40 protein-coding genes, 4 pseudogenes and 1 CRISPR repeat array are annotated in these 57,671 nt (G+C 31.8%); of the genes and pseudogenes, 21 read left to right on the plus strand and 23 right to left on the minus strand.

Going from position 1 to position 57,671, the window contains the following annotated elements:
* Positions 1–57 precede the first annotated feature (57 nt).
* Positions 58–2,079: direct repeats of the CRISPR family, unit length 25 nt; unit sequence GATTAATCCTGTAGGGAATTGAAAG.
* A gap of 949 nt (positions 2,080–3,028) precedes the next feature.
* From B6F84_RS00110 to B6F84_RS13780, 12 genes are all read left to right on the plus strand, one after another.
* Positions 3,029–5,584 (plus strand): HD domain-containing protein, encoded by a 2,556-nt coding sequence (locus B6F84_RS00110; RefSeq protein WP_148690333.1) that lies wholly within the window; start codon positions 3,029–3,031, stop codon positions 5,582–5,584.
* Positions 5,581–6,138, plus strand: coding sequence for an RAMP superfamily CRISPR-associated protein (locus B6F84_RS00115; protein WP_148690334.1), 558 nt, complete (start codon positions 5,581–5,583; stop codon positions 6,136–6,138). Before B6F84_RS00110 ends, B6F84_RS00115 begins: the two co-directional genes overlap by 4 nt.
* Positions 6,104–7,060, plus strand: a complete 957-nt coding sequence (locus B6F84_RS00120) for an RAMP superfamily CRISPR-associated protein (RefSeq protein WP_148690335.1) — start codon at positions 6,104–6,106, stop codon at positions 7,058–7,060. Before B6F84_RS00115 ends, B6F84_RS00120 begins: the two co-directional genes overlap by 35 nt.
* The gene (locus tag B6F84_RS00125) at positions 7,029–7,415 is read left to right on the plus strand and encodes a hypothetical protein (protein WP_148690336.1); all 387 of its coding nucleotides are present in this window, start codon (positions 7,029–7,031) and stop codon (positions 7,413–7,415) included. Before B6F84_RS00120 ends, B6F84_RS00125 begins: the two co-directional genes overlap by 32 nt.
* Before the next feature lie 5 nt (positions 7,416–7,420).
* On the plus strand, positions 7,421–8,179 hold the full coding sequence (locus tag B6F84_RS00130) for an RAMP superfamily CRISPR-associated protein (RefSeq protein WP_148690337.1): 759 nt from the start codon (positions 7,421–7,423) through the stop codon (positions 8,177–8,179).
* Complete coding sequence (locus tag B6F84_RS00135; RefSeq protein ID WP_148690338.1) at positions 8,176–9,003, plus strand: RAMP superfamily CRISPR-associated protein; 828 nt, start codon at positions 8,176–8,178, stop codon at positions 9,001–9,003. The genes B6F84_RS00130 and B6F84_RS00135 overlap by 4 nt, the downstream gene beginning before the upstream one ends.
* The gene (locus B6F84_RS00140) at positions 9,000–9,737 is read left to right on the plus strand and encodes an RAMP superfamily CRISPR-associated protein (RefSeq protein ID WP_148690339.1); all 738 of its coding nucleotides are present in this window, start codon (positions 9,000–9,002) and stop codon (positions 9,735–9,737) included. Before B6F84_RS00135 ends, B6F84_RS00140 begins: the two co-directional genes overlap by 4 nt.
* Positions 9,712–10,047, plus strand: a complete 336-nt coding sequence (locus tag B6F84_RS00145) for a hypothetical protein (RefSeq protein ID WP_148690340.1) — start codon at positions 9,712–9,714, stop codon at positions 10,045–10,047. The genes B6F84_RS00140 and B6F84_RS00145 overlap by 26 nt, the downstream gene beginning before the upstream one ends.
* Positions 10,048–10,058: 11 nt before the next feature.
* Positions 10,059–10,844 (plus strand): hypothetical protein, encoded by a 786-nt coding sequence (locus B6F84_RS00150; RefSeq protein WP_148690341.1) that lies wholly within the window; start codon positions 10,059–10,061, stop codon positions 10,842–10,844.
* 249 nt (positions 10,845–11,093) lie between these two features.
* Entirely contained in the window at positions 11,094–11,753 is a 660-nt protein-coding gene (locus tag B6F84_RS00155) for a 3'-5' exonuclease family protein (RefSeq protein ID WP_148690342.1), read from the plus strand.
* 338 nt (positions 11,754–12,091) lie between these two features.
* Entirely contained in the window at positions 12,092–12,529 is a 438-nt protein-coding gene (locus B6F84_RS00160) for a hypothetical protein (RefSeq protein ID WP_148690343.1), read from the plus strand.
* Positions 12,530–12,537: 8 nt separating this feature from the next.
* A complete protein-coding gene (locus B6F84_RS13780) occupies positions 12,538–12,699 on the plus strand; it encodes a hypothetical protein (protein ID WP_187152716.1) in 162 nt (53 codons plus the stop codon).
* A 404-nt stretch (positions 12,700–13,103) separates the two neighbouring features.
* Here B6F84_RS13780 and csx1 read toward each other — a convergent pair whose 3' ends face one another.
* Complete coding sequence (csx1, locus tag B6F84_RS00165) at positions 13,104–14,357, minus strand: CRISPR-associated CARF protein Csx1 (protein ID WP_148690344.1); 1,254 nt, start codon at positions 14,355–14,357, stop codon at positions 13,104–13,106.
* A gap of 452 nt (positions 14,358–14,809) precedes the next feature.
* Here csx1 and B6F84_RS00170 point away from each other — a divergent pair, with 452 nt between their 5' ends.
* Positions 14,810–17,362: a GH116 family glycosyl hydrolase gene (locus tag B6F84_RS00170; protein WP_148690345.1), complete on the plus strand. Its 2,553-nt coding sequence runs from the start codon at positions 14,810–14,812 to the stop codon at positions 17,360–17,362.
* 12 nt (positions 17,363–17,374) lie between these two features.
* Here the strand turns inward: B6F84_RS00170 and B6F84_RS00175 are convergent.
* The 4 genes and pseudogenes from B6F84_RS00175 to B6F84_RS00190 all read right to left on the minus strand — a co-directional run bounded on the left by B6F84_RS00175 (position 17,375) and on the right by B6F84_RS00190 (position 22,279).
* Positions 17,375–18,605, minus strand: a pseudogene (locus B6F84_RS00175) (RNA-guided endonuclease InsQ/TnpB family protein).
* Positions 18,580–18,975, minus strand: a pseudogene (tnpA, locus tag B6F84_RS00180) (IS200/IS605 family transposase). Before tnpA (B6F84_RS00180) ends, B6F84_RS00175 begins: the two co-directional pseudogenes overlap by 26 nt.
* A gap of 173 nt (positions 18,976–19,148) precedes the next feature.
* Positions 19,149–19,985, minus strand: coding sequence for a CRISPR system precrRNA processing endoribonuclease RAMP protein Cas6 (gene cas6 / locus B6F84_RS00185; RefSeq protein WP_148690346.1), 837 nt, complete (start codon positions 19,983–19,985; stop codon positions 19,149–19,151).
* 944 nt (positions 19,986–20,929) lie between these two features.
* Positions 20,930–22,279, minus strand: coding sequence for a hypothetical protein (locus tag B6F84_RS00190; protein ID WP_148690347.1), 1,350 nt, complete (start codon positions 22,277–22,279; stop codon positions 20,930–20,932).
* 347 nt (positions 22,280–22,626) lie between these two features.
* Between B6F84_RS00190 and B6F84_RS00195 the strand changes: the two genes are divergently transcribed.
* The 3 genes from B6F84_RS00195 to cpsA all read left to right on the plus strand — a co-directional run bounded on the left by B6F84_RS00195 (position 22,627) and on the right by cpsA (position 28,933).
* Positions 22,627–25,359: a DEAD/DEAH box helicase gene (locus tag B6F84_RS00195; RefSeq protein ID WP_148690348.1), complete on the plus strand. Its 2,733-nt coding sequence runs from the start codon at positions 22,627–22,629 to the stop codon at positions 25,357–25,359.
* A 176-nt stretch (positions 25,360–25,535) separates the two neighbouring features.
* Positions 25,536–27,128 (plus strand): ankyrin repeat domain-containing protein, encoded by a 1,593-nt coding sequence (locus B6F84_RS00200; protein ID WP_148690349.1) that lies wholly within the window; start codon positions 25,536–25,538, stop codon positions 27,126–27,128.
* A gap of 626 nt (positions 27,129–27,754) precedes the next feature.
* Positions 27,755–28,933, plus strand: coding sequence for a carboxypeptidase CpsA (cpsA, locus tag B6F84_RS00205; protein ID WP_148692778.1), 1,179 nt, complete (start codon positions 27,755–27,757; stop codon positions 28,931–28,933).
* Positions 28,934–29,271: 338 nt separating this feature from the next.
* Here the strand turns inward: cpsA and B6F84_RS00210 are convergent, their stop codons facing one another.
* Positions 29,272–29,679 carry a type II toxin-antitoxin system VapC family toxin gene (locus tag B6F84_RS00210; RefSeq protein ID WP_148690350.1) on the minus strand — a complete coding sequence of 136 codons (408 nt, stop codon included), beginning with the start codon at positions 29,677–29,679 and terminating at the stop codon, positions 29,272–29,274.
* Positions 29,669–29,893: a type II toxin-antitoxin system CcdA family antitoxin gene (locus B6F84_RS00215; RefSeq protein WP_148690351.1), complete on the minus strand. Its 225-nt coding sequence runs from the start codon at positions 29,891–29,893 to the stop codon at positions 29,669–29,671. The genes B6F84_RS00210 and B6F84_RS00215 overlap by 11 nt, the downstream gene beginning before the upstream one ends.
* Positions 29,894–30,119: 226 nt before the next feature.
* On the opposite strand from B6F84_RS00215, the gene B6F84_RS00220 reads away from it, so the two are divergent.
* Positions 30,120–31,439, plus strand: a complete 1,320-nt coding sequence (locus tag B6F84_RS00220) for an ATP-dependent nuclease (protein ID WP_187152717.1) — start codon at positions 30,120–30,122, stop codon at positions 31,437–31,439.
* 302 nt (positions 31,440–31,741) lie between these two features.
* Here B6F84_RS00220 and B6F84_RS00225 read toward each other — a convergent pair whose 3' ends face one another.
* The 12 genes from B6F84_RS00225 to B6F84_RS00280 all read right to left on the minus strand — a co-directional run bounded on the left by B6F84_RS00225 (position 31,742) and on the right by B6F84_RS00280 (position 47,766).
* Positions 31,742–32,803: a DUF5808 domain-containing protein gene (locus B6F84_RS00225; protein WP_148690353.1), complete on the minus strand. Its 1,062-nt coding sequence runs from the start codon at positions 32,801–32,803 to the stop codon at positions 31,742–31,744.
* Positions 32,800–33,168, minus strand: coding sequence for a GntR family transcriptional regulator (locus B6F84_RS00230; RefSeq protein WP_148690354.1), 369 nt, complete (start codon positions 33,166–33,168; stop codon positions 32,800–32,802). The genes B6F84_RS00225 and B6F84_RS00230 overlap by 4 nt, the downstream gene beginning before the upstream one ends.
* A 521-nt stretch (positions 33,169–33,689) precedes the next feature.
* A complete protein-coding gene (locus tag B6F84_RS00235; protein ID WP_148690355.1) occupies positions 33,690–34,370 on the minus strand; it encodes an ABC transporter permease in 681 nt (226 codons plus the stop codon).
* Entirely contained in the window at positions 34,367–35,170 is an 804-nt protein-coding gene (locus tag B6F84_RS00240) for an ABC transporter ATP-binding protein (protein ID WP_148690356.1), read from the minus strand. Before B6F84_RS00240 ends, B6F84_RS00235 begins: the two co-directional genes overlap by 4 nt.
* Entirely contained in the window at positions 35,167–36,339 is a 1,173-nt protein-coding gene (locus tag B6F84_RS00245) for an ArsR/SmtB family transcription factor (protein ID WP_148690357.1), read from the minus strand. Before B6F84_RS00245 ends, B6F84_RS00240 begins: the two co-directional genes overlap by 4 nt.
* A 521-nt stretch (positions 36,340–36,860) precedes the next feature.
* Positions 36,861–39,698, minus strand: coding sequence for a polysaccharide deacetylase family protein (locus B6F84_RS00250; protein ID WP_148690358.1), 2,838 nt, complete (start codon positions 39,696–39,698; stop codon positions 36,861–36,863).
* A gap of 45 nt (positions 39,699–39,743) precedes the next feature.
* A complete protein-coding gene (locus tag B6F84_RS00255; protein WP_236748988.1) occupies positions 39,744–41,639 on the minus strand; it encodes a glycoside hydrolase family 15 protein in 1,896 nt (631 codons plus the stop codon).
* Positions 41,623–42,714: an ABC transporter ATP-binding protein gene (locus tag B6F84_RS00260; RefSeq protein WP_148690359.1), complete on the minus strand. Its 1,092-nt coding sequence runs from the start codon at positions 42,712–42,714 to the stop codon at positions 41,623–41,625. The genes B6F84_RS00255 and B6F84_RS00260 overlap by 17 nt, the downstream gene beginning before the upstream one ends.
* Positions 42,715–43,524 carry an ABC transporter permease subunit gene (locus B6F84_RS00265; protein WP_236749100.1) on the minus strand — a complete coding sequence of 270 codons (810 nt, stop codon included), beginning with the start codon at positions 43,522–43,524 and terminating at the stop codon, positions 42,715–42,717.
* A 130-nt stretch (positions 43,525–43,654) separates the two neighbouring features.
* The gene (locus B6F84_RS00270) at positions 43,655–44,500 is read right to left on the minus strand and encodes a carbohydrate ABC transporter permease (protein WP_148692780.1); all 846 of its coding nucleotides are present in this window, start codon (positions 44,498–44,500) and stop codon (positions 43,655–43,657) included.
* A 40-nt stretch (positions 44,501–44,540) separates the two neighbouring features.
* Positions 44,541–46,064, minus strand: a complete 1,524-nt coding sequence (locus B6F84_RS00275; protein ID WP_187152718.1) for an extracellular solute-binding protein — start codon at positions 46,062–46,064, stop codon at positions 44,541–44,543.
* Between the two features lie 739 nt (positions 46,065–46,803).
* Positions 46,804–47,766, minus strand: a complete 963-nt coding sequence (locus tag B6F84_RS00280; protein ID WP_236749101.1) for a DUF973 family protein — start codon at positions 47,764–47,766, stop codon at positions 46,804–46,806.
* A gap of 749 nt (positions 47,767–48,515) precedes the next feature.
* On the opposite strand from B6F84_RS00280, the gene B6F84_RS00285 reads away from it, so the two are divergent.
* Positions 48,516–49,811, plus strand: coding sequence for a serine/threonine-protein kinase (locus B6F84_RS00285; protein WP_148690362.1), 1,296 nt, complete (start codon positions 48,516–48,518; stop codon positions 49,809–49,811).
* 201 nt (positions 49,812–50,012) lie between these two features.
* Here the strand turns inward: B6F84_RS00285 and B6F84_RS00290 are convergent.
* From B6F84_RS00290 to B6F84_RS00300, 3 genes and pseudogenes are all read right to left on the minus strand, one after another.
* Positions 50,013–50,733, minus strand: a pseudogene (locus B6F84_RS00290) (RNA-guided endonuclease InsQ/TnpB family protein).
* Positions 50,708–51,101 (minus strand): annotated as a pseudogene (gene tnpA / locus B6F84_RS00295) (IS200/IS605 family transposase). The pseudogenes B6F84_RS00290 and tnpA (B6F84_RS00295) overlap by 26 nt, the downstream one beginning before the upstream one ends.
* A 126-nt stretch (positions 51,102–51,227) precedes the next feature.
* Positions 51,228–52,313, minus strand: a complete 1,086-nt coding sequence (locus B6F84_RS00300; protein ID WP_148690363.1) for an alkaline phosphatase family protein — start codon at positions 52,311–52,313, stop codon at positions 51,228–51,230.
* 252 nt (positions 52,314–52,565) lie between these two features.
* On the opposite strand from B6F84_RS00300, the gene B6F84_RS00305 reads away from it, so the two are divergent.
* From B6F84_RS00305 to B6F84_RS00315, 3 genes are all read left to right on the plus strand, one after another.
* Positions 52,566–53,063, plus strand: a complete 498-nt coding sequence (locus B6F84_RS00305) for a hypothetical protein (protein ID WP_148690364.1) — start codon at positions 52,566–52,568, stop codon at positions 53,061–53,063.
* A gap of 81 nt (positions 53,064–53,144) precedes the next feature.
* Positions 53,145–53,558, plus strand: coding sequence for a DUF3211 domain-containing protein (locus B6F84_RS00310; protein WP_148690365.1), 414 nt, complete (start codon positions 53,145–53,147; stop codon positions 53,556–53,558).
* A gap of 372 nt (positions 53,559–53,930) precedes the next feature.
* Positions 53,931–54,380 carry a CoA-binding protein gene (locus B6F84_RS00315; RefSeq protein WP_148690366.1) on the plus strand — a complete coding sequence of 150 codons (450 nt, stop codon included), beginning with the start codon at positions 53,931–53,933 and terminating at the stop codon, positions 54,378–54,380.
* A 318-nt stretch (positions 54,381–54,698) separates the two neighbouring features.
* Here the strand turns inward: B6F84_RS00315 and B6F84_RS00320 are convergent, their stop codons facing one another.
* A complete protein-coding gene (locus B6F84_RS00320) occupies positions 54,699–57,035 on the minus strand; it encodes a hypothetical protein (protein WP_148690367.1) in 2,337 nt (778 codons plus the stop codon).
* Between the last annotated feature and the right edge of the window lie 636 nt (positions 57,036–57,671).

Below are 57,671 nucleotides of genomic sequence, written 5' to 3' on the forward strand. Positions count from 1 at the left end.
CCTCAATTTTCAGATAATCCACAAACTAAATGTTAGGTATAAGAAATGTCAGCACTCGATTAATCCTGTAGGGAATTGAAAGTCTTTATCAACTCTCATCTTATTGTCAGTCAGTCAGAGAAAGATTAATCCTGTAGGGAATTGAAAGCTTACTACTAGTATAGGTTTTTCTTCTTTCTTATTTATTTGATTAATCCTGTAGGGAATTGAAAGATATAATTTATGTCTATAGTATCACTGCCGTTCCCCCAAGATTAATCCTGTAGGGAATTGAAAGTTTTTTTGTGTTTTCATTTTCTTTTCACCCCCTATTTGATTAATCCTGTAGGGAATTGAAAGAGTCCATTCAGTTCGAAGGATCCGCCACGGCTAGACAAATAGGATTAATCCTGTAGGGAATTGAAAGTTGCTAGTAATAATGTACTATACATATTTATAGGTAAAGATTAATCCTGTAGGGAATTGAAAGGAAACCCGTGCGTGATCATTTGGGTTGGGGGCTATCAACCCGATTAATCCTGTAGGGAATTGAAAGCTTGAAGCTACATCAGGAAACCATCCATTAGCCCAAAATCCTGGATTAATCCTGTAGGGAATTGAAAGAAGAGATCCTAAAGTCTTTTATAAAACAAAGTTAGTTTGATTAATCCTGTAGGGAATTGAAAGTTGGTCAATGTTAATTCATATTGTTAAGGTAATAAGCAGAGATTAATCCTGTAGGGAATTGAAAGTATAGGACTATTCTCACCAGCTTTGCTTATTATTAATAATGATTAATCCTGTAGGGAATTGAAAGATTTGAACGCCATCTAATATTTCCGTTCTATAAGTATCAGATTAATCCTGTAGGGAATTGAAAGCTTCAACGTCCTGATTAAAATACGTGTTAATGAAAGATTAATCCTGTAGGGAATTGAAAGTCACCCTCTTTTGCTTTTATTTCTACTCTGTTCATCTGATTAATCCTGTAGGGAATTGAAAGTTTTGCTATATTTAGATTCTGATTTTAGTATCTCTAAAGCGATTAATCCTGTAGGGAATTGAAAGTCTATTTTTAATAATCCTTCATATATCATATTGTCACCGATTAATCCTGTAGGGAATTGAAAGTTAATTATGATTGAAATATATTTAAAAGCTTTAGTTCAAGATTAATCCTGTAGGGAATTGAAAGGACAGAACGTAACTTCCTAACGGGGAACAAATTAAGAGCTTGATTAATCCTGTAGGGAATTGAAAGCACTTAGATGGCGTTAGTTGGAAATAGATGGTGAGAGAAATGATTAATCCTGTAGGGAATTGAAAGTACAATAATACTGATTAAAAATATACTCAAAATCAAAAAGATTAATCCTGTAGGGAATTGAAAGTACAAAATGAAAATATGAATTTGATAAGTATTCCAATTTGATTAATCCTGTAGGGAATTGAAAGCAGGCTTACCACCTTATAAAATAAGCTCTCATTTAGTGAGATTAATCCTGTAGGGAATTGAAAGCCATATCATCATTGAACTTCACTCTTCTACCGTAATAGGATTAATCCTGTAGGGAATTGAAAGTTATAGTTCACATTAGCCCTAAGTGTATACGCAAAAACAAGATTAATCCTGTAGGGAATTGAAAGTTTTGTTATCCACTTTAATGCAACTGACAGTAAAAGAATTGATTAATCTTATAGGGAATTGAAAGCTACATTATATTTTTCCAGTAATTTATAAATTGTAATACCCGATTAATCCTGTAGGGAATTGAAAGATTTTATGAAAATGATATTTGTCTAACAATAATTGTTGTGATTAATCCTGTAGGGAATTGAAAGCCTTCAAGAGTCTCATAATTCTTAAATAAGATCAATCTTGATTAATCCTGTAGGGAATTGAAAGTAAGATATGCAAAGGAATATCATGAAATAGAGTATTCTATGATTAATCCTGTAGGGAATTGAAAGTATATAATTCGTTTATTGATAAAGCAATTAAATATATGGAGATTAATCCTGTAGGGAATTGAAAGTTTGAATGCAATTTGTAAAAAAATTGAATTATCTTTAATGATTAATCCTGTAGGGAATTGAAAGCCATCTACCATTTGCCAAATGCTAGCTTGCTTGTAACTGATTAATCTCACAACAAATTGAAAGGAAAATAAGGTCTTTCTCAGTCAGATCAAATAATTTACGCTGACAGAAAATTGACGGAATTCGATGAATTCAAATCCTTCACTACTAGTGTATAGGATTTCAATAACGCTAATTAACGACTAGTTTGTGGAGTATTCAAATTAACACTATTCTCTTAATCAGAGTTATTCTTTGAATCAACATATATTCAAATATTAGTGGATGTGAAGGGAAACTATCGGAAAAATTAAAGGAATTAGCTAGTATGTGTATCATTTGAAAACTTAACGCTTATTTTATGGATAGTTCTGATTAAGAGAAGAACCTCCATTTTCAGATAATCCACAGACTAGGAATCTACATGAAATATTCAAATGGTACACACTAATTAACGACTGTCTGATTTAGAGAAAGCTAATTCAGATATTCCTCAAGCTACTTTACTGTTTGCTATGATTGTCGGAGAGCTTATCGAGTTATGAGCTACTCTTAATTCATCGCATCTAAGTAATCCAAACATAGGGCTTTATATGGTCTGAGTTATAGACTACTCTTAATAAGGTATAATGAAGCACGGAGAACATGAAGTGCTATCTGGGGAATGAATAGAAAAGGCTACAGGTCATCGGAAACCGAAGCACAGAGAAAATGAAGTGCTACCGTTATGAACTGCTTATTATAATTTTTTCATTTGTTTTTTCTTTCATTTTTTTGTGTGCTGTTATGAACTGCTTATTATAATGTTCTTTGGATCTCAATTTCATGAGAAGACAAAGAGAGACAATGAAGACGAGATGACAAGCATGTTCTTCTTTGATCTCAATTTCTGATATTTTTTATGGTATATCTTCGATTGTGTTATCTAGATCAAAAAATTAATATATTGAAAATTGTGGTAAATTAATATATGGCATATATCTGGATGGATCCGCTTACGTTATCTGCTATTGAAAAGGTTGAAGATAGTGACAGGAATAAGACTGTTGGTGTTATACAAAATATAATTAATAAGGTATTTGATGGTAAGCAATGTAATTCGGATTGTGCTAAGTTTCTCAATGAGGTTGCCGATGGTATTGTTGAGGCGATAAATAAGGGTTGGGAGGAGTATTTTAAGAGTTCTCTCTGGGGAGAAAAGGCTGGTGATGAGATTTATTTTGTTTTGATACCTGCAGATACCAGGTTTCCTGGGTTTGTGAATTCTCTCGGAGATCATATGTTAACTACTTCGGCTTTTGCTGTGTCTGCTGCTTTGGCTTATTATGATCTGGGATGTGGGGAATTGGAGGCTTATGGGATAAAATTTGATAGGGAATTGCTTAGGGGTTTTGTTAGGGTTGCTGCTCTTCTTCACGATATAGGTAAGCCTCCTGTTAACGGTCATGCAAAGAGGACTGAGGAGATAATTAAGCAGTTGTTTTCTGGTAAGATGCCACCTAATCTGGTTGATGCTTTGAGTAAGGCATCTTCTCATCATCATTATGGTCGTTTTTACCCTGAGGAAGTTAGACCGAGTAATTTTATTGAGTGGATTGTGGCTTTTTCTGATAAAGCTAGTGCTTCTTCAAGGTCTTTTCTGATTAAGGGAAAGAAGGATGAGTTTGACAATTTTGTGGAGTTAGCTTTGCGCATTCAGAATAATAAGTTATACGATTTGGGCGGATCTGATTATTTAAATAGTATAAGGAATCGTAATAGTGAGGGTGAGGAGGACGATGAGAATCTAAGGACTTATGGGTTTTTGAATAACGACGAGGATAAGGCTATTGATTTAGCTAAGACTTTGAGAAAGGCTGAGAATAAACTGTGTGGTAATAAGAAGTTGCTTTCTTTTTATCATTTTGAAATTCCTTCAATTAAGTCTTATTTAAAGAGGGGTAGGGAGTTATCTGTTTACGCTGGGTATAGTATTATGATTGATAGTATTATTCATAGGGTTTCTAATGAGATTAAGAAGAGAGTTGGCTCTGAGGCTGTAATTAGTGATGAGGGAGGTTCTGTTTTGGCTATTGTTCCTTCTAGTTTTGATTCTTCTAAGATTATCAACTGTGTCCTTAAAAATGCTCCTTTTGAGATGATTAGGGAGGGTAAGATGGATTTTGCTTTTGCTGAAGCTCATTTAGGGCCTGAGGAAATTTGGAGGGGATGGAGTGGTAAAGATGCTTATGATAGGGATTCTATTAGGGGTTTTGGTTCTCTTTTATCAAAGTTTTTCAGTGAGCAGGAGACTAAGATTGTATGTGAGCCTGAGAAGAGTGATAGGTTATGTGAGAAATGTAAGATGAATCCTGCTACTGAGGAAGGTTCGTGTAAATTATGTAAATCGGCCGAGGATTATTACAAAACTTTTTATAATGCTTATAGGACTTTGATGGGAGAAGGAACGGAGGAGGAATTAGAGGGTAATGAGAAGTACAAGGATGTTAAGGAGTTAAGAATGTATAAGTTAAGTAAGGATCTAATTGATCTATTGGAAAAGGATAATATTAGGAAGCCTCAAATTATTGGTAGTTTGGACAATTTAAATAAGGATATAAGTGGTAAGGATTTAGAAGTAGATGAGAGGAGGATTCCTTGCCTTATTGTAGGAGATGGAGATAACTTTGGTTCTTTGAAGTCTAATGCTTCTACTTTAACTCATTACATAAGTATTACTAGGCGTTTTACTTACATGATTTATTATAGTATTCTTTATGCTTTGGAGAATGTTGCTAAGGATAATTATGTTATGTTGGAATCAGCTAATGCTCTGAATCGTTTGCCTGTTATTGAGTTTTATCCTATCTTGTTAGGTGGTGATGATTTTTCGTTGATTATTCCTGCTCAGAATGTTTTACGGTTTTCTTGTTACATGGATCAAGCTTTAACGACTTTGAATGGTAGGATTGAAAAGGGTAAGATGCAGATTCCCCAGAATTTGGCTTCTATGCTTACTAACAAGAGACCTTATGAGTGGTTTGGGATTTCTGCTGGGGCTTACATTTATTCTAATACTTCTTATCCTCTGTTCCTCGCAAGGGAAAAGGCTGAGGATTTGGAGCATATGTCTAAGCGTTATTCAAAGAATGAACTTCAGAAGAGGTATAATGGTAGTGGTTTTATAGTTTCTATTTTGGATGATAAGTACATTAATGCCTACGAGGGAGGTAGTAAGAGGGGTGTTACTATTTTAGGGAATGAGGCTAAGAAGGTTTTGGATGATATTAAGGAGCTTGAAGAGTCTGGGATTTCTTATAGGAAGATTTTGGATTATGTTAAATTGAAGGGTGATGTGTTGAAGATTTATTATGATGTTGCAAGGAATAATGGTGATTCGTTGAAGAGTGTTTTTCATGTTATTTCTAAGACTGAGGAAGGTGGATTTAATATTTATGGTTATCTTATATTACTAAGTATAATGAGTAAGGTTTTGGAGAATAGGGTAAATAACAAATATTATTATGAGTTGGAGGGATTGGAATGAGTACAAAATATTTGATAACTTTGAAAGTAAATAATTTAAGAGGTCACGTTCAGAGCGGTAATGAGGAGAATTATAACGCTGATTTGAAGGCTTTATATTTGAAGGTTGGCGATAAAATTTACGTTTTGCCTGGATCTAGTTTGAAGGGATTGATTAGGAGGAATATGAAGATTTTGGGGTTGGGTAACTCTGCTGTCTCCATTCTGGGATCTGAATTTAAACAGGAATCTAAGATGGGGAAGGTGGTTATAGGTTGGGGTTATATTAATCAAGAAAGGAATAGGGTATTTAGGCATGGTATTAAAGTAAATGAAGAGCTAGGTATTGTTGAGAAGGGTGCTCTGTACCTTTATGAAATGTTGCCTGGTCAGCTAGATGTGAGTTTTGAGGTTATTTCTTTATCCACGCTTTCCGAAGACGAATTGAAGGGTTTGGCTAAGGCAATTAATCTTATGAAGTTTTCTACTATAGGTTGGGGTGGAAGTAAGGGTTTAGGTATAGTTGAAGAGGTGAAATTGGATGACAAACTCGTATCTATTCTTAATAAAAAATGAGACTCCGTTAGTAATAAATTATGCGACTGGAAACTATTTTAAGTCTTTAAACTATATTCCAGCGTCTTCAATAATAGGGGCTTTAAAAGCTAGGATGATAAATAATTGGGGAGAGAAGAAGGAGAATGTTGAAATTGATGTTAATGTTTCTGATGCGTATCCTGCTAATCAAGAAGTGTTGAATTCTCAGAGGTTGAATGCTCCTTCTTTGGTGACTTTATATAAGGAAAAAGAAGAGAGTGAATATTACGTAGACGGTTTAAAGGATATTATAGATACTTATGAAGGAAAGGTTAAGTGGGGAGAGAAGAATATAAGGCTGAAGAAGGGTCCTGAGAACTGGTATTATAAGAATGGTAAGGCTTATTCTATATCTACTAAGAGGATTGAATTGAATATTTTGAAGTTGGATGATTATACTAAAAATCCGTTTACAGAGAAGAGTGATAAGGAAGTAATAGGTTATATTGCTCATGTTGAAGCTTTAGCTCCTACTGTTTTTGCTTTTTCTGCTAGTGGTAATATAAACGTGATAAAGGAGGCTTTGCAAGATGGAATTTATGTTGGTTCTTTCAAAACTAAGGGGTATGGGTTAGTCAAGTTGGTTGATTATAAACCTTTATCTGAAAATAAGGAGAGTAATTCAGGTTATTTGGTGTTGGATTTCTATGGTAATTTTGATTACGATGCCTATTTGAAATTAATGGAAAAAATTAAGGACTGTAAAATTATTTATAAGAACGTAAGTTTTGAGAAGAGGAAAAGATATGATTATGGTGAGTGGATTTTGGATTATGTGGTTAGGTCTGGTTCAGTTATTGTAGTTAAGAATTGTGAAAATTTATATACTGAAATAATGAATATAAACAATATACAGAATGGTGGAAGAATTGTCGTCAACCACCCAATCCACGGATTATAAAAGTTTAGGAGTTCAATATATTTGCAAAATTAAGGAAGCGTACAAAGGAAATAATTATGGACAATTAACTAAGACTTTAAGCAGGAAAATTTACGAGATAATAGAGGATGCGATAGATAATAACAAAGACCTTAAGTCTACTATACCTGACTTAGCTTATCTAGCTGCAAGAAATGGAGGTTTAAATCAAAATACTGAGTTAGGAGCATTTATAAATGAGATTTTGAGAATGATAAATAATAATATTAGAAAAGAAGATATAGTAAGTTATTTGCAAGGGGCTGTTATGGCTATTTATGTAATAGAAACTGCAGAGGATGAAGAGATAGATTATAAGCCTCTTCTTTGTAGGTGATTTTCATGATGCATAATTCATTAAAATGTAGGAGGATTGTAAGTTTTAAAATTCATACTGAGGAGTTTCTTCACGTAGGTGACGTTAAAGGTATGACTATTGGAGAAGTGGATTTACCTATAATTAAGGTGAATTCTAAACCGATTATTCCTGGGTCTTCTATTAAGGGAGCTGTGAGGGCTGAGTTTGGTAGAGTGCTTTCAGCTTTACCTTCAGATAAACTTCAAAGTTTAATAGGTTATTCTTTAGTTGAGACTCCGAAATATTTTGATGAAAATGGAACAAAAATTGAAAAATCTAAATATTTTAGTAAGAGATCTTCAAGTGAGATAGTGAGTTTGATAAAGCAGAGTTTTGAAAATCCCTCTATAGGAATATTGGATTTGCTTTTTGGTAGTGAGTTTTTTGCGTCTCCTACAATTTTTACTGATGCTACTACAGAAGTAGTATCCACTGCGGAAAGGTATCACGTAAAGATAGATCAAAATCTTGATTCAGCTCAAAGTGGTCAATTGGTAGATATAGAGGCAGTTGATCCTGGGGTTACTTTTACTTTCAAAATAATTTATAATTCATTAAAATACACTGAGAAGGAGCAAGGTGATAACCCAGTGGATAAAGCGTTTACCCTTTTAGTTAACTATTTAAATGGTCGTGAAATGCTTTTGGGAGGATGGAAGAGTAGGGGTTATGGGTTAGTAAAGTTAGAGAAAGAAAATGATACTACTTTAAATATGGATAAATTAGTAGGTGTTAGTCAATGAGTCAGACTCAAAGAAATGATTTCTTTTACTCTTACTATCTTTTAACTGAAATTAATTTAAGTATAACTAATAAGAGTCCGCTTAGAGTTGGAGCGGGTAAAGGAAATACTATTGGTGAACCGGATTTACCAATTTTAAGGACTCCGGACAGAAGGGCTGTGATACCTGGATCTACTATGAAGGGAGTTGTTAGAAATAATATAGCTAGAATGTTAAAAATAGAGACTGAGAATCTTTCGTGTGTGTTTGGTGGAGAAGTAAAGGAAGAAAATAAAGGAAATAAACAGAGTATACACGTTGGCTCTTCTGTGATTTTTAGTGATTTTGTAACTGATAAGGTAATTGAAAGTACGGAAAGGGCTCATATTCAGATAAATCTTCAAACTGGAGGAGTTCGTAATCTTTTCAGCGTGGAATATGTTCCAGAAAACAATACTTTTAAAGGTAAGATAGTAGGTAGGAATATTCCGTTACCTACTCTGAGCGGGATAGTGTACATAACGAGTTTTCTGCTAAATTCTGGTATAGTGAGAGTTGGAGGATTCAAGAGTAGGGGTTATGGATTAGTTAATCTTTCGATAGATAGTGTAGAGGTTTCATTACCTTCTAAGTCTTTTAATTATAAAACTAAAATTACATTATCTGAAAAAGAGGAGGAAGTTAGCGTAAACGCTGGTGAAAAAGAATTATCAGTTAAAGAGGATAAGGAATATAAATTTAAAGTAGAGGGAATGAACGAAGATTTCCTTTATAAAGTAAAGCTTAATCCTGGGGAATTCCTCAACGTAGGTAAAGCTGTAAGCGAAGGTTGGATGAGAAGATGAGTAGGCCTTATTATTGCATTAAAGGTCCTTCTTATCCTGTCAAACCAAAATCTCCTACAGATAGGAGTAAAATTCAGAATATTTACGAAATTTCATTAACTTTTCAGGTAAAACAGCCTACATGTACTTGTACTGGAGATATTAAGTATGATTTTGCTAACAAGAAATTAACTTACTTGGGATATAAAAAGGACGGAAAACCTGCTCTCATGGGATCATCAATTAAGGGAGCAGTAAGAGCTTATGCTCTTATGTTGTTACCTCCATATCAAGTTGGAGATATTTTTGGAATGAATGGATTGGAAAGCAGAATATATTTCGAAGATGCAGTGGTGACTAGAAATGTTAGTTATAAAGAAGAAAAGTTAGGTAGACAATGGCTTCCACGTATACCTTGTCAAGGTATTAAAGTGTATACATTACGTAGTCCTAGTCCTACTACAGAGAATATATACTTTGAAACTATTCCTAAAGAAGAGGAATTGAAGACCAGAATAATCTTAATCAATAGTAATGAAGATGAAGTTTCTGAAATAATAGCCTGTTTAGGTGCTACTTCTTACGGAATAAAGATTGGAAGAGGGAAGGATAGGGGATTTGGAATAATTAAGGTAAAAGATTTTGAGGTGAAAGAGACATTGTCTCAAAAAGCTTTAGATAAAAATAGAATTTTGGGCAAAGCTAATAAAATAATAGGTGAAAAGAGTTATGTCAAGCATGCTTTCTTTTCTTAATTCGAAGTATATTAAAGAGTTAGAGAGTATAGTAAGCAGAGATCTTGCTAGTACTTCGCCAGATGATATACCTAAGTTTTTGGAAGAAGTTTTAAGGAGGTATTTAGATGGAGAAAGGGATTTGGAAAAGATTGTGAATGCTGGTTTACTTAAAATAAGAGTATTTGAAAAACTAAATAAGATAAATATAAGTCCGAATATCTACAAGGATATAGGGGAAGAACTAAGAAGAGTTCCTGAGCAAGAATTGAAAACTGTGTTCGTATACTATTTTATATCTAATCGTTCTAATCTGAATAAGAAAAAATAAGGAGTAATAAAATGGAGCAATCCATTTCGCCAATAGATGATATCTATTTATTATCTGAGATTATAGATGATTTGGAAAATAGCGATAGTCTAGCTGAGACAATAAGAGAGAATATGTATAGTCTTTTGTATTATTATAAAGAATTTATAGAAAAAAGTGAGAGAATAAAATTTAAAAAGGAAATATTGGAAGTTCTTGAAAAAATTGATGATTTAAGAGAAGAGCTTGCTGAAAAAAATGAGGGTCAGGATGATGTTCAGAATCACTACGAGGATTTATGTCTTTTCAGGAGCTTTTTTGCTTGTCAAACTTGGAAAAAAATTAGAAAAACCATTAATGCATCTTCTTATAGCGGTGACGATGTATGTAGTGAACATGATGATATATGTAAAGATATATCTGAAAATTTAAAATTTTTGCTTACTAGCTGTATTTTAATTGAGTCTGAAAATTGTAATTCGTTACTAATTCCTTTTATTTATCAATTAATTGATAGTTCTAAAACAAATTATGATAATTGTAGAGAGAAAAATAAAAAACTCAATCCTACTTATAACTTCTTTTTAAAGCGTATTGAAAAGTTAATATGTAATCATTATTCAATGCAGATTGATAATAAGATAGGAGAAATCAGACGCAACTCTTTCCTAGCTCATGGAGGATTTATTCTTAATTTAGAAAAAATAGATATAAATAAAATAGAAGAAGTAATTGTACAAACCCAAGCGATAGCTATATGTAATATTTATGAGAGCATAAAAAACTTAGAAAGATGCTTAAAACGAAATGATGCATAGTATTTGATTATTTAATGCTTCCCTTTATTTCTAATTCTATAATGGCCTAGTTTAGAGAAGTTCTTTGATTCTCAGGTAGTGCGTAAACTGATTTGAATAATAGTATGGATTTTAAAAGACTTGGCTGTGAATATAATTAAACAGATTTTTACATATTGTTAGACCCATTTGAAGCGTGCATATCAAATTAAATACTACAGTTTAACGGTAACATTTATATGTTAGTTTTTAAATAGTATTACGATTAGTATGCAGATTTTTCTGACGTTAGAAACTTATAGAACTGGTATTGCTTTTCATAATGAAAAAGTCATAACAATTGGGGTTAAAGCTAGTTACGAGGATAAGGAGGATACTTTGATTTGGAATGAGTGGGATTTAGGTAATGAGATGGAGTTAATAACTAAGTTTTATAATTTTCTAAATGATAGGTTGAATGAGATTGATTCTAAGAATCTTAAATTTTTCAGTAAGGAGAAGGATGTGCTTGAAAGGGTTTTTGTTTATGGATTTAATATTACTCGTTTTGATATTCCTTTGCTAATTCAGAAGGGTGTTGAGTACAATATTAATGATTTGCCTGATATGAATTTGATGTGGGGGAATCTTATTGTAACGGATTATCTTCAATTGTTGTTGACTCTTAATAGAATGAAGTATCATGGTCTTAATTGGAATAATTTTGCTAGGCTTCTGGTTAAAGCAGGGTATAAAGTTCCTAAAATTGAAATTAGTGGAAGGGAAATTAAAGAGTTATATGAAAATGGTGATTATTCTAAGATAATAGATCGTGTAAATGCTAAACTTGAAGTACTTTATCAAGCTTCTAAGTTTTTACGTTCTTTAGATTTAAGATGGATTTATTCTGGAAATAGTAGGAATTTTAGAGGTAGATCTAAAAGGAGCTAAGTAGAATTATAAAGTATTTTCGATTATAAAGGCAAGCGTAGATTAGTAAATTAATTAAGGGAATTTGTTATTAGTAGCAGTAGTTTTTGTACAAAAATTTAGCTTTCTCCAAATCAAACAGCAGTAGAAGAGTTGAGTAATCAAATACTTAGTACAGTGGCACTTCCATAATATCGTAAAGTTTTATTATGAAATTCATGATTCAAACTCTTCTAACGTTATCTGAAATATTGCTTAAAAAATAGTGGGTGCCTTAACAAACGATGAAAAAACTACTGCGTAATTTCTATTTTTAGAATAGAAAAGTTTATATATGAATCAAACCGATAAGTTTAAATATGAGAGTTTTCTTCTACATGGAGACGTACTCTATGCTTGTTTTTAGCTATAAAATAATTGCAATTGGAGTAAGGACTGAGGGCGAGAGTAAGATTTTTACTGAATGGGATTTGGGCGGGGAAGATAAGTTGGTGTCTAAATTTTACGGTTATCTTAATTCTAAATTGGATGAAGTTTATAGGAATAATTTAAAATATTTCTCAAAGAATTCATATTCGTTGGAAAAGATGGAAGTGTATGGATTTAATATAACTCGTTTTGATATTCCTTTGCTAATTCAGAAGGGTGTTGAATATTCTGTAGGTAGTTTGTCTGATTTGACTTCAAAATGGATGGATATGTATGTGACTGATTTTTCTCAAGTATTGCTTCCTTTCTTAAATTTGCATAATAAAGCTTGTACTTGGGAAACATTTCTTCGATACTCGCAACGTTAGGATTTAACTTGCCTAAAAAATTAGGTTTCGATAGAGTGGAAGAATTATATAAGAAAGGTAAATATTCGGATATAGTAGATAGTATTATTGCTAGGCTGGAAATTTTACAAGAGGCTGCTAGAAAAAGATGGAGTTGGAAAAGGCCTGTTAGTCCGCATGCTATTTTTTAGTGAATTGGTTTTATCCAATTAGCCTCATTTCAATAGTAGTTAGAAAATTTCTACAAAATTAATTGTAGAGCATCTGAAGGATGTTCTCTCGAACAGAACAATCCTAGAACTAACGTAAAGTATTCAAATGATACACACTAGATTTCTGAATTTATCTTTTTACTCTTGTCTTTTCCTTATTTGCTTTCTCTAGATGGTATGTTAGATTGCAGTCATGAAAATCGATAAATAATACGACAAATTGTAACTTATATAATCCTCATATATCTTTTAATAAACGCTAAATTAATATTAGTGTTAACATTTGCACGTTTCCGGAACTGACTTTTTGTCTACATAATTTCTTTATGTTTTTATTTTTCTCGTACTATCTATTTTCGTGACTGTATTTCAACAGTGCCTCTTTAGAATAAGTTTAGTAGATCTTCTAGTGTCTTTTCTAAGTTAAGGCTTTTATATTCTATCTCTTCTATATGTTTTAAGCTTGGATCTGTCTTTACATGTATGATTTCATTTAATAAGCCTGCGTGAGCTATATAATGTCTTAATTCTATATTATGTAGGTTACCTTTAGTAGTATTCTTCCATTGTCCGTCTCGTATTTTGTTAATTATGTCACTAATTTGATATTCAAGGAGTTCGGCTATAGCGGGGTTGGAATATCTAGTTTCCCACTCTATAATGGTATACTCGTCAATCTTTTCATAATTTACTAATTTGCTTAGAGTATGAAGAAGGGAATGGGCCAGAAAGTAAGACATGGATAGGTCGTAGTCGTAGGTTATTTCTATTTCTCCATTATTCTCTTTTACATCTATTTTCATATTATTAATTTGGCTAAGCTCTTGTTTTACTTCTTCTAATGCTGAGTTTATAAGTTTTTTATGATAAAATACAAGGATGTATACTCCAGCTAAGGCTGCTTTTGCTAATTTATATATCTTGTAATGATCTTTTATATTTTCATAATACTCTTCTTCTTTGCTTAGAAACTGAAGGATTACGTTATTGAAACTATCATTAGAACGTAAATTAACTGAGTTTATTTCGTTTACATTAAGTTCAATCCCTTCACTGTATTTGCCTACAAAAGGATCGGAATTGAAGAAGTATGCGGTTCCTTCTCCATGAGCCATTAGGGCTGTATTTACGACGTTATATAATACTATTGGCATGTAATTTATACCGTGAGTTAGATCAACGTATACTTGAGGTTTTTCGTACTGAGAAATGGTTGAGAAAGTAGTGTAATAAACGTGATTAAAATAGAGGTTTATTTCATTATCTGATGATGTTTTCTCTTTGTATCTATAGATTTTACGCTGATCTTTTTGTTCGACGAATGTTCCTACTCCAGGTGAAATGACAAATTCTACGTTTTTGCATTCTTCAGTAAGGTCTTTTAAGCTATCATACTTTTCTTTTATTGCTTTTTTCATTTTTTCTGTTGCCTCTGCGTAAGATGATGATGGTAAATCTTGAAATAGGTTATGATATAGGGTAAAGGAGACGAATACAATGGTTTTTTCTACCTTCTTAGATATGCATATGGCTTTTGTTGAAGTATAAGATGGAATCTTATCTTTATCAATTTTATAAGTTACTTGTTTATAATTTGATGGATCTCCTAAGACTGAAAATAGAATTGAAGCTGTCATTAATCTATATTTTAGAGTTTACAAAAATAAGCATTACTGATAGCAAGTTATTAGTTAAAAATGAAGGGACTGTTGGAATTCAATCATGGAAATTAGTATGCAATACGAGAAAAATTTAAAGTGTAAAGAAATTATGTAGACAAAAAGTTAGTTCACGTAAGTATGTCAATACTAACTAGTATTAATTTGGAGTTTACTGCAAGATACATAGAGGATTATATTTGCTATAGTTTAGCTCGTATTATTTGTCGATTTTCATGACTGTAATCCAACACATTCTCCAAATTTATTTATATCAAATTAGTGTGTACCATTTGAATACTTTATGCTGATTTAACGAATAGTCCTGATTCAGAGAATAGCATTAATTTTCAGATGCTCCACAAACTAATATCAAATATTGTTGGACACGTAAGAGTAAGGTATTTATATTTAGTATAGTATGTTGAAGTATGAAATATACATATTCGTATACTTTAGGTTCTGGAGTACCCCTAGGAGGAATAGGTACAGGCTCTTTTGACATAAGAGCAGACGGAAGACTATACGAATGGACAATATTCAATAACGGAAGCTACGCAGAAAGACAAGACTTAAGATACACTTACTACCTTAATGAGCTTGATTCATTCATAGTAGTCAGAAATAATGAAGGCAAAGCAAGAATTTTACAATCATTCGACTATTATTACGGTGCAAGTCCTTATAACGTACCATGGTTAAAACCAATAAAAGAAATAGAATACATAGGAGAACCACCAATAGCGTACTTGACATTCAAAGACTCCTTCAACGTAAAAATGAAAGCCTTCTCACCATTCATCCCACACGACATAAAAAACTCATCCCTACCAACAGCAATATTAAAAATTAGTACAGACGAACCCTCAGACTTTATATTCGGAATCAAAAACCCCTTCGAAAACGGAAAAATAGAAACTAAAGACGACATGATAATATTCTCTGGCAATACAAGCGATAGAGACCCTAGGTACAATGGAAACTTATGCGTAAAAATAATAGGCGAAAAACCGTTTACATCTAAATTAACCTCATTCCCTAATTTAAAAGAATGGAGCGAATTTAGGCAGACAGGAAAAATCACGGCAAAAAGTGGTGATAATATAGGTTTAATAGGTGCTAGAGGGAAAGAAGTTACAATAATTATTTCTTGGTACTTTCCAAACCACTTGTTAGAAAATGGAAAGAAGGTAGGCCATTATTACGAAAACTTCTTTTCCAACTGCGTAGATGTAGCTGATTACGTTAGCTTAAATTTAAATTACTTAGAAACAAAAACAACTCAATTCCATGATTTATTATATTTTTCTCAAGGTATTGAAAATTGGATATCAGATTTAGTAGGGTCTCAATTATCCACTTTAATAAAATCTACTTGGCTAGGAAAGGATGGATTTTTTGGAATCTGGGAAGGTTATTTTAACACAGCAGACGTAAGAAAAAATGGCCAATATCCTTATACGGGTGGACCACTATTTACCGCACTAAATACTATAGATGTTCTTCTCAACTCTATGTATTCAATTTTGGTTTTATTTCCAGAATTTGCGAAAAACATAATCAAAAATACTGCATCAAACATCTTGGATGAAAATAAACTTGATTATATAATATATGCGCTAGCTATAAATGAGAATAGACAGAAATATTTGGAAAAAATATCCAAAGATCCATCAATACCAACTAACTTTGAAAAACTTCTTAATACAGTAAAAGAAATAGTAAAAGAAACGGGCAAAGATCCTAGAGGAAGAGTACCCCATCTTATCATGGATAATTCGAAGGTAGATTCGTATGATAGAAATGATCTTAATCCAGAATTTGTATTATTATGGTATTTAACATCAAAAATGACAGGAGACAAGGAACTTTTAGCTAGTATTTATGATAAAGCAAAAGAAGCCATAGACTCTATCTTAAGAACGCATTCATATGAAGGACTAATGTATAATCGTTTACCGGTGGGAGTAGACTGGATGAGAGTCTTGCGTCAAGAATTTAAGGATTCTATAAGGGGAGTATCAAATAGTATTTTACCTATTTTAGGGTATGATATGCTTACGATGAGTATGCAAACTTATGATGATTGGACTATGCTTGGAATTACCTCATTCGAGTCGTTAATATGGTTGGCTTCTCTGCAGGCTATTAATGAAGCTTCTTTTAAATTGAAAAAAGATTATAAGTATGATATACCTTTGCAGACTTTCATTAAATACTTGTGGAATGGAGAATATTTCGATCTATGGTATGATCCAATCTCAGGGTATAGGGATAAAGCTTCTAATGCGTCTCAGTTAATAGGAGAATGGTATATGACTTTACTTGATATGAACTTGTTAGATAAGGAGATTGTTAGAAAAACGTTGAAGTCTATAATGAATTATAACTTTAAGGAGGAGGAAGGAGTAGTTAATGGAGCGTACCCGGATGGATATAGGCCATTTGAGAGTAATTATGAGAATCCTTTAAATCTTCCTGCTTCTATTCAATTAGATACGCCTTGGAGTGGTGTTGAATTTTATGTAGCATCTCATTTAATATATGAAAAAATGGTGAATGAGGGGGTTAGAGTGCTTAAAGAAATTTATGATAAATATACAGTGGCTGGAGACTTCTGGAATCATTTAGAGTATGGGGGTCATTATCTTAGAGCACTTTCAGCTATTACGATAATTCCGGCATTTGAGGGTTTAGTGTATGATGCGTTTAGCAATTCCTTGTCGATAGATCCTGCGGTAAATGAACTTACGTGGATTCTGTTATTGCCTTCTGCGTGGGGTAAAATTAGTATAAATGGATCAAATATCACAATTACTGTAGTGAGTGGGAATCTTAAATTAAATGTGTTAAAATTGAAACATAAGCCTACTGGAATTAAATTGAATGGGGTTAATGTAGAATTTAAGGTGGAAGAGAATGATAGGATCCAAGTCTTAGTTAATCTTGATTTGAAGGAGGGGGATGTATTAGAAATCATTTAGGAATAACGTGAACTACCACGCCCTTACGGACGTGGCATCCCCACCTCGCGATGAGGATTTCCTGCTTCTCAGGGGAAACTTACTATACACCACCTCGTGAAAGGCAATGTACAGTAGAGGTTTCCCCTCCACAGGCAGAGAGGCAGTCCCAACCCCATCCTTCAAAACATTCAAAGAAGCATTATAATCACGGTCTATTACAAGACCACAATTAGGACAATGAAATACCCTATCAGATAAACTAAGTTTCACTTTATACCCACACCTAGAACACGTTTGTGACGTATACGCTGGGTCTACCTCCACCACCTTCCTACCAGCTCTTACAGCCTTGTAGAAAAGTTGATGGAGAAAAGACGAAAACTTAGAATAAAGAATGTGTTTTCTTAACCTACCAAAAGAATCTAACACCATCCTTTGCGTATTTAACTCCTCAACAACTATCACATCATAATTTCTCACTAACCACGTTGTTACCTTGTGAATATAATCCCTAAGAGTATTCTCAAGCCTTTCATAAGCCTTAGCAAGCTTCAGCCTAGCCTTTTCCGATTCCTTGAACCCTTCCTCCTTCTCGATAACCTCCTCTGCAACAATCTAATCCTTTCCTCCCTCTTATCTAACAGTTTAGAATTCTCAATCACAACACCATCACTCGTTGTAACAAATTTCTCTACGCCCAAATCAACACCCACAATTTTGCCAGTCTTCTCGATGGTTGTTTTTCTTGCTCAACTTGAAATATTGCATACCACTTATCTGTTTTGCTTCTCTTTATGATGACTCCTTTTATTTTTCCTTGTATTGGCCTATGCAAGAGTACTTTGATTTCTCCTATTTTTGACAGATAGAGTTTATCCCCTTGTAGTTTGAATCCTGATTGGTTGTACCAGATTATTTTGAATATTTTTTTGTGTCTTAGTTTTCCTACTTTCTTTCCATTTTTCTTCAATTTTGATAAAGAGTTGATGTTGTACCAGAGTATGTTGTTTATCATTTGTAAAGCTTTTGAGTATACTTCATGTTTTTCTTTCATGTTCTTGAGTAATTTTTGTGTGTCTAGTTGTGTTACTTTTATTCCTTGTTTTTTCTTTTCTGTTATGTAATCCAATAACGAGTTGTATACTTTTGCTTCTGTTTCCATTGTCTTGGCGAGTTTTTGTTCTACCTCTGGTGTTGGGTATATTCTATACTTATAAGATAAGGTTACTGTATTCTTATTCTTTTCCTTGGTTTTCAACATATTGTTTTAGCGCCTCTAGTGTTACTTGTCCAGCTAGGAAGTATGAGGGAGCCCATAAGTGTACTTTCCAGAGTTTTACTTCTGGGAAGTTTTTCTGTATTTCTCTTGATGTTATTGTTTTTATTGTGTTTATGTATCTTGGTATGTTTAGTGTTGGTTTTGCTTTGAATACCCTATGGAAGTGGTCTTTATCTACATCAATTTCAATAACATCGACCTCAAACGTTTCGCTAATTTCGTAAATTAGTTTCTTTGGGAAGTCTATTGTTTTATCGTTGTCAAATGTTTTTTCCATGTTTTACTACTTATATTTATAGTAGAGTGAGTAGACTGAATGTGAATCTCCTAGAGTTTGTAACGCATAGTTCATAAAATTTTTAATAACTATAAATAAAAACTTTTTCTATAAGGGGGCTATCCATCCCAACTTCTGATGGGGACTTCCGCCCCCTTAACCCCCAGTAATGTTAAAAATTTTTTATTGGCATCCCTTTATCTAACGTAGTTTGGATTTTCTGAAGAGTTAACGTCAAGAGGTATGTATTACGAGATTTCTATTTCTCCTAATCCTATTCCTCTGCTTTTTCCTAAGCCTAAAAATGATGAGACTAGTAAGTATTTTATTATCCTTTTCTTTAATTTTTTCGATTTTATATCAAATTCTATCCAACCCATTGGTCCTCTGGTTTTTCTCAGGTTTCCTTTATCGTCTCTTCCTATGATTATTGTTATTGGTTCTAAGCTGAAGCCGAATACTTCGCTTAGTGCGTTTGTTAGTACTCCTATTTTGAATTGTCTTGTGTCTAATTCTGGGTTTTCGTTTTTTCCTAATGCTGATAAGTATGTTTTATATGCGTATGAGGATATTAATCCTATGGATGGTAGTATTGAGTATCCTGAGCGTACGGATTTGTATTTTTCTTTTAAAGATGGAGGTAATAATACTTTTGATGTGAGTAGTGGTGGTGTTAGGAATTTTATTTTTATATTTTTTTCTAAGTATTTTTCTGTTTTTATGCTTGATAGGTCTAATAGGTCTATCCTGTCTACTGTGATTACTATTTTTCCGAATGGTGTATCGTATGTGTCTTCTTTTATTTCGTCTATTGATTTTTCGTAAAAGGGGAATGAGATTGATGAGGATGCCATTTGTCCTTTTGATATTTTTAGTATTTCTCCTTTTGAAAATAGGCGTTTTCCTTGTGTTCCTACCATTGAAATGAATAGTGGTTTGTTTTTGTCTTTGCTTTTTACCAGGTCCTTTAATGAAGGAAAAATGTAACCTTGAAGGATTAAGGTTTTTAATATTCTGGATGAAGGGGCTGGCAGGATTAAATCTTGGAGTGGTGTCATGTTTATCGTAAATTTTACAATACGCATACTACATAGTAGTGATGGCATATTAATAAGCGTTTAGGAAAATGATAAAGAGCTAGTTTGTGGATTATCTGGAAATTAAGCTATTCTCCTTATCAGAATGATCCGCAGAACCAACGTAAAGATTCAAATGGTACACACACTTCGCTTAAAATTGGAGGGATTTTTATTGAAATTCCAGGTTTATGGTTTATTGGGTACATTTTGTGCTATGCTGGTTTAAATAGTGTTAAGGTATAACATTTTTTCTTTGTATTAAACAGGAGTAAAAGCTTTAGTGTGCAAGTTTATTTGAGGAAAGCTTAAATAAGGAAAGAGGTAATAATGTTTTACTTAATCTCTTATAGATTTGCTCTTTTAGTTTGTGTGATATGTAGATTAGCTTTCTCTTAATTAAACTGATAGTAGAATCAATGTGAAATATAGTACGCGCTTTTACTCTTTTCTCTGTCAAGTAAGCAGGATCCTCATATTATCTGTTTATTTAATTAGTTTGTGTAGTATCTCATTGCTTAACGCTTATTCAACAGAGATTTCTACTTTAGAGAATAGCCTTAATTTCCAAATACTCCACAAACTATTATTTAATTATCTAAATTGTAAATTATCTATACATTATTTGAAAGAACCTACTAAATATTGATAAAATTAAAGCCTTTAATACTGTATTTTATATATACAAGAAGAGAATAATTTTAAAAAATATTGATTTTATAGCGAATTCTGTTAAAAAATATTTAACAATTTTAAATCATGGTTTTTAGTTTGTTGAGCATTGAAAATTGACGTTATATCAGATAGAACAATGCGCAGTAGCGTAAATTATTCATATGATACGCACTACTTAGACTATAAGTAAGAAAAATGGAGTGTAGTTTTGTGCTTTAGTATCCTAAGGATTGCAAACGCTAAGTGTGTAAAATGTTAATGTTAGTGTTTGTAAGAATCTAATCGTTTTCAACTTCAACGCATTTATCGGTTTTCCCTGCATAACATACTTCTATCTTATCTTCTTTTAGGAGTCTTTTCAAAATTATTGCTAGGCTTAGTTCGAAGTAGGCTCTGTAGTGTTGTTCGTTTCTTATTCTGGAGTAATCTGGAGCTGCATATTTTATTTGAGTATATTTTGATAATGGTAAGTATTTCCAATTTTTATAAGCTTTTTTATCTCCTGTTAATATTATTGCTTTATCTAGTAATGTTGGATCTATTTTTGGTACTGCTATGTCGCAGAGTTCCGTTATTGTTGGTATTATTTTAGTTTTTCTTAGTAATCCTTTTAGAATTTCGTAGAGAACATCATAAAATTCTCCTTGTTTATGATCTTTTTCCTGAAACCATTTATTTTCTATTTCATATATTGCACACTGGGGTATTGCTAGTCCTTTTATTTCGTAAGTATGTATTCCATTGTAAATTAAGTTTGTATCGACTAAAACTAGGTCTGCTCCTTCTACTATTTCGTTCAGTTCTTTTTGAGATTCGTCTTCTTGAACGACTATTGGATATAAGCCTATTAATTTAAGTATATTATTAGGTAAATATTCTAATCTTTTAATTTTCTCAGAATTTGTTATGTTTTTAAGTCTGCATTCTTTTTCGTGATAATATTCTTTGCATAATATTTCGAATAGTTTCTCATTGAGTGATACTCTTTTATCTAATGGTGTATTTGTTGAGTTGAAGTAAGAATCTGATAAATTCATAGGGCCGTTTTCTTCACTTGTAATTCTGATGTCAAATGTTGTCTTTAAAGAATCTTTGGAGTTAAGTTCTAGACTTAGTTTGTACATTTCTTTGAGAAATTGATTGCCTTTTGCTAGCTCATCTATTTTTTTCAGTAGATTTTCTTTTATATTAACTAAAGCGTTGGTTTCTTGGACTTCAGCTTGACCGTATATTTTGTAGTCTTCTACTAGTCTTGGTACGAAAGGGTAAAAGTAATTGTACCATGGACCAAAAGAGAAGATGTAGGAGATTTTTGGATATTCTAATTGTCCCATTATCATTGCAGTTATGTTTGCGCCTGAGCTTGGGACGAGGTAAATTTTTTCACATTGATCTTTTATTTTTTCTATCTCTTCTTTTCCTTCTGTGTGTAGTTGGACTTTCTCTATTTTTAATGTGTTTGAGACAATTTCTTCTATTTTATTTAGCGTTGGTTTGTTGAAGTTTGAATATAAAATGAAGAATGCATCTGGATTTACGAGTTCGTAAGATCTGAATATTGCTGAAATTGAGCTTTCATATGCTAGGTCGGAACGGTTTATTGGAATTATAACGCATTTTTTATACATGATTATTATACCTTATTAGAAAATTTTAAATTTATCTTTCAATAAATTAAGTTTGTGGAGTGGATGGAAACTGAGGCTTTCCTCTTAATCAGCTTAAAATATTCAGATGCTCTACTACAAATTATTCAAGGATTCCCTTAGCTAGTATACTAAGTTAATCTATTTTTCTAATTTATATGATGTTAACTTAGGTTTAGTATGTGATGTTTGATCACTTAATGTATATTCCACGAACTCTGATGAACAATGGAAAGGTTTACTTATTTTATCAGGGTGTCATGTACGCATCTTGATTATCACGTCTTACCAGAGTAATATTTTTAAAAGTCCATTACTCATTTATTTTTATGAATCTCGATGATTTTTACACAATAGAGGTTGACGAAGCTGGGACTCCATATAGTTATTTGCAACAAAAGTTTAAGGATATTTTGAAAATATGTTCTAAAAATATAGAATTTTGTGGTTATAATTTATATCCTCATCAATTTGATTCTTTGAACTATTTATTAAAAGGCGAGGATATTATACTTAGGGCTGAGACTGGAAGTGGTAAGACTGAGGTTTGGGTTTCTTATGCTCTAGAAAAAGATAGTACAGTTTTAGTAGTTTACCCTACTAAGGCTTTAACTAATGATCAGCTTTATAGGATCGCTAAGTATTATAAGCAGGCGGGCTATTCTGTAGATGTTGTAGAAAACACTAGGGGTAATGAGAAGAGGATCGAAATTTATGGTGATGTAGTTAGATATGATGGCGATACTAGTAAGAAAGTTAGGGATTATGTTAGTAATGCTAAGGTTGTTTTAACTAATCCAGAAATGTTGCTTCTGGGTTTGAAGGGGAGGAATGCGTTATCTTCCTTTTTGTCTGGAGTTGATTTGATTGTCGTTGATGAATTGGATTTTTATCGTAGTTCTAAGTCTACTGTTCTTTTATTTTTGATAAAAAAGGTTTTAGAAAGGTCTAGTAGAGATCCTAGAATAATTATTATGAGTGCTACTTTAAATAATGTAAATAGCATAATGACCTTCTTTAAGGATAGAAAGTTCCACATTATTCAAGGAAAGGCTTACAGGCCTAAAAATAAAACGTACATTGTTTTAGGAAAGGGTATTAAATTTAACAGTATAGATGAAATATTAAAAAATAGTTTTCTTGCTCAGGAAATATTAAGGTTGAATAGGGATTACAGTGATGAGATAATAAAAAGGGCTAAGTCTAGTGGTTCTACAATTGTATTTGTCCCTACTACAAATATGGCAGAGAATTTATCTGGAAAGACTGATGTACCTTCTCATCATTCTAGGGTTAGTAGAAGGAATAGGGAAGAGATAGAGAGAAAATTGAGGGATGGAGAATTGAATGCTGTAATTACTGTGAAAACTCTTCAACAAGGTATTGACGTAGGAACTATTACTAGAATTATTCACGTAGGATTACCTAATAATCTTTCGGATTTTCGTCAGAGGGAGGGTAGGAAAGGGAGAAGAATTGATATTAAGGAAACTGAAAGTATAATAATTCCTATAAGTTGGGACGATTTAGTAAGGGCGAAATATTTTCAGGTCTGGAAGTCTATGGAGAATGAGAGTTTGATTATAAACTCTGATAATAAAATTATAGATGAATATGATGAATGCATAAAGTCACCAGATATTGAATGCAAATTTTATGATGTTTACAATAATATTACTGCTTATATTTATGATGGCAATGAGTTTAGACAATCATCTGATAAATTCTCTTGGAGAGTTTACGTGGAAACTAAGATTAAAGGTACTATTGATCGTCAAAACCGATCTTTAACCTTTGAATCTGGGAAAATTATAGGAGATAATACGCAAATTTTGGAAACGCAAGTAGAATTTGACAGCGCGAAATTTTTAGGAAAGGAAGTACAGTTTCCAGAATGCTTGAAGGAAGCAATATATAGCTACGATCAAGTAGTAAAAAGATGGGGACAGAAGGGAGATTTCTTCAAGGATATAGCGTATGGAAAAGTTTACAGCATGGTGAGTTTGAATGTAATTATTCCTGAAAAGGGTGGATATGTTCAAGTCACTGAGTTTCCGAAGGACGTAGTTTGGGAAATTGAGTCTAGGGAGAGAGTAAGTAAAGTTAAATTGTCAGATGGAACAGAAATACCAACTTATGAGTATTCTGATATTAGTTTATCAGATTACTGCAGATTACCGAAACCTAAGTACAATTTTAAAACCTATGCTTACGTTTCTGAAATTCAGCCATCAGATATGAAGGAAGGAGATCTAGCCATGGATTTTATATTAGCATTACTTAGAAAAAATTATTTCATAGAGTTAAATGCAATTAAGTATGACATATCGAATAACTTACTCAAAATCTGGGAGTCAGAACCAATAGCTTTGTTAAAACATTTAAGAGAGGATAAAAAAACGTTGGTAGGAGATAAAGAATTAACGTGCACAGAATTAATGAATGATGTCGAAAATGCTACAATTGATTTTCAACTAAAATTAATTCTGGATATGATTAATCCAAAGGATTTAATAAATATTCAGAAGAATTTTGAATCAATTAAAAATTTAGCTAAGAGATACGTTTACTATATTTGCGATGCAGTATTAATAAAGGAGAAACTAGTTCCGTCAAGTTTACCAGAAAATACTGCAATAATAGATTATCAATTTGGAAAATATTATGTGGCAACAAAAGAGAGTGAAAAAATGCTGTTAAAATTAGATGAGGTAAAAAACGAACTATTTAATTTAGCCCTTAAAAATTACCAGAAATTTATACTGTATGGAATAAATAAAAGCGAATTTGGAGCTTTAAAGGAATTTTCAGTAGACGTTGACGAGTTGGTCAAAAAAATATTTGACTCTCCCATTACACTGTCTAAAGTAGAAGAAAATCTATTAGGGACAACTAAAATTTTGGAAAAAGAAATAGAAATAAACAATAAATTAAATGAAAATAAAGAAGTAACAAATGAGGACTATGAACAATTGTTCAAATTGAGGGCAAGAATGATAGCAGCACTGTACAATTATATAGAAAAAATGCAAGATAAGTCAATAAATGATAATTCAATCTAGCTTTTAGTTTGAGGATCTGAAATAAGTTTTTCTCTTTATTAGAGCTATTCCCAGAATAATCGCTAGTTTTGAAATGCTATATACACCAATAGACTTACAGATTGACGAAACCGGATTAATTGTATACTCAAATTTCCCTTAGTTAGATTTAATTGTTTTTCTTTTTTCATATTATTATGTTAATTGATGCAGTACGTAAAGGAGATTTAAAAGAAGTTGAGAAGCTCCTAAATAGTGAAGATTTGAACGTTAGGGATAAGAATGGATACACTCCTTTGCATTACGCTTCGAGATTTGGATATTATGAAATAGTAAACCTTCTTTTAGAACATGGTGCTAACCCAAACGTTCAAGAAAAACATGGATCAACCCCATTACACATAGCTGTTTATGATGGAAGGATCGAAATAGTTAATACTCTCCTTTATCATGGTGCTGACCCTAATATAAAGAATAGAGATGGATGGACTCCTTTGCATATTGCTTCTAGCAAAGGCTATTCTGAAATAGTTAAGATTTTACTAGAGCACGGAGCTGACCCGAACATTCAAGAAAAACATGGATCTACCCCATTGCACGTGGCCGTTTACGATAGAAAAGCTGAAATCGTTAAAATTTTACTAGACCACGGAGCAGATCCCAATATAAGGAATAACAAAGGAGAAACTGCAGTTCAGTTAGCTAATTGGAGAAGTCCTGAAATTGCAGAAATTATAACCAGGAAGACTCAGACTAATCATTCTTTTGATAACTTAAAATTGAAATCGGAAAATATAAAAAATGAATCTTTAGGCAAATACTTTCTAGTTGAAAAGATAGGGGAGGGAGGCTTTGCTACAGTTTACAAAGGTAAAGATAAGAATGGAAAAGAAGTTGCAGTAAAATTGTATAAGAGTACGTCAAAGGATTTCGTAAAAGAAGTAGCAGTATGGTTAAACTTAAACCATCCTAACATAGTAAAATTGCTTGACTACGACATAACTCCAACGCCTTACGTAGTCATGGAACTGATGAAGGGAGGAACATTAGAAGGAAAGAAGTTTGATAAAATTACTGCAACCAGAATTATTCTAGACACTCTTCAAGGTTTAAAGTACGCTCATTCTAAGGGGATAGTACACAGAGATGTTAAACCTTCAAACATTCTGTTAGATGAAAATGGAAGAGCAAAAATCTCTGACTGGGGCATTGCTAAGCTTACAGAAAGAACCACTTCTACAGAGTTGTCCATGACTCTTCAGTACGCTTCTCCAGAAGAATTAAGCGGTTTGCAAGTGGACGAGAAGAGTGACATTTATCAAGTTTGTGAAGTATTTTACGAGATATTAACTGGTAAACCAGCATTTTCCGGCGATTTAATCACTATTACAAGTAAGAAGACTTCTGAGAATTTTGTTCTACCTTCAGTCTTTGATTCTTCTCTAGCTGAGTTCGACCCTCTCTTTAAGAAGTGTTTTTCTCCTAGGAAGGAGGATAGATACTCTGACGACGAGTTAATCAAGATTTTGTCTAATAATTTAATAAATACTGCAAATGTTACTGTTTCAAAGACTAATTCTTCTTATGCTTATGTTGAATTGGCTTACGCTTACGCTAGGCTGGGAGATTATGAGAGGGCTTTGTTCTGGTTGAAGGAGTTAAATAAGAGAGTGGACTGTAAAGATGTTATTCAAGTTTTAGAATTGAAAGTTAAGAGTAATTATGGTACGCAGGAGGAAGTGTTGAAGAGTATTGAGTTATTGAGAAGTAGAATTGGTTTACACAATTAATTTATTTTGTGTTTGGATCTGACTCTATCCACGCCCCTAAAGGATACTCTACAAACTATTAATGTGTATCATTTGAATGCTTAATTCCACGATAGTCTGATTAAGAGAAGATCTTTAGATAACCCACGAAATATTGATAAATTGTTTTTATAGTTATTAATAAACCATTTTAAAATGTAGTATAAGAAACTTACCTAAAAATATCACATAGAATATTTATCATTATAATTTAGTGTGTATAACCTAAATACTTTACATCGATAGTATAATCCGAGAGTTCACGGAAAATCACCTTGTGATTCTTTAATCACAAAAGAAACTAAGTTCATATTATAGCTAAACTTTTTTGCAGTTCGGAAGATAACAAAAGAAACTAAAATTTTTATCTGATTTCACTTTATCTTGTTCTTATAATTACGAAAAGAGAGACTAGTGAGTTTGTTTTCTTAACTCTTTCTTCATTAGTCCCAAATTTACAAAATGAGAAAAATAGATTCGATTTTCTGGACTTAGATATTTCGACTGTTACGGATGTATTAACTAAAAGCGATAAAGCTTGAACTCTCCTAGAAAAATCAATTAGCTTTAGTTATGTTTATTAGCTTTCTTTCCCATTTTATTATATGATTGATTTAGAAAAATTAAAAAGAGATGCAAATGAGATTGAACCTTGGATAATAGATTTAAGGAGGAAGATTCACGAAAATCCTGAGCTTTCTTATAAGGAATTCAATACTGCAAAAATAGTTTCTGATACTCTTAAAAAGCTGGGAATATCAGTGGAGGAGGGAGTTGGTTTACCTACAGCGGTTGTAGGAAAATTAAAGGGATCGAAGCCTGGTAAAACTGTAGCGTTAAGGGCAGATATGGATGCGTTACCTGTTGAAGAACAGGTTGATGTTCCATTCAAATCTAAGGTAAAAGGTGTAATGCATGCTTGTGGTCATGATACTCATGTTGCTATGCTTTTGGGTGCTGCAGCGCTTCTGGTGAAAAATAAGGAGTTGGTTTCTGGTGAGATTAGGTTTTTGTTTCAGCCTGCAGAGGAAGATGGAGGATTGGGTGGAGCTAAGCCAATGATTGATGCTGGAGTAATGAAGGGAGTTGATTATGTTTTTGGATTGCATATTTCATCATCGTATCCTGCTGGAGTTTTTGCTACTAGGAAAGGACCACTGATGGCTACGCCTGATTCTTTTAAGATTATAGTACATGGAAAAGGAGGGCATGGATCGGCACCGCATGAAACTATAGATCCCATCTTTATTTCTCTGCAGATTGCTAATGCAATATATGGAATAACTGCTAGACAAATAGATCCTGTAGAACCTTTTATAATTTCAATAACTTCTATTCATTCTGGAACAAAGGATAATATTATTCCTGACGATGCAGTAATGGAAGGTACCATTAGAAGTTTGAACGAAAATGTGAGGAAGAAGGCAATTGATTCAATGAGAAGGATAGTATCGTCTATCTGTAGTATATACAATGCAAGTTGTGAAGTGAATTTTATGGATGATGTTTATCCTACCACGGTAAATAATCCTGAAGTTACGGAGGAGGTTATTAAGATACTTTCTTCAATATCAAAGGTTGAGGAGACTAAGCCTATACTTGGCGCTGAAGATTTTTCTAGATTTTTGCAGAAAGCTCCAGGTACGTATTTCTTTCTTGGGACTAGAAATGAGGAAAAAGGGTGTGTTTATCCAAATCATAGTTCTAGATTTTGTGTTGATGAGAGTGTTCTTAAGTTAGGAGCGTTAGCGCATGCTGCTATAGCTATAGAATTTTCTAATAAATAATAGGAAAAAGAGTGTGTATAGATAATAATATCTTTTTTTCTCTTCTTCTTTTTCCTATTTAAGAAATGAAATTTTTCATAGTGAGTGTAGTATTTGAATAATGGACGATTGTCTGATTTAGAGAAAGCTAAATTTTCAGACTCTCACAAACATACTTCATTATTAGGAAGGAGTTTTACTTGTTACTTTCAAATTTTGAAGTGATAGATGTTATGTTTTCTCTTCATAAGGATTTCAAATTGGTCTTACAAAATGTATATTGTTTAAATAACAACTTCTAAATTTTAAAATCTTCTAGTTTAAGTGCGTTTAAATTCTAAAAATTTTTAGTAATGGATTTAAGACTTACTTATAATTTCGTCTAGTGTTTTTGCGTTTTTTGTTTTTCCTAATAATTCTTTATCGTAAGTTACTAGAGTTAGGTTGTTTTCTTCTGCTATGTAAACGTATGCGCTGTCGTAGAATGTTAAGTTTCTTTCAATTGCTAATTTTAATACTTTGGTGTAATCGATTTCGGTTATTAAATTGAATTTTTCTATTATTTTAAGAAAGTTTTGCATTGTTTCTACTGGATCTTTTATTTTATTTTTGATTTTACTTTCTTTCCATAAGACGTTACCGATTTCGTAAATTGTCAAGTCAAGAATATAAGCGTTTGAAAGGAAGTTGAGATTTATTTTTCCTCTTAATAGTTCTATAATTAGTGGATATAGTGCTGAAGTATCAAAGAGATATTTATCTTTCATTTCTGGTTTCTCTCACTAGATGTGTCCATTCTTCTATTTTAACTTCTTTCATGTTTTCTGCTATTATTTCTGCTGATTTTTTTATTTCTTCTTCTTCTTTTTTCTTGATTTCTTCTTCTAGGGCTTTTTCTACTACTTGCCTTATATCTATTCCTAATTTTTCGGCTTTCTCTTTTAGTTGCTTTCTGACTCTAACAGAGATAACGTCAGACATAATTCTATATACGTTATTACTGTATATAAGGATTACGTATACGAAAAAGAAATTCAGTTCTAGGAGTTCTTCCTTTGCCTTAGGAGAAATAGTTTGAAGGATCTTCATAGTTATATCTTTCTCTTGGTAGACTTCTCATTGGGTTTAGTGTGTTTCTGCTCACATTTTTATAATTTTTTTGAAAAACTAAGGAAAAGTATATATAGATATAATGTTTACTCGTAGTATGGAAATTGGTGTTTATTGTAGTTCTACTTATAGCTTAATTAATATTTGTGATAAGGTTAATTTTAAGCTGAATTCATCTAATATTTCCTCATGGTTAAAGGAAAGAGAGAAGGATAAGTATTTGATTTTTGGAGTTGATGTTATTCCAGATGTAATTTTTAAAACTGAAAATGTCCCTTTGACTTCTAATCTAATTTTTCAATTTATGCAAAAAGGTGGAAAGGTAATCTGGATTGGAGATACGCCTTTCCAGTATATAGAAAAAGAAGGAAGAAGGATGGAGGCTAATGCTCAGCCTTTACCTATTACCTTGGTAAATTCTGTTAGGACTGATAATTCTTTATTAGGAAAGCTTTTGGATTATAAACAGGGAGAGTCTTTGAGGCCTATAGCGAAGAATTCTCAGTTTCTCCCTATTACTATGGCGTATGGAGAGAAAGGAGATGTGGTAGGTTATTCTTCGTGGATATATAAATATGGGAAGGGATTGTTTATTCGTCTTTATGATTCTAAAGTTGTTGATGTTAATTATCTTCTTTCTTTTCCTGAAAGGTTTGAAAAGATAAATAATGGAATTAGAATAAAGAATTTTAGGAAATTTGATGACTTTTTTCTGAAAATTCCGCCTTTTAAGATTATGCTAATTTCTGGAGATAATAATTCTGGCAAAACTACTATTTTGGAATCTATTGCATTGTCTAATGATGAGGAAAAACAGAAAGTTATGAAATATAGGAGGACTAAAGAATTGCTTAAGGAGAATTCTATAATTGAATTTTTAATAAATAAGAAATATTCTGTATTGGATAGTTCTGATAAGATTGGGGATACTATTTCATCTTATCTGATTTATTGTAATTTAATTGACGATGAAATTGAAAGAATAAAAGGAAGGGTGGATGAGATTTTATCTAGTGGAGAATTAGGAAGGATAAGTGAGGAAGTGTCTTCGCAAATTGATGATGTGTTTTATGTGTACTTCGATCCTAATAAAGAATTGAGGATAATATTTAAGGATAGAAGGGATGTGAGAATTTCAGATTTAGGACAAGGATACAAGAGTTTTATAATATTTCTAATGACTTATCTTATCAATAAACCTGAGTTGTTGTTAATTGATGGGATTGAAGGATTTATGATTCAGCCTAATTTATTGAAAAACTTCATAAAGTATCTTTTAGAACATGAAGTAAGAACTATAATAACAACTCAAAGTTCAGAAGTTATCCAATATTTTAGTAATATATCTAAAGAATTAGGAAAATCAGGAGATATTATATATTTACATAATCTGGAAGTAAAAAATGGTGTTCAATAAATTGTGTATAGTCTGAGAATTTAGATTGAATTTTTAGTTTGTGAAGCATCTGAAAATTGAGGCCGTTCTCTAGAACAGAACAATCCTTAGAACTAGCGTAAAGTATTCAAATGATGCACACTATTGAATTTTAGGTTGATTACTATAGAAGTTTAGTGTAACGTTTAACCAATTTACATGAGTAAACATCCTCTTTTTACTATACACTGATCTAAAGTGCGTAACTTGAGAGAATTTAGGTTATCTTTTAACTAAGGAGATTTTTCATTAACTATTCTTAAGAACCTTAAGAAAAATCTAAATTATCTGGCTAATAGAATAATTAATACTACTACTGTTGGAATTATTGCTATTAAGCTGATAAGTATTAATAATCCTGTCCTGTTTCCCAAGTTTATAGTGTATCCAAATCCGTTTCTTCTTGGAACCATTATTCTTGGATCAGCTGGATTGTAGTAGATAATTCCTCCTTTCCAGTATTTGTCGTCATTGAAAACTTCATTATTTACTACAATATTGCGTAAGTACGATCCTCCTTCTACTCCTACTTTAAAGTAGAAAATGGTGGTTAGTAGAAAGATTGTTGAGACCATTGATACTAGGAGTTCTGGTATGTAAGTAATTTTTAGGAATCCCCAAATGAAGAAGGAAATGGATGTCATTAAAGTTCCAATAATAAACAATATTACTCCTGATAATATTACTACGCTTTCTTTAAACTTTGAATAAGCTATGTAACTTTGTTCTGGATATGCTGGATTTATTATATTTGGTGTCTTAGCAGAAATTAATGTAAAGATTGTAATTAGTGAGAATGGTATTAGTGCTATAAGGTCTATTAGGAAGAATTTAATGATTGTCTTAGGTACGTATTCGATTTTTCCAGAAGATAATACATGATAAGGGATTTCTGCAGGAGCACTGCTATAGTATACTATACCTATAATTATTGTAGAAATTAAGACGATCCAAGCTAAAATGAGTGGCATATAGATCATTTTTCCTTGTGGTGTTGATATTATAGCGTATCTTTTTGTTGGTTCTGGTAATTCTTCTCCTCTTTCTTTTATAACGACTCTTCTCCAATATACTACATTCATTGATGATAGGAATGCGAAAATTAATGGTGTGAATATGTCTATGAACAGGGAATTAATGAGTGTTAATAGTAAGCTTAGGATTGCTGCAAGGATTAAGGTTAGTCTATATTTTAGTACAATAGTTTTTCCTTCTTTTTCTTTTTTAAATTCTGTTTTTACTCTTGCTCCTAAAAGTATGTCTGGAGCCTGTAAGTCAGGTAAAAAGAATTCCATGATGAATGCTAGAAGGACTACAGCAATAGGTACAATTATAATGGATATCATGAGTTCTTCACTTCAATTGTAGTTTTCGATATGAAGTTCATTATTTCTTCTAAGTTTACGTTGCTTGCTAGCGCTCTGTATATTCCTTTTTTTATAATTTCTTTCCATTTTTCATCTTGAATACTTGATTTTACAATATATCTCTTCTTAGCTATTGTTAAATAACCTTCGTTAACTAGGTTATTATACGCTTTATTTACTGTAAGCATGTTAATGCCTAACATTGATGCTAGTTCTCTGATAGATGGTATTGGATCGCCAGGTTTTAGTATTCCTTTTGCTATCAATTCGATTATTTGATCTTCTATTTGTTCGTAGATTGGAGTTTTGTCTTCTAGGTTAACAACTATTGTTATATTTGTCATAATACAAGTATAACATTATGCTCTTTTAAAGCTTTCTAACATAGGAATAAGGAGAAAAAGGATAAATAATTATGAAGTTATCATAAATCTGTAGAACATATTTTATTGAAGTAATATAATTCCTGAATATAATCTAAATCTAGAAAAGAGGGAGGTATTTTTAGACTGAGCTATTACGTCTTCATTGCTAATTGTAGTGGTTTCAATTATAATATACTAAAAACAGGAGAAAATGTAGAAATAAAATGGTAGTGATAATAAAAATGAAAAGTAAGAAAAAATTATCTATACTCTCATAATTTTTTGTTATTGTAATTTGCAACCAAATATAGGAAAATCAGTTATATTAGTTTATAGGGTATCTGAAAATTGAGGCAATTCTCTCTATCAAGTTATTCGTAGAACTAACGTAAAGTATTCAATGGTATGCTATGGTTCTACTAGAGAATCTTAATTTTACAGATGAAAGAAAGATTTGTTTATGGTACCTTTCACCTCCTAGTTATAAAAAATTATTATTATCATGATGATCTTCCGTTTAATCTTAAATATAGTGCGCCAAAAATTGCTATTAAGGCTATTATTCCTAGATTCCACGTTATCGAGAATGAACCATTCAAGTCATATCTTAATGCTTGAGCAATATAAGTTGTAGGTTCTAGTAGTGAGGGAATTCTGAAGTATAAAGGTAGAGCATAATATGAGATGAAAGTTGGTGCAAAGAAAGATAATCCTATACCTAAGACCTGGGATAGTTCATTTACTTGCCTTTGTTTGAAAGCTAATCCTAAGTCTAATCCAATTATTGCTGAAGCGATCATTGATAAGATTACGCTTATGAATAGTCCTATCCAGTTAACATTTATTGAGATAAATTCCTTTGCTATAAATATTAATACTACTATTAATGGTATTGCAATGATCATATTTGTAAAGGATACTGAAAGTCCTGTTAACCACTTTGGAGATCCAAATGTATAAAGTATTGTTAAATGTCCTACTGTTTTCATGGATGAAATTTGTTGAGAGATGGAAGTAAAAATATCTAGTGAAATAAATAGAGTTATTGTTCCTACTAAAGTGTCATAAGAAGGAAAATTAAGGATGAAAGCTATTGGGAAGAATATTAGGAAGAAAATGCTAGTTGCTAGGAAGTATCTGGTTTGCCTAATATATAATTCAACAAGAACTAGGAATTTCATTTTTCAAACACCTTAGTGTAAATTTCTTCTAGCGAAGGGAGTTTTACTTCAAATTTGAAGTTTGCTTTAGCTATAAAATCCTTTATCTCATGAATTTTTACATAATATTTTTCTCCTGATTCTACGTTGGTAACTTCGTAGTATTCTGAAAATTTTTCTTTTATTTCGTTTACTTTTCCTTCCATTAATATTTTTTTGTTTAAGAAATATACTCTGTCAGAAAGTTCTTCTGCTTCTTCTAGATAGTGTGTTGTAAGGATAATTGTTTTCTTTTCTTCTTTTTTTACTTCTTTGATGTATTCCCATACTTCTCTTCTTGATTCTGGATCTAAACCTACTGTAGGTTCGTCTAATATAATTATTTTAGGATCAGTAATTAGAACTGATGCTATTAGTGTTTTTCTTTTATTTCCTCCTGATAGGTCGTCTACTACAGCTTTTGGATTTATTTTGAATTTTTCTAGAAGTTCTATCGCTCTTTTTTTAGCTTCGTTTTTTGGTAATCCTTTTAGTCTGCCTAAAATTGTTACGTGTTCTTCTGCTGTTACCGAATCTAATGGTCTAGCTTCTTGGGGCACTACTCCCATGTATTTTAATGCTTTGGATGGTTTTACTCCTAGTATTCTGATTTCTCCTTTGTCTGGTTTTAATTCTCCGTATATTTGTCTCATTAGTGTTGTTTTTCCACCTCCATTAGGTCCTAAGAATGTAACTAATTCCCCTTCATCAATACGGAAGGAAACATCTTCGTTTGCTATTAGTTTTCCATAACTTTTCCATACGTTTTTAGCTTCTATCATGATATATCACTTTGTTTAATTTTTATTATTCCGCCATCTGCTTTGGCTGAAATTTGGAGGAGACTTTTATTTCCAGGCCTAGATGGGGGTAAGTTAACTATTCCAACTGACGATGAAGACGAAGATATTATTGACATATCTTTAGGTGTAAATATTCCTAAGTTGGCCATTCCTCCATCTAAATTTAAGTTCAGTGTATTTTTGTCTGACATATAAGTTATTTTTCCATCAATTTTTCCTCCATTAACAGTAATATTTGAGTTTTGATTAATGATTTCAAATTCAGCTAATCCTCCATCGATGTCTAAATTTAAATTATTTATTTTTATTCCGTTTATGCTTATTTTTCCTCCATCTAATTCTATATCTAGAGAATTAACGTCTGGATATGTTATAAGCAATTCACATCCATTACCTTCTATTTTATCTGGATAAATGTCTAAGTCTGAATAATCTCTACATTTAGCTATCAAATAAGGATTACCTTTTTTTATCTTTATTACTCCTCCGTTTAGTTCTATTTTCATTTTATCTTTAAACTCGATTTTATTATTATATACAATTTTATTTTGATAAAATTTTGGATGCTTTAAAAAAGAGAAGAACGATTTAGACGAAGACGGTATTGAAGGTTCCTCTTCTTTATTATCTTCTTTGTTTTCCTTTTCTATTATATTTTCTACATTTACTGATTTATTATTTATTATTAACAGAATATTTTCTGATGCGATTATATTTCTTATATTCTCAATTTTTTCTAGGATTTCATTAAGTAAAGAAGAATTTACTTCGTCAAATTCTACAGTTTCTACATTTTTTATTATCAATTTTCTATCTTCTTCTTTTAGTTTGATTAATAGATTATTATCAATTTTTACATAATTTATATATTCTAAGATTAGAGGTAAATTAGGCGGATTTAGTTTAAAGCTTGTTTCCCCAGAATTTACTTGATTGATTATTTCTAAAGCGGTTTTTCCTAGTTCTGTTAGACTATATTTTCCTTCTTCATCTTTTGTTATGAGTCCGTCTAATTTTTTGATATGAAATGATAATGCTGGAGAATCGATTTTTAGTTCTTCTGATAGTTCTGAAAAAGTTTTTGGAGTTTGTAGAGATTGCAATACTCTTCTTCGCGTTTCATTTGATATTGCTTCAAATATGTCCATAGGTACAACATATTTCTTCTACATTTAAATGTTTCGTATTTTTCTATAAAGTAAATAGAAATTTACTCATCAAATTCATATTAAATAAGCTAAGTGGTTTAATAATCTTTTATTTATTAATTTAATATATTTATGGATAAAGATAGTTTTATAGTTCTTTTTTATGTAAGTTTTAAATAATACAAAACTTATCAAGAAAGATATGTAAAGAGAAGGAGATAAAATTATCAAAGAAGTTCCATTATCTCCTAATTTAGTAGTTTCTGTTGGCGATGAAGAAAACTTCTATAGAGGAAGAACTTCAATATTCACTGGATATCATTCTGGTGTATCATATACTTTTGTTGATATAATATTTATTCAAAATGGAATCGAAATGTTAAGGTTTGAAAAAGTTTCTTCGGGAAAAGCTAATGAGCTTTTATCAAAATTGCGTAGTATGGGAATACAGACATATTAGACTGAATCTGCTAAAAATCGCATATACTAGGAAAAAAATTGAATTATCTTTTTTTAAAAAATTATTTTATTTTCTTTGTTTGAGTTAATACGAATGCAATGCCTGCCAGTAAGACTATTATCATAGAGATTACGTCAATATCACTAGAGTTTACGCTTCTCTGTATATTTTCATTGTTTTGATGAGTTGTATTTGCTTTACTTTGAGAGATGTTTGCATTAGGATTAAAGCTTAGTGTGGATACGTTATATTTCGATATTAATAATCCCAATTGTGTTATAGGAATTATATGAGCTCCTAATTCTTGGTTATTCACGTTAACATAAAATTCTACTGTTAGATTATGTGCTTTGATATTATTATAATTTAGTAATACTACGTTTAAACCTGGGAGTAAGGTTACTTGTTTGTAAGTTATTATGCTATTATTTTGAGCTATTGCTACTATTATATTTGCGTTAACTCCTAGACCATTTTGTATATTTAATATAGCAACATTCTTTGTTATTATAGAGTTAGCTAAGTTTAATTGTGAAAAACTATTATTTACATAATTAATTATAGCGTGATCGTATACTATTGGCTGTATCGCAAACCATTGTGGGCCATAGTTTGGAGGTCCTGCTTGCCATGTCCAATCGCTTCCTTCTGAAACGTACAAATAGTTCCATAATGTATAGTACATTTGATATGCAGGTGGTAAATTTAAGTTAGTTGCGTTAGGTGCGTGAGTAAAAGATAAGGGAACTACTGGAGATAGCGGCAATCCAAGTAAATTAGAGTATGCTACTAAATATGTTCTGGCTTCTGATACATTATCCCAGATTTCTATCTTTCCTTGATATCCGTTATTCCAATCATTTAAGTTAGTGTCCCAGCTTTCTTCTGGTAAGTTAGTTAATAATCCTCCGACTTTATGCGTAGCTAAAGCCTGGTTTATTGTCTGAGTCTCTAACCAACCTTGGCCTTCAGCGGTAGATATTGAGTTATATATTGCGTATAGGTCTGCCGGTCCTGTGGTTGGATTGAATATTAATGGATTTTCTCCGTCTAAGGCTACTACGTCAATTCCGCCTGGATGTGACATATAAACTCTAGCTAAGTATTGTAACAGTTCTTCTGATGTAAGTTGTGGTGATTGACTGAAGAAGGAGAACGAGAACATGTTAGATAGATTTGTATCTCTAAATAATACATAAATTGTTTGACCAAGGGAATTTTCTACTTCGTAAACTTGATATGGTGATGATACATTTCCTTTTACTACTGTTAAATCTGGTGCTATTTGTACGAATGAGTACCAGTCCAATAGTGTAACGTTTATTCCGGTTTCATTATAAAGTTGAATTAATCCCATATTGAATGCCATTTCTGGTGTCCATGCTGCATTGGCTTTTACTCCAAATACGTAATTAGTCATGTTTTCTCCCATTAATATTTGAGCGAGTAGATCCGAACTCCAACCATTATCGTATTCTATAGCCATTAACGGATGATAGAATGATACTGTCAGAACTTGTAATCTTCCTTCTTTAACTAAGTTTCTGTATAATTCTATAGTTCGTAATGTAGCATTATAATCGTGTGTTATGTTAATGTTGTATCCTTCGTTATTTATTATAGTGATGTTTTCGTTATGTAAGAAGGCTTCCCATTGATATAAAAGAACTCCGGTAAAATCTATGCTTATATTAATGTTTTTGAAATAATTAAGTAATAGTGCTTGTAATTCATATGAACCTACTAAGCTTCCATTATAGTAGAAATCTTGACCAGTGTGAATTGGAACCCATGGTTGTCCATAGCTTCCATTTGGTTCTATGTATAATGGTTGATGCATGTTCCAATCTATGACTAAGCTTAATGGTTTTTTACCTGTAGTGTTTAAAATGTATAGCTGGGGTAATGTATAAGTTTGAATTAGTCCATGATATATTACATTAAGTGTTGAATCATATATGCCTTGTGATAAAAGATGTGCTGGGAAGGTAATTGAGACGTTATTTATTCCCGTTGATAAGGTTAAATTATTACTATATAAAAGCATATTATCTTCGAAAAGCTGTAATCCGTATTGGGCTGTAGGACCGTTATTTCTTAGAGTAATAGTAACGTTTACTGTTTCGTTTTCTGTATATACATATTCGTTAAAGGAAGACGTAATTAGTGTTAATGGAGTATAGACATCTTGTATGTCAAAATTGTAATATGTATTATTATGTAAGTATTCGTTTAACGTTTGATCGTAATATACCCATTGCACCCATTGTCCTGGTTTAAATGGTCCTATAATTACAGTATAATTTCCGTATAGTGGATTATAAGTCATGTTTGCGTTGCTTATATTTGACCATGGTAAACCAGTTTCTGGACCTGAAGCTAATCCATAGTGTAAGATCATTACATCTGGTGGTCTTCCTAATGCTGTTATAAGTATGCTACCGTTACTTAGTACAACAGCGTAGGTTTTTCCTAATTCATTGCTAGGTGGATTAACTATTAAGTTCCAGTTCCAAAATGGGTGGTTATCATAGTTTATGAATTGTGTTCCATTTACAAGGAAATCCCATGCTATCCATGTTCCATTATTAAATGGACCTACTGTTACTTGAAATGCGTTTATGGTGTTATTCCATGTCATTGGTGTTTCCATTGCTCCAGGTGTTCCATTTAGTGTGTAATATGGTCCTTGAGGATATGGTTCTATTCCCCAATATAGATCTACTTCTGAGTTTTCATTAATTCCATGTAAGTATACTGTTACATAGCCTGAAGAAGTTACTGAAAAGTTAACTGAGATAGAGTTTACTGAATTTGCTGGAAAGCTTTGTATCAGAAATCCTAAAAATATTATAGAAATTAAAATTCCTAGTATCTTGTATGTACTCATATTTATCATTATAAAATAAATGTATCTTATATTTAAACTTTATGTATTGTCATTTTATTTCTTCTTTATAATTATTACTAGTAATATTATAATTATTACTATAACTACTACGATAACAGTATCCAGATATCCATTAGGCTTCGCGATAGTAGAGGTCGAAGTGGTAGTATGTAAATGAGTTACGTTATGTAAGTTAAGCGATACTATTACGAACATTGCTGAAGACCAGGTTAGTGGAGAGGTTGTAGGTAGAGGATTTCCATATTTTGGATCTACTGCTTCAGGCAATAGACCGTTCTGTGAATGGTTATATGCCCAAGTTAGCAGATTTACGGCTTCAGTGTAATTATTAGTTTTTGCATAATATAGTGCTTCAAATAAGGTTGTTATTATCCATGGAGGATTTGGTTCGCTGCTGTCGTATAAAGTATTGTCGTAATGATAGGTATCTCCAAGGAATCTGGCTAGACCTCCATTTATCGTAAGTGTATGTTGAATTTTTCCCATAGTACTTTGAGATATATTTGAATTTAGTGGAATTAATCCAAAATCTATAGGTAAAATTACTGCAGAATCAATGAATGGGGAATAAGGTACTAGTATTGTTTTGCTTCCGTTACTAGTAAATTCTACGGTCGTTTCTAAAGTTGATGCAAAATATGAATCATAAACGAAGTTTTTCATTATGCTTTGATTTAGCATTTTTTGTGCATTAAGTATTGACATATTTGATAGATTCAATTTTGAGTAAATTATTGCTACGTCTTTTAGTCCTAGATCGTTAAATGCTTCTGTCCAAAAGTGATATGCTTCTCTATCTTCCCATACGCTTAAGTCTTCTGGAAGTAAGTGGAATGTGGAATTTTTTATGCTATTTATTTGATAGTTTACTGTCTGGTTCAAGCTTGGTAGGATTTCTCTCAAAAATGAATAGTTATGTGTTAGTTGAAAATAATTATATATTCCTACTTCAAATATTCCTAAGCTGTCTAATTCGTCGATTCCAAATGATTTATCTGGAGTTCCTGTGTAGAAATTATACCTGGTGTACCAAACTCCAGGTTTTAGTCTTTGTGCTGAAGCCATCCATAGCCAATACTTTAACGCTGAGTTATAGTGCCCTGCATCTTGTAATGCGATAGCTGCAAATGATGAGTCTCTCATCCAATTATATAAGTAGATTGGTGATGGCGATGCAACAAATTCTCCTGTCCATGGATTTTGGTCATCCTTTAATACTAAGAGGGATAAATCGTATTCTTTGATTAAGTTTGATGGTAAGTTTTTGGGGAATTTTGATTTGTTTAACCATTGCTTTACAGTTAAGGAGGAGTTTTGTATTATTGATGAAATACTATTTGTAACAGAAGTAATGAAGGAGATTTCTATGAATCTATATCCTTTGCCTATTAGTTGAAGTGAATTGTTTTGTAGTAATGTTGTAAAGTTTGTTAATACGTAGACTTTTCCGAATGGTTCTTTAAAATAAAAGTATGTATTATTGATTTCGGAAATATTGTTTTGTTGTAATGTTATTTTTAATGCTACTGAAGAAAATGATGTTATGAGTATGTAGTTCTGGTATTCTGGAGTTAGAATGCGTATTTTTCCTTGATTGTTTGATAATAATACTGAATTATTTAGTGTAAGGAATGATGCAGTAGTATTGAAATTAAATAATATGGAGGAGTTGAGTAAATATCCTTGATAATAAATGTTTCTAATTGATGTAGAATAATTTGGGAAACCGTTGAGTAATGCATCTGGAATTGGTATTCCTGTGACTATCCAAATATCTAAATTTTTCCAATTACTTAATAGAAGATAGGATGGATAATACGAGTTTGATCGTTGGGTTTGGGTTAAAGGATAGGAGTATGTAATTTGACTTGAAAAGAAGAATGAAATTATAAAAAATAATATTAAAATTATACTAACTGTTTTTATCATTTTCCTCCTCTATTAAGTTTTTACCTGAGTTTATATCAAATATTACTATTTGATCTTGATCTATGGAGAATTTTATTTTATCTCCTTTTTCTACTTTTGCTTGACCTTTTTCTATTAATCTAATTATTTGCCCTCCTATATCTACATAAATAACGGTGTAGGGGCCTACTCTTTCTACCATATCAACATAGACTTCTATTCCTTCTCCGAATTTTACATTTTCTGGTCTGAATCCTATTTTAATTTTTTGATTATCTTTTAATAATTTTTTATAGGTTATTGGCACTGGTATTTTTATGTCGTTTGATACTATGTAATCTCCTTCTATTTTTCCTTCTATTATATTCATTGGTGGAGTACCTATAAATGAACCTACCCAATCTGAATTTGGATTATTATATATTTCCATAGGATCTCCGTAAGCCTGGATTACTCCTTGATGAATTAATGCTACTTTAGTAGCTAAGCTTAGAGCTTCTGTTTGGTCGTGAGTAACGTAAACTATAGTAGTATTTAACTTTCTATGTAATTGTTTTAATTCGTCTCTAGCTATTACTCTTACTTGAGCGTCTAAGTTCGCTAAAGGTTCATCCATGAGTATTATATCGTCTCCTTTTACTAAGGCTCTGGCAATTGCTACTCTTTGCATTTGTCCTCCGCTTAATTGTGAAGGTTTTCTATCTAGTAATTCGTCTATGCGTAGCATTTTGGATACTTCTAAGACTTTGCTTCTTATTTCTTCTTTAGATTTATGCATTAATTTTAATGGGAATGCTATGTTATCATAAACGTTCATGAAAGGATATATTGCGTAATTTTGGAAAACCATAGATACGTTTCTATCTTTTGGAGGTACGTTATCAACTATTTCTCCTCTAAGATATACGTGACCTTTATCTTGTTTTAGTAGACCAGAAATTATTCTTAATAATGTGGTTTTTCCTTCTCCTGATGGCCCTAGGACTACTACTAATTCTCCTTTCTCTATAGAAAGATTTAAACCTCTCAGTACTTCTGTTTTCTTTTTCTTTTGAGTGTAAATTTTCCAAATATCTTCTAATCTTATGTACTCCATTTACTTCACCCCTGCTAAGCTACTATATGCTCTTGTCATCATTCTTTGTGAGACTAAGAATAAAGCCATTAATGGAATTCCCATTAATACTGCTCCTGCTGCGAATAGATTATATGCTGGTGCGCTAGCTGGGTTTATTAATCCTGCTAGGTAATATAATCCTATCGTAGCTGTCCATAATTTTATGTGTGGTAGGATAAATGCATAGGCTAAAGCGAAATCCATGTATGCTCCTAGAAATCCTAATAAAGCCGTTAAAGCTACCACTGGCAATGCTAATCTCATAACAATTCTTAAGAATGCTTGAAAACGTGATAATCCATCAATCATTGCCGCTTCTTCATATGAAGATGGTATGCTATCTATGCTTAATTTAGCTAGAAAAGCTGCGAATATAGCAGTTCCTGGAGTGTAAGCTAAGACCAGTCCAACATAATTCAATAAATGAAATTGAGCAAAGAGAAGATATAGTGGGACAGCTGTTGCAGTATAGGGAAAGAAAGTTATTATGTAAATGAATGTTGCCAAAGTTTTCTTTGCTGGTATATTTAATCTTGATAATGCATATCCAGTTATCATTGCTAGTATTACTGAAAATATTGCTGTAGCTGAGGCTAATATTAGACTGTTTCTAACCCATACTGGAAATGAAGCTCCTCCATAAAAGCTTGAAAATAGTAAGTATTTATATGCAGTAAAGTATAGGTGCTTAGGAATTAAATCAGATACATCTAGAGATATTAAATTAGGTGCATTGCTAAAAGATGTTAAAAATACATAATATAAAGGAAATATTGAGAATAATGTCATTATTATAAGAGCAGAATATGAAATAAATAATCTAACTATTTTTCCTATTATATATTTTCCTTTAGATCCTCTTTTTTGAGTTTGAATATTCTTTTTTTCTTCTTTTTTAACTTCTTGCATGTGAATCACCTCATGTAATTGAATCTAAAACTTTTGTAATTCTTAATACAATTACGGCCATTATAATTACCATCAGTGTTGATATTATTGACCATGCTGCAGCTAGGGAAAAATTGCTATAACTAAAAGCTTGCTGATATGCATATACTATAAATGTTTCAGTTGATATTCCTGGACCTCCTCCTGTTAGTATGTAAATAGGATAGAAGTTATTCCATGTAAATACAAAACTTGTAATAAATACGAATGCTATTACTTTTTTTAGAGAAGGCAAGGTTATTCTAAAGAATTTAGTAAAAACTGATGCTCCGTCTACATCAGCTAATTCGTATAGTTCTCTAGGTATACTTTGTAGTGCAGAATAGAAGACTGTCATAAAGTAAGGAAAAGAAAGCCAAATATTTGTAACTATTAGTTCTATCCATGCGTCGGTAGTAGAAGTTAATGAATTTATTGGGGGTAAATGAAGAAGTGGTAAAACTAATTTGTTCATCATTCCGTACGGGTCTACCCATAGTCCTTGCCAAATTAATAATGATATAAATCCAGGGAAGGCCCAAGGTAAGATTAATAAAGCGTAAAATATTGATTTTCCTTTAAGATCTTTCTGATTTAAAATTAAAGCCATTCCTAATCCTACTAGGGTTATAGGAACTAAGCTTCCTATTGTCCATATTGCTGTATTTCCTAAAAGTTTCCAAAAATATCCAAACTTAAATAATGATATATAATTTTGGAATCCTACATAAGTATAATGGAAAAAATGAAATAAATTCATATTAGTAAATGAAATATCTATAGCGTAAGCTAAAGGATAAATAAATAAGAAAAAAACTATGGCTAAAATTGGAATCATATAAAAAATTCCATTATATTTTTCATTCACTTTAATTCACCTAAAATATTCCTAAAATAGACGATAAATAATAAATTAAGAATTCTAATCCATTAGTTGGTAATACTGCTATTTCATCAACTGAAAATCCTGCTTGTTGCAAGGATTGTATAAAGGCTGATTCCATTCCTTGTGCTGCATCAGTAGCAGAGATTTTTTGAGCGAAGAACTCACTAGCATATTGATGGAATGAATCCCAGTAATAATTCATTTGTGGTATATTAGGGCATACTTGAGTGTATTGTGCTTGTTCTAAAATACCTTTCATTATACCATTTAGATAGGAAGGCTTTAAGTCTCCAGCATTTAATTGATTTATTGCTTCGTTATAAGCTGGTTTGAACGCTGGAATATCATGAGCTACAGTCCATAAGTTCATCTCAGCGTAATAATTAGTTACGTACATTATGAAAATTATTGATGCTTTTATCTGCATTTGAGATGCTCCACTAGCCTGTGGTGATGCTACCATCCATCCTGTGGATCCTTCAAAAGGTTCTGCTCTCATTCCAGTTTGGCTAACTACTGGCAATGGTGCTGCACCTAAATTAGGTCCTAAAGCTTGTAAATACGCGTCTAAATCCCAAGGTCCATCAAATATTATTGCAGTCTTATTAGAGATGAATAGCTGGCCTTCTACTCCACCTGCTCCAGTAGATGGTGCTAAGTAGTTTATTCTTAAGTTATATGTTAAGTTGTACCAGAAGTTAAGAGCGTTAACCATAGCTGTAGAGTTTAATGCTGGCATAGGTTGGCCGTTTACAGTTGTAAATATTTGGCCGCCAAATCCTGCAAACCATTCTGCAAATCTGTAACCGTACTCGTCACTAGCACCATATGCAATACCCCATACACCATAAGTTTTGTTAACATGTTCTGCAATACTTATTAATTGGTCAGTTGTGTTTGGTGGATATGGTACGAATTCCTTATTATAGAACATTACTATATAGTTTATATTATCAGGTAATCCGTATACTCCATTACTTAAAGTCCAATCTTTAACTGCTACTGGCAAATACTGATTAATATAGGACTGAGGAATATAATTTGATAAGTTAAGTATTAAACCAGCTGCAAATAATGCGCCTCCAGAATTACTGCTATCTCTATATACGTCTGGTGCTGTACCGGATTTTGCTGCAGTTTCAAAATTGGAAGTTCCTATGCCTACTCCATAAGTTACATCTACATGAATCCATGGAAATGCACTTTCAAAACTGGCTAAAGTTTTATTGAATGCTTGATTTTCACCTGTACTATAACTATCCCATACTGTAATGGTTACAGGCGTAGACGGCGGAGAAGTTAATCCTACTACTTTCATAAAATACTGAGTGCTATTAGAGGGAGGAAGTGATGATACTGTTGAAATAGAAGATGTTGTAGTGCTTACTTTTGAAGTATGTGAAGATATAATTCCAGACAAATAGAGCCCTGCTACTACTGCTACAATTATAATTACAACTGCTATTATTGCTCCAATACTTTTGGATAACCCTCTATCTATTTTAAATCGACCCAATTTTATTACCTAATAAATCTTATCGCAATATGATGATTTAAATCTTATCAAATCGTTGAATTTATATATTACAATATATTTACATTAATAGATATCATACGATATATAATTTATATTAGATAGTTTGAAGTAGTAAACAATATTTATTTACTTATCATTTTAATGTATCAGAAAAAATAAAATATATCATGTTCTATGATTACTTTTTAGATGTTTATATCTAAGTATTTAAATGGATATATATCGATAATAATGAATTATGTAAAATGAGTTGTTCTTCATGTAAAAAGAATATAAAAATTCCCTATTTAATATAAAAATTATTAAATGAAATACTTGATTTTTTTAATATATATAATATAAGCTTATATTATATATTAATAGTAGAGTTAATATTATGGTATCACATATATATATTATTTAACTTTATGGTGGTTAAGGGAGCTGAAGTCTGTAAGGTTTGGAATGGATAGCTCTTTAAAAGTCTTTATTCAGTACTAATTTTTTATATACATGGATGAAAGAGTTAGCTGATGAGGACTGCTTGATCGCATGTAAAAAACCCTCAAGAATCAAGAAATCCTCATTGAGAGGCTCAGTCGTAAGGGCAGAGTAATTCACTAAGTATGATACCATTTCTACAGACTCTAAAAATATGAAATTAGATTACTCTAATTAAATCAGTGTAAAACTCTTTTTTAAATAAAAAAAGTAATAGAAAAACAAAAAATATTAAATTTTATCCTTGATAAGTGGCTATAGCATTTATTGTAATAATATTTCCTCCAGAATTAATAGTAATTGTTATAGTATATTGTCCTCCAATCTGTAGTGAGCTTGTATTTCCAAAGAATATATTCAAGTAATTGTTACCTTGGTTAAGCATATTCGGATTTATATTAGATGATGTTAATGGCGTACCTTGTATATTAGCTGATATAATAGATGCTGGAGTAGAAGCATATATAGCTAATTGAGCATATCCATTACTCCTTATAATTCCTTGACCTACCTGATAAAATTGAGGAGCTTGAGAAGGATATTGCTGAGGATACTGAGAATATGGCTGAGAATATCCAGCTTGATAACTTGGATTCGCTACATACGTACCAGATGATACCATGTTTATTATTTTTCCTATTCCAATGTATGAAATTATATATCCAATAAAAGATATCAAATCAAAAGGTATTGCTGCTAAAATTCCGCCTATTTTAGTTGTGCCTTCATTGTAAGCATCTCCGACTTTGTATATACCGACACCAATCAAAATATCTCCAATCAAAGCTATAACTAGACCTAGATAATATAAAGGCAGACCAACAGGAATACCAACCACTGTAATAACTATTAATGCACCAATTACTGTTATAATTAATCCTACTAAATATAATGTTCCTCCTGTTCCACCAATGCCTACATCTCTTCCAATGCTCTTCAAAATATCGAATCCACCTTTTATTCTTAGGACACCTACAATACCTAATATTGATCCTAATAGTATCAAAATTCCTCCAGCTATTATATCAGTAATAAATCCAGCAGCAGCGCCTACTGCACCTCCAGAAGATGCACCAGCAAGAGCTGCCAATCCAAACAATGATAACATCAAGAATCCTATACCAGCTAGGAACGGCGAAATTATTAAGAACAGTATGCCTGACCTTAATTTCCTTAAACCGTCTAATTCTGGATTTTGCATACTTATCAATATATTCTACTAACTCTAATTTATAAGTCTTTCTATTATATTCCTAATACATTGAAAAAGTGGTAAAATTTATAATGAAATTAGATAATAATTACTTTTTTGCGAGTCAAAATTACCGATATATCTAATTTAGGAAATAGCAAAAGAATGGAAAAATATCTCGCCGAAAACTTCTAAAAGTTATAATTGTATATGATATTCTGTAAATGAATTAAATAATGTCTTTTCTTGATATAAAGACAAAAATTAAAAGCACTAACAAATAAAACATAATTAAATGGTTCTATAAATTTAAATGGAAGCAGTCATAAGAAAACTAATAGAATTAATAAGAATTAGTTCTATTAAAAATAAACTTAATTATAAGCAAATCTATAAGTATGATGAAACAAATAGTACTTAATTACAATATGTATTTAACATAAATAGGAGGTTAAGGGGGTGGAAGTCCCATCCGAAAGATTGGGAATGAATACCACATTATAGAAAAGTTATATGTAAGGAAAAACATTTTTATTTAATCCTACAAGGCTGTAAGAGCTGGCTGATGAGAGTTGAGAGTACTGATTGCCTGTAGAGGGGGAACCTATGCTGTATATCATCTCGTGAGGTGGTGTATAGTAAGTTTCCCCAGAAAAGCAGGAAATCATCATCGCGAGGTAAGGATGCTCCGTCGCAAGGCGGAGTAGTTCACTCATAGAAATAAATATAAGTAATAAATAAGAAAAAGAGTAATTATAATGTCAGCTAAACCATTATTCTTTTTAGGTTTCCTTTTAGTCCTTCTATTTATATTTATCTTTCCTCCTTTAGGTATAGCCTTACTTGTATTGTTCGCTATATCTATCATTCTTTATTTTTTTGGAAAAACAATACTTAAAATATTAAACGAAGATAAAAAACCACCAATGCGACATCAAATGCACCACAAATATAACCAACAGTCCATTAGACAAGCATATTCACAACCGAAAAACCAATTTCCACCTAAAAACGTTCAAATACAAACTCAAAATAAAACACCTAACATTCAGAATCCTTCTTTCTCTTTATCCAATTATATCCTTCAACAAAAATTAGGAGAAGGAGGATTTGCTACAGTTTACAGAGGCATAGATAAAAGAAATAATCAAGAAGTGGCAATAAAATTGTATAAGAGTACGTCAAAGGATTTCGTAAAAGAAGTAGCAGTCTGGTTAAATTTAAATCATCCTAATATCGTAAAATTGCTTGACTACGACATAACTCCATCACCTTACGTAGTCATGGAACTGATGAAGGGAGGAACATTAGAAGGAAAGAAGTTTGATAAAATTACTGCAACCAGAATTATCTTAGACACTCTTCAAGGTTTAAAGTACGCTCATTCTAAGGGAATCATACATAGGGATATCAAGCCTTCAAACATTTTGCTAGATGAAAATGGAAGAGCAAAAGTCTCTGATTGGGGTATTGCTAAGATTGCAGAAAGGACTACTTCTACAAACTTGTCTATGACTCTTCAGTACGCTTCTCCGGAAGAATTAAGCGGTTTACCAGTAGACGAGAGGAGTGACGTTTATCAAGTTTGTGAAGTGTTTTACGAGATATTAACTGGCGTACCAGCATTTTCTGGCGATTTAATTTCTATCACGGGTAAAAAAATGTCTGAAAATTTTGTTTTGCCTTCAGTCTTTGATTCCTCCTTGAGTAACTTTGATACTCTCTTTAAGAAGTGTTTTTCTCCTAAGAAGGAGGATAGGTATTCTGATGACGAGTTAATTAAGATTTTATCTAATAATTTAATAAATACTGTGAGTGTTACTGTTTCAAAGACTAATTCTACTTATGCTTATGTTGAATTAGCTTACGCTTATGCTACGCTAGGTGATTATGAGAGAGCTTTGTTCTGGTTGAAGGAGTTAAATAAGAGAGTTGACTGTAAAGATGTTATTCAAGTTTTAGAGTTGAAAGTTAAGAGCAATTATTATACGCAAGAGGAAGTGTTGAAGAGGATAGAATTATTGAGAAGTAGAATTGGTTTGCATAGTAGATAAATTATTGTCATCATTTATGTTAAAGCTTAAAATTTGATAGATAATGATATTTATCATCTTTTAGAGATAAAACTGATATAGTTAGTAAATGCTCGCGGAATCATGATGGTTAAATATTAATTCTGAAAATGCTAAAAATTTAATTATTTAGCTATGGAAAGAGTAGTGAACTACTCCTCCCTTAGACGAAGCATCCCCACCTCACGATGATGATTTCCTGCTTCTCAGGGAAAACTTACTATACACCACCTCGTAAAAGGCAATGTACAGTAGAGGTTTCCCCTCCACAGGCAGAAAGGCAGTCCCAACCCCATCCCTCAAAATATTTAGAGAAGCATTATAATCACGATCAATCATAAGACCACAATTAGGACAATGGAATATTCTAACAGACAAACCCAGTTTCACTTTATACCCCACACCTAGAACACGTTTGTGACGTATATGCTGGATCTACCTCCACCACCTTCCTACCAGCTCTTACAGCCTTGTAGAAGAGTACTTTAATTTCGCCTATTTTCGACAAGTAGAGTTTATTCCCTTGTAGTTTGAATCCTGATTGATTGTACCAGATTATTTTGAATATCTTTTTGTGTCTTAGTTTCCCTACTTTCTTTCCATTCTTCTTCAATTTTGATAAAGCGTTGATGTTGTACCAGAGTATGTTGTTGACCATTTGTAATGTTTTAGAGTATACGTCATGTTTTTCTTTCATGTTCTTGAGTAATTTTTGTGTGTCAAGTTGTGTTACTTTTATTCCTTGTTTTTTCTTTTCTGTTATGTAATCCAATAACGAGTTGTATACTTTTGCTTCTGTTTCCATCGTTTTGACGAGTTTTTGTTCTACCTCGGGTGTTGGATATATTCTGTATTTATAAGATAAGGTTATAGTATTCTTATTCTTTTCCTTGGTTTTGAACATATTGTTTTAGCGCCTCTAGTGTTACTTGTCCAACTAGGAAGTATGAGGGAGCCCATAAGTGTCCTTTCCAGAGTTTTATTTCTGAAAGTTTTTCTGTATTTCTCTTGATGTTATTGTTTTTATTGTGTTTATGTATATTAGTATGTTTAGTGTTGGTTTTGCTTTGAACAGCATGTGGAAGTGGTCTTTATCCACACTGATTTCAATGACATCAACTTCAAATGTTTCACTAATTTCATAAATCAGTTTCTTTAGGAAATCGATTATTTTCTCATTATCGAATATTTTTCTCCTATACTTCACTACCTGTACATAGTGATAGTAAAGTGAGTAGACTGAATGTGAATCTCCTAGAGTTTGTAACGCATAGTTCACTAAGTTTCTTGATAACTATAAATAAAAACTTTCTATAAGGGGCTATTCATCCCAACTTCTGATGGGGACTTCCGCCCCCTTAACCCCCAGTAATGTTAAAGAGAGTGTATGTTTACCTCTTATGGATTTAGTATTATGAGCGGTATTTCGATTTCTTCTTCTAGTAAGGCTCCGTGATGTCCTTTATGTCCTGCATAAGTACCTTTGAAACGGTACGGATAAACTTTTCTGTCTAATGGAATTCCTACATAGTCTGGAATTAATCCTTTTTCTTCTTCTTTCTTTGATAGTAATCCTTCTTTAATTATTTCGTCTGATGAGTATACTTTAAAATTTTCAAATTTTTCTTCTAATATTTTTGCATCTTTTCTAGTTTTCATAAATATTGCTCTCGCGTCACCAAATGGAGGCATTTCTATTACGTCTTTAAAATCTTGGTTTTCATCTAAGAATATTGCTTTATCTGTTTGTATGAATCCGTGGTCTGCTGTTATTACTATGTTATAGTCTTTTGGAGAATATTTGATTATCATTGATAAAATGTCTTTTGATGCATTTATTGTAGGTTCTGCATAAGGTCCGAATCTGTGTGCTGTTAGATCAACGTCTGGAATGTAAAGTGTTATGAAGTCTGTTCCTTTTTCTGCGTACATTTTTATTCTGTGAAATGCTTCCCATAGTGTTCTGTATTCATCTATGTTTGAATATAATGTTTTTGAGAATTCTGTTCTTGAAATGCAATTAGGTAGTATTGATGTTGTTTTGTATCCTTTTTCTTTTATTTGTTTTCCTATATTTTTTAGGTTTAATATTTCTTGCATTGATTTTCCTGATTTTTTTAGTAAGTCTACTTCTGATGATTGAGGTAGTGTGTATTTTAGTGCGTTTATTATTCCTATTTCTTTTATGTAAGTAGTATAGCCTAGAACTTTATGTTCTGCCGGAGTTTTAGCTGTCATTAATGTAGTTAATGCTGTTGCTGTCGTTGATGGAAATACTGTATGCATTTTTATAACTTTATTCATATTCAGCTCGTCTGTTTTTATTTTTTGCAAAATATTCCAACCTAAACCGTCGACTAAGACGAGTATCAGCTTTTTATTCTGAAATGTCATGAAAGAGTCTTCAGTATTTATTCCATAATTATTTAAAATGCTGGAAGAGAGGTTATAAAGAGTGTCTTTTTCGTAGTCTGGTATGATCATATAGAGTGTAGTTTTCTTTTTATTTATTTATTTTTATATCTAAGGAATCTTCTAGCTTAGATAGGTAGAACATAAGAGCAAAGAATTAACTAAAAACACTATATAAGGTTTGAGATACTCCAACTATAATTCATTAGTTTTCACACAAGAAGCTGGATTTCTACTCATTTTGTTGAATTCAGTCTTTTTTATCATTTTGATTTTATTGAGGCTGACTATAACGATTAATTTTGCTTTTTCTTTATTTAAGTTATGGTTGTTGAACCTATTTATGCTAGGGGATTTTTTAACATGGATATTAGGGGAGAGGTTTATGAATTTGTTACATTTTATTATTATGATAATGAGAATTATTACATATCTTTAGAAAAAGAAAAATTGAAAGACGAAATATATAAGTTGAAAGCTAATATGCAGTATTATTTGAATAAGGAAAAAATATTTATAAATTCGACGAGAGTTTCTTCAAAGGTATTAAATGTTAAGATTAGATTATTGAGTACTAATTATCCTATTATTGATTTTTTTATAAAATTTAAAGGTAGATTGAGGAAAGGTTTAAATAGTTATGTGGATGTTTATGAGAAAGAAGTTAGTGAATATCCTTATGATTTTGTATGGATTTTACCAGGTAAGATTGTAAAAGTTAAAATTCACGGAAAGGTAAAGGTAAAAAATAACATGATGAATGTAAGTATTAATGCTGGTGAAGAAGTAGGAGGAAAGGAAGAAATAGTGTTTAACGTATAAATTTTCGTTTACACAGTTTAATAAATCATTTATTACTATTAATGAGATATACTTTAATAACTAGGAAAACAAGATTATTTTATGTTAATAGAAAAAGAGATAACTACGTCGCATGAAGAGTATGCGTTAATGACGATTTTGTCTGATCCTAGTTTTACTCTTCCTAAACTTTTCCCTCCCATAAAAAAAGTTGAATCCAAGGATCGTAAATTTCACTGTGAAGGAAATTTTGTAGGAATGAAGTTTGAGATGAATGGGAATGTCTACGTTAGTTATAACAGTATATTGTTTGTATTTACGTTGAAGTCTGGTGGCGTAAAGGGAGATGGTAGATTAGAAATTACCATAAACGAAAAATCTGTGAAACTTGTTTTCTCTTATGAAGGCTGGATGAATAGATTTTCAAGAATATTTTTCATGTCTAAATGGTTTGAGAATTTTGCAAAGAATTTGGATAACGATGTTAGAATGGAGAGAATAAAAAGGAAAATATAGCAATATATTATAATATCATATATATTAATAATAAAAATGAATATATTCGGTTTAATTAGCTTGTGGATTATTCAAAAATTAAGCTTTTTCTCTTAATCAGACCATCGTAAAATCAGCATGAATTATTGAAATTGTACACACTAGTTATTAATTGGAATAATTTAATGTTTATATTATCTTTTTACATAATTTAGCGTTAACTTCAATCTAATAGATTTCTTAAGATTACTAAAACTAATTGAATGCTTTTAAGTATTTGATACTTGGTCCATGTTCCCATGTGATATTATTTATAAAATAAGTTAGCTTATTCGTTCTCATATCAAGATTTTATGAAATAAATTTATATAGTTACAAACAATAAGTAAAAATATGTCCGAAGAAGATAAAACTATTGTAGAAGTTTTAAGGAAGTATAAGAATATTGCTACGATAGGTTTTTCGAAGGATCCTTCTAAGCCTTCCCATGCAGTACCTAAGTTTTTAATATCTAAAGGCTATAATGTAATTCCTGTTAATCCTACAGTTAACGAGATTTTAGGAAGAAAGGCTTACAAGTCCTTATTAGAAGTTCCTGAAAGAGTTGATGTTGTTGAAGTTTTTAGACCTTCTTCTGAAATTCCTAAAATTGTTGATGAAGTATTAGAGAGAGTTAAGGAGAAGGGAGATGTTAAAGTAATATGGTTACAAGAAGGCATTAGAAATGATGAGGCTGCGGAAAAAGCTAGAAAGGCTGGGTTAATAGTTATTCAAGATAGGTGCATGTATAAGGAATATAAGAAGAAAATAGAAGGAGTTAGTTCTCCTCCACCAGCAGTTTAACCTTTTAATCTATCTTCTTTTTCTTTTATTTTTATATATTCATTATATAGTTAATGGAAATTAATGCTTTACGAACATTGTTTAGATATGCGAATAATCTTTTTATTAACACAGAAATTTAATAAGAGAATCCATCTTTTAACGGTAAGGGAATTTTCCGTAAGATAAAAAGCACTAGCTAAGGAGTGAAATAGCTTTATTTTAAAAGTGTTAATAATTGCCATTATAAATAAAAAGAATGAAAAATAAAAAGATTATATTACCTTTAATAGTATCCTGAGCTAGAACTACTTGAATTGGAAAACCTATAAATCTACATTAACCCCAGTATCCTGGGCTAGAACTACTTGATGTAGTGCTAGAACTACTTGTTGTCATTGTACTTGTCATATTTAATTCTGGTAGAGTTATAACCCAAGGTACTGGATGTATGAATGTTAGGTTAATCATTATTCCGTTTCCTAATACTATTGGATCTTTAAATACATATCCTTTGGATAACCATGTCCACATTTCTCCATTATGGTCTGGTGTGCTTACTAACGTTATTACTGGACTGCTAAATGCTACATTTGTTCCTACTATTCCGTTTACTGCGTAAGCGAATGCTATGAATGGTTCCTGTCCATTACCTGGAGATGGTAAGTTACTTACTGAGTAATACACTACTGAGAAGTTATATGTAGTTAGGTTTTCTCCATTATATTGCATGTATGTTCCAGGTTTAATTACTACCATTATGTTTCCTGCAGTTATTACTCCTCCAGTTTTCGCATTTACTGTATAGGAATATGCGTTTATTGGAGTTAATCCATATGCTTCTCCTACTGATACGTTGACTGGTTTTGGTGGCATTCCAATTGGTGATTGAGCTGTTTCGAATATCCATAGTACTGGCTTGAAGAACTGTACGTTTACTAATACATTATTTCCATATATCCAGTTGTCAGCGAATTTGTAGCTTCCTCCTATGTAAGCTGTTCCGTTAAATGTTCCTCCGAACCATGTCCAGCTTGTCCATGTATCTGATCCGTATACGAATGTTATTGCTGGTGATGCCTGCTTACTGGACGTTACTAATGAGTATTCTGGAGATATATGTCCATTTATAGCGAATGCGAATGCGTAAGTTGGAGTATAATTGAAGAAGTCTTCTGCTGGTGGATATACTGCTTGTAAGCTAAATATTACTAAGGAGAAGTTGTATTCTGAGAGTAATGTTCCGTTAGGCAATGCTGCATAAGTACCTGGCTGTACAATTGATACTATGTTTCCTGCTTGAACTATTGCTCCTACTGAAGCGTTAACCATTACTGTTGATTCTTTTATTACTTTAAAGATTGGTTGGTTTAAGTTATAGTACAAGGTATCTTGAGATATTGGTATTTCGTTAACATTCCAAGTTTCTTTAACTATTTGCCATTCTGCTGATGTAGAATTATACATTAAGTACGCTGTTAAATCTACATGAATATCATAAATTCCTGGGAATCCTGGTTCTCCTTGATTTACAAATCCTATGAATGGAGTAACGTTAGCCATTACTTCGGCCATTGTTCCGTTTGGTGATAAGGTAACACTTACTGATGGAGGTATTGCTGTTCCGTTAGGTAATAAATTCTGGGAGTACTCTGCAACAAATATGAAGTATGAATCCCAGTTTGAGAAGAATGTTGTTATGTTACTTAACCCTGAATATGTTCCGTTCTTTAATCCTGGAGGTAATGTACCAGTTATTTCTAATTGCGCGTTTGGTGCGAAGTTTTGTGTTATTGTGGTTGGAGCGAATTCTCCTCCTAATGCATTAATTTCTGATAATACTATATCTGTTACTACGTTTCCTTGTAGCGTGTGTTGGGATGGATATCCTGCTATTACAGTTGATGGTGATACTTCGTTTCCATTCCATGTCATGGAAGTTATCTCTGGCATTCCGTTAATTATTTGGACTGTTAATGATACTGATGCGTTAAATACTTGTAAGTACACTGGATCGCTTGTAGGTGCTACGAAGTATTGTAATACAGTATTTATGGAGAATGTATCATTATTTATTTCAGTAACTGTTGGTAAGGCTGTAGTGTAGAAGTATACTGTTTCGTAAGTGCTGAAGAAATCTGATAACCATGTGGAGTTAAAGGTTTCTAAATTATAAGTTCCTGCAAAAGGTACTCCAGTTATTGTTGCTGTAAAGTTGCTAGCTAAGTAAGGTGTTACGTCAGATGGAGATTCTATTGCTATTCCATCCCATATTTTAAATGCTGTGTTTAAAGCTGAACCTTCTAAGTATTGTTCACCTACTTTTTGAGTCAATAATTTGCTATAGTTAGCTTCTAATGATGAATACATGCTTTCTAACATTGAATAATTGTGTTCTAATGAAGCGTACATGCTTTCTAGGTTATTATATTCTGTCATTAATTTTTCGTATTGTGTAAAATTATTTTCTGCTAACTTAGCATAGTATGATGCATTAGCTTGTGCTTTGCTCAATTCTTGAGATAATGTTGAAACTGTTGAACTCTGAGATGTGTAAGAACTCTGCAAACTACTATATTTAGATGATATTGTAGAATATTCATAAAAACCTGCTATTGCTGCTATTAAAAGAATAACAATTACTATTGCAAATCCAACTATTTTCATATCTGCCATTTATTTTCCCGAAAACAGAGAAGGAGATACTTTTTATAAACTTTTACCCAAATTTCAGGTTCTTTCTAATAGAAGTCTCAATAACAGTTTATGGAAATTAACGTTTAAGCTTAATTGTTTAATTTATGACACAACTAAACTATATCTTTTTAATTATATAACTAAATAATATTTAAAGTGATGAGTAACTTGATAAGAGAATTGTATTATCTTTTGACGAATAAGGGAATTAAGGAGATTTTCCAATAACTGCTATCTGAAATAAAATAATTCTTATAAAGAAAATTGAATATTAAATTATTCGTAATTTATTAAAATTTTAAATCATATCTTAGATCCTATTGAGATAACCAAAATTCTATCTAAACATATCATATGTTCCTAAAAATCTAATATTAAATACCGTACTTCAAAACTTTAACTATCGATAAGCACAATGTGAACTACTCCGCCTTACGAACGGAGCATCCCCACCTCGCGATGAGGATTTCCTGCTTCTCTATGAAACCTACTATACACCACTTCACTAAAGGTGGTATACAGTATAGGTTCACCCTCCATAGGAAATCAGGCAATCTCAACCCCATCCCTCAAAACATTCAAAGAGGCATTATAATCATGATCAATTATAAGTGA

Source organism: Acidianus manzaensis (assembly GCF_002116695.1).
Lineage (GTDB): Archaea > Thermoproteota > Thermoprotei_A > Sulfolobales > Sulfolobaceae > Acidianus > Acidianus manzaensis.

Bases quoted from the DNA above. Each gene is read 5' to 3' on its own strand.
- B6F84_RS00240 (WP_148690356.1), bottom strand. From the start codon at position 35,170: ATGATAGAAGCTAAAAACGTATGGAAAAGTTATGGAAAACTAATAGCA.
- cas6 (WP_148690346.1), bottom strand. From the start codon at position 19,985: ATGCGTATTGTAAAATTTACGATAAACATGACACCACTCCAAGATTTA.
- B6F84_RS00305 (WP_148690364.1), top strand. From the start codon at position 52,566: ATGGTTGTTGAACCTATTTATGCTAGGGGATTTTTTAACATGGATATT.
- B6F84_RS00255 (WP_236748988.1), bottom strand. From the start codon at position 41,639: ATGATAAAAACAGTTAGTATAATTTTAATATTATTTTTTATAATTTCA.
- B6F84_RS00315 (WP_148690366.1), top strand. From the start codon at position 53,931: ATGTCCGAAGAAGATAAAACTATTGTAGAAGTTTTAAGGAAGTATAAG.
- B6F84_RS00145 (WP_148690340.1), top strand. From the start codon at position 9,712: ATGTCAAGCATGCTTTCTTTTCTTAATTCGAAGTATATTAAAGAGTTA.
- B6F84_RS00210 (WP_148690350.1), bottom strand. From the start codon at position 29,679: ATGAAAGATAAATATCTCTTTGATACTTCAGCACTATATCCACTAATT.
- B6F84_RS00195 (WP_148690348.1), top strand. From the start codon at position 22,627: ATGAATCTCGATGATTTTTACACAATAGAGGTTGACGAAGCTGGGACT.
- B6F84_RS00320 (WP_148690367.1), bottom strand. From the start codon at position 57,035: ATGGCAGATATGAAAATAGTTGGATTTGCAATAGTAATTGTTATTCTT.
- B6F84_RS00215 (WP_148690351.1), bottom strand. From the start codon at position 29,893: ATGTCTGACGTTATCTCTGTTAGAGTCAGAAAGCAACTAAAAGAGAAA.
- B6F84_RS00250 (WP_148690358.1), bottom strand. From the start codon at position 39,698: ATGATAAATATGAGTACATACAAGATACTAGGAATTTTAATTTCTATA.
- B6F84_RS00155 (WP_148690342.1), top strand. From the start codon at position 11,094: ATGCAGATTTTTCTGACGTTAGAAACTTATAGAACTGGTATTGCTTTT.
- B6F84_RS00285 (WP_148690362.1), top strand. From the start codon at position 48,516: ATGTCAGCTAAACCATTATTCTTTTTAGGTTTCCTTTTAGTCCTTCTA.
- B6F84_RS00130 (WP_148690337.1), top strand. From the start codon at position 7,421: ATGATGCATAATTCATTAAAATGTAGGAGGATTGTAAGTTTTAAAATT.
- B6F84_RS00135 (WP_148690338.1), top strand. From the start codon at position 8,176: ATGAGTCAGACTCAAAGAAATGATTTCTTTTACTCTTACTATCTTTTA.
- B6F84_RS00120 (WP_148690335.1), top strand. From the start codon at position 6,104: ATGACAAACTCGTATCTATTCTTAATAAAAAATGAGACTCCGTTAGTA.
- csx1 (WP_148690344.1), bottom strand. From the start codon at position 14,357: ATGACAGCTTCAATTCTATTTTCAGTCTTAGGAGATCCATCAAATTAT.
- B6F84_RS00110 (WP_148690333.1), top strand. From the start codon at position 3,029: ATGGCATATATCTGGATGGATCCGCTTACGTTATCTGCTATTGAAAAG.
- B6F84_RS00280 (WP_236749101.1), bottom strand. From the start codon at position 47,766: ATGCAAAATCCAGAATTAGACGGTTTAAGGAAATTAAGGTCAGGCATA.
- B6F84_RS00160 (WP_148690343.1), top strand. From the start codon at position 12,092: ATGAGAGTTTTCTTCTACATGGAGACGTACTCTATGCTTGTTTTTAGC.
- B6F84_RS00260 (WP_148690359.1), bottom strand. From the start codon at position 42,714: ATGGAGTACATAAGATTAGAAGATATTTGGAAAATTTACACTCAAAAG.
- B6F84_RS00225 (WP_148690353.1), bottom strand. From the start codon at position 32,803: ATGATATCCATTATAATTGTACCTATTGCTGTAGTCCTTCTAGCATTC.
- B6F84_RS00190 (WP_148690347.1), bottom strand. From the start codon at position 22,279: ATGTATAAAAAATGCGTTATAATTCCAATAAACCGTTCCGACCTAGCA.
- B6F84_RS00220 (WP_187152717.1), top strand. From the start codon at position 30,120: ATGGAAATTGGTGTTTATTGTAGTTCTACTTATAGCTTAATTAATATT.
- B6F84_RS00245 (WP_148690357.1), bottom strand. From the start codon at position 36,339: ATGGACATATTTGAAGCAATATCAAATGAAACGCGAAGAAGAGTATTG.
- B6F84_RS00170 (WP_148690345.1), top strand. From the start codon at position 14,810: ATGAAATATACATATTCGTATACTTTAGGTTCTGGAGTACCCCTAGGA.
- B6F84_RS00300 (WP_148690363.1), bottom strand. From the start codon at position 52,313: ATGATCATACCAGACTACGAAAAAGACACTCTTTATAACCTCTCTTCC.
- B6F84_RS00235 (WP_148690355.1), bottom strand. From the start codon at position 34,370: ATGAAATTCCTAGTTCTTGTTGAATTATATATTAGGCAAACCAGATAC.
- B6F84_RS00150 (WP_148690341.1), top strand. From the start codon at position 10,059: ATGGAGCAATCCATTTCGCCAATAGATGATATCTATTTATTATCTGAG.
- B6F84_RS00200 (WP_148690349.1), top strand. From the start codon at position 25,536: ATGTTAATTGATGCAGTACGTAAAGGAGATTTAAAAGAAGTTGAGAAG.
- B6F84_RS00270 (WP_148692780.1), bottom strand. From the start codon at position 44,500: ATGATTCCAATTTTAGCCATAGTTTTTTTCTTATTTATTTATCCTTTA.
- B6F84_RS00265 (WP_236749100.1), bottom strand. From the start codon at position 43,524: ATGACATTATTCTCAATATTTCCTTTATATTATGTATTTTTAACATCT.
- B6F84_RS00230 (WP_148690354.1), bottom strand. From the start codon at position 33,168: ATGACAAATATAACAATAGTTGTTAACCTAGAAGACAAAACTCCAATC.
- B6F84_RS00115 (WP_148690334.1), top strand. From the start codon at position 5,581: ATGAGTACAAAATATTTGATAACTTTGAAAGTAAATAATTTAAGAGGT.
- B6F84_RS00140 (WP_148690339.1), top strand. From the start codon at position 9,000: ATGAGTAGGCCTTATTATTGCATTAAAGGTCCTTCTTATCCTGTCAAA.
- B6F84_RS00310 (WP_148690365.1), top strand. From the start codon at position 53,145: ATGTTAATAGAAAAAGAGATAACTACGTCGCATGAAGAGTATGCGTTA.